Annotated in this window: 58 protein-coding genes and 2 riboswitches (2 of these 60 only partly in view); of the genes, 26 read left to right on the top strand and 32 right to left on the bottom strand. The window is 75.5% G+C overall.

Annotated features, from left to right (window positions below):
• Window positions 1-1,272, top strand: the 3' portion of a protein-coding gene (locus O2W16_RS04700) for a metallophosphoesterase (RefSeq protein ID WP_269157652.1). 63 nt of this gene lie to the left of the window's left edge; only the last 1,272 of its 1,335 coding nucleotides appear in the window; its start codon lies off the left edge, out of view; its stop codon occupies window positions 1,270-1,272.
• A gap of 137 nt (window positions 1,273-1,409) precedes the next feature.
• On the opposite strand, the gene O2W16_RS04695 is transcribed toward O2W16_RS04700, so the two are convergent.
• Window positions 1,410-2,438 carry an ATP-dependent 6-phosphofructokinase gene (locus O2W16_RS04695; RefSeq protein WP_269157651.1) on the bottom strand — a complete coding sequence of 343 codons (1,029 nt, stop codon included), beginning with the start codon at window positions 2,436-2,438 and terminating at the stop codon, window positions 1,410-1,412.
• Window positions 2,439-2,523: 85 nt separating this feature from the next.
• On the opposite strand from O2W16_RS04695, the gene O2W16_RS04690 reads away from it, so the two are divergent.
• Window positions 2,524-3,264, top strand: a complete 741-nt coding sequence (locus tag O2W16_RS04690) for a GntR family transcriptional regulator (protein ID WP_269157650.1) — start codon at window positions 2,524-2,526, stop codon at window positions 3,262-3,264.
• 16 nt (window positions 3,265-3,280) lie between these two features.
• On the opposite strand, the gene O2W16_RS04685 is transcribed toward O2W16_RS04690, so the two are convergent.
• The gene (locus O2W16_RS04685; protein WP_269157649.1) at window positions 3,281-4,399 is read right to left on the bottom strand and encodes a GAF domain-containing protein; all 1,119 of its coding nucleotides are present in this window, start codon (window positions 4,397-4,399) and stop codon (window positions 3,281-3,283) included.
• A 106-nt stretch (window positions 4,400-4,505) separates the two neighbouring features.
• On the opposite strand from O2W16_RS04685, the gene O2W16_RS04680 reads away from it, so the two are divergent.
• A complete protein-coding gene (locus O2W16_RS04680; RefSeq protein WP_269157648.1) occupies window positions 4,506-6,371 on the top strand; it encodes an EAL domain-containing protein in 1,866 nt (621 codons plus the stop codon).
• Here the strand turns inward: O2W16_RS04680 and O2W16_RS04675 are convergent.
• A complete protein-coding gene (locus O2W16_RS04675; RefSeq protein ID WP_269157647.1) occupies window positions 6,332-6,970 on the bottom strand; it encodes an MBL fold metallo-hydrolase in 639 nt (212 codons plus the stop codon). The two genes, O2W16_RS04680 and O2W16_RS04675, sit on opposite strands and share 40 nt — an antisense overlap.
• Before the next feature lie 145 nt (window positions 6,971-7,115).
• Here O2W16_RS04675 and O2W16_RS04670 point away from each other — a divergent pair, with 145 nt between their 5' ends.
• Complete coding sequence (locus O2W16_RS04670; protein ID WP_269157646.1) at window positions 7,116-7,331, top strand: hypothetical protein; 216 nt, start codon at window positions 7,116-7,118, stop codon at window positions 7,329-7,331.
• Between the two features lie 20 nt (window positions 7,332-7,351).
• On the opposite strand, the gene O2W16_RS04665 is transcribed toward O2W16_RS04670, so the two are convergent.
• From O2W16_RS04665 to O2W16_RS04655, 3 genes are all read right to left on the bottom strand, one after another.
• Complete coding sequence (locus O2W16_RS04665; protein WP_269157645.1) at window positions 7,352-8,152, bottom strand: enoyl-CoA hydratase-related protein; 801 nt, start codon at window positions 8,150-8,152, stop codon at window positions 7,352-7,354.
• A 10-nt stretch (window positions 8,153-8,162) separates the two neighbouring features.
• A complete protein-coding gene (locus O2W16_RS04660; protein WP_269157644.1) occupies window positions 8,163-9,056 on the bottom strand; it encodes a 3-hydroxyacyl-CoA dehydrogenase family protein in 894 nt (297 codons plus the stop codon).
• A 340-nt stretch (window positions 9,057-9,396) separates the two neighbouring features.
• Window positions 9,397-9,795, bottom strand: coding sequence for a hypothetical protein (locus O2W16_RS04655; protein WP_269157643.1), 399 nt, complete (start codon window positions 9,793-9,795; stop codon window positions 9,397-9,399).
• A 188-nt stretch (window positions 9,796-9,983) separates the two neighbouring features.
• On the opposite strand from O2W16_RS04655, the gene O2W16_RS04650 reads away from it, so the two are divergent.
• From O2W16_RS04650 to O2W16_RS04640, 3 genes are all read left to right on the top strand, one after another.
• Entirely contained in the window at window positions 9,984-11,087 is a 1,104-nt protein-coding gene (locus O2W16_RS04650) for a glycerate kinase (protein ID WP_269157642.1), read from the top strand.
• 146 nt (window positions 11,088-11,233) lie between these two features.
• Window positions 11,234-13,012: a protein kinase domain-containing protein gene (locus O2W16_RS04645; RefSeq protein WP_269157641.1), complete on the top strand. Its 1,779-nt coding sequence runs from the start codon at window positions 11,234-11,236 to the stop codon at window positions 13,010-13,012.
• Window positions 13,013-13,242: 230 nt separating this feature from the next.
• Entirely contained in the window at window positions 13,243-15,057 is a 1,815-nt protein-coding gene (locus tag O2W16_RS04640; RefSeq protein ID WP_269157640.1) for a SpoIIE family protein phosphatase, read from the top strand.
• A 9-nt stretch (window positions 15,058-15,066) separates the two neighbouring features.
• On the opposite strand, the gene O2W16_RS04635 is transcribed toward O2W16_RS04640, so the two are convergent.
• Together O2W16_RS04635 and O2W16_RS04630 are read right to left on the bottom strand one after the other, a co-directional pair.
• On the bottom strand, window positions 15,067-15,393 hold the full coding sequence (locus tag O2W16_RS04635; protein WP_269157639.1) for a hypothetical protein: 327 nt from the start codon (window positions 15,391-15,393) through the stop codon (window positions 15,067-15,069).
• On the bottom strand, window positions 15,390-16,265 hold the full coding sequence (locus O2W16_RS04630; RefSeq protein ID WP_269157638.1) for a hypothetical protein: 876 nt from the start codon (window positions 16,263-16,265) through the stop codon (window positions 15,390-15,392). The genes O2W16_RS04635 and O2W16_RS04630 overlap by 4 nt, the downstream gene beginning before the upstream one ends.
• Window positions 16,266-16,413: 148 nt before the next feature.
• Here O2W16_RS04630 and O2W16_RS04625 point away from each other — a divergent pair, with 148 nt between their 5' ends.
• Window positions 16,414-17,697 (top strand): competence/damage-inducible protein A, encoded by a 1,284-nt coding sequence (locus tag O2W16_RS04625; RefSeq protein ID WP_269157637.1) that lies wholly within the window; start codon window positions 16,414-16,416, stop codon window positions 17,695-17,697.
• 7 nt (window positions 17,698-17,704) lie between these two features.
• Here the strand turns inward: O2W16_RS04625 and O2W16_RS04620 are convergent, their stop codons facing one another.
• Complete coding sequence (locus O2W16_RS04620) at window positions 17,705-18,244, bottom strand: GNAT family N-acetyltransferase (RefSeq protein ID WP_269157636.1); 540 nt, start codon at window positions 18,242-18,244, stop codon at window positions 17,705-17,707.
• A 247-nt stretch (window positions 18,245-18,491) separates the two neighbouring features.
• On the opposite strand from O2W16_RS04620, the gene O2W16_RS04615 reads away from it, so the two are divergent.
• Window positions 18,492-18,887 (top strand): SRPBCC family protein, encoded by a 396-nt coding sequence (locus tag O2W16_RS04615; RefSeq protein ID WP_269157635.1) that lies wholly within the window; start codon window positions 18,492-18,494, stop codon window positions 18,885-18,887.
• A gap of 179 nt (window positions 18,888-19,066) precedes the next feature.
• A complete protein-coding gene (locus tag O2W16_RS04610; RefSeq protein WP_269157634.1) occupies window positions 19,067-19,765 on the top strand; it encodes an NYN domain-containing protein in 699 nt (232 codons plus the stop codon).
• Window positions 19,766-19,786: 21 nt separating this feature from the next.
• Here the strand turns inward: O2W16_RS04610 and O2W16_RS04605 are convergent, their stop codons facing one another.
• Together O2W16_RS04605 and O2W16_RS04600 are read right to left on the bottom strand one after the other, a co-directional pair.
• Window positions 19,787-20,632 (bottom strand): hypothetical protein, encoded by an 846-nt coding sequence (locus O2W16_RS04605; RefSeq protein WP_269157633.1) that lies wholly within the window; start codon window positions 20,630-20,632, stop codon window positions 19,787-19,789.
• A 204-nt stretch (window positions 20,633-20,836) separates the two neighbouring features.
• Window positions 20,837-21,184, bottom strand: coding sequence for a PRC-barrel domain-containing protein (locus tag O2W16_RS04600; protein WP_269157632.1), 348 nt, complete (start codon window positions 21,182-21,184; stop codon window positions 20,837-20,839).
• Window positions 21,185-21,309: 125 nt separating this feature from the next.
• On the opposite strand from O2W16_RS04600, the gene O2W16_RS04595 reads away from it, so the two are divergent.
• Window positions 21,310-21,732, top strand: a complete 423-nt coding sequence (locus tag O2W16_RS04595) for an AAA family ATPase (RefSeq protein ID WP_269157631.1) — start codon at window positions 21,310-21,312, stop codon at window positions 21,730-21,732.
• 57 nt (window positions 21,733-21,789) lie between these two features.
• Here the strand turns inward: O2W16_RS04595 and O2W16_RS04590 are convergent, their stop codons facing one another.
• The gene (locus tag O2W16_RS04590) at window positions 21,790-22,272 is read right to left on the bottom strand and encodes an ATP-binding protein (RefSeq protein WP_269157630.1); all 483 of its coding nucleotides are present in this window, start codon (window positions 22,270-22,272) and stop codon (window positions 21,790-21,792) included.
• 98 nt (window positions 22,273-22,370) lie between these two features.
• Window positions 22,371-22,790: an STAS domain-containing protein gene (locus tag O2W16_RS04585; RefSeq protein WP_269157629.1), complete on the bottom strand. Its 420-nt coding sequence runs from the start codon at window positions 22,788-22,790 to the stop codon at window positions 22,371-22,373.
• Between the two features lie 431 nt (window positions 22,791-23,221).
• On the opposite strand from O2W16_RS04585, the gene O2W16_RS04580 reads away from it, so the two are divergent.
• Genes O2W16_RS04580 through O2W16_RS04565 form a run of 4 tightly spaced genes read left to right on the top strand, consistent with a single transcriptional unit; the run spans window position 23,222 to window position 26,853 of the window.
• Window positions 23,222-23,863: an ABC transporter permease gene (locus tag O2W16_RS04580; protein ID WP_269157628.1), complete on the top strand. Its 642-nt coding sequence runs from the start codon at window positions 23,222-23,224 to the stop codon at window positions 23,861-23,863.
• Complete coding sequence (locus O2W16_RS04575; RefSeq protein ID WP_269157627.1) at window positions 23,856-25,049, top strand: ABC transporter ATP-binding protein; 1,194 nt, start codon at window positions 23,856-23,858, stop codon at window positions 25,047-25,049. The genes O2W16_RS04580 and O2W16_RS04575 overlap by 8 nt, the downstream gene beginning before the upstream one ends.
• Entirely contained in the window at window positions 25,046-25,873 is an 828-nt protein-coding gene (locus O2W16_RS04570) for an ABC transporter permease (protein WP_269157626.1), read from the top strand. The genes O2W16_RS04575 and O2W16_RS04570 overlap by 4 nt, the downstream gene beginning before the upstream one ends.
• A complete protein-coding gene (locus O2W16_RS04565) occupies window positions 25,873-26,853 on the top strand; it encodes a glycine betaine ABC transporter substrate-binding protein (RefSeq protein ID WP_269157625.1) in 981 nt (326 codons plus the stop codon). The genes O2W16_RS04570 and O2W16_RS04565 overlap by 1 nt, the downstream gene beginning before the upstream one ends.
• A gap of 16 nt (window positions 26,854-26,869) precedes the next feature.
• Here O2W16_RS04565 and O2W16_RS04560 read toward each other — a convergent pair whose 3' ends face one another.
• Complete coding sequence (locus O2W16_RS04560) at window positions 26,870-27,814, bottom strand: nucleoside hydrolase (protein WP_269157624.1); 945 nt, start codon at window positions 27,812-27,814, stop codon at window positions 26,870-26,872.
• Window positions 27,815-29,041: 1,227 nt separating this feature from the next.
• On the opposite strand from O2W16_RS04560, the gene O2W16_RS04555 reads away from it, so the two are divergent.
• Complete coding sequence (locus O2W16_RS04555; protein WP_269157623.1) at window positions 29,042-30,862, top strand: gamma-glutamyltransferase family protein; 1,821 nt, start codon at window positions 29,042-29,044, stop codon at window positions 30,860-30,862.
• Window positions 30,863-30,913: 51 nt separating this feature from the next.
• Here the strand turns inward: O2W16_RS04555 and O2W16_RS04550 are convergent, their stop codons facing one another.
• Complete coding sequence (locus tag O2W16_RS04550; protein WP_269157622.1) at window positions 30,914-32,053, bottom strand: FUSC family protein; 1,140 nt, start codon at window positions 32,051-32,053, stop codon at window positions 30,914-30,916.
• 164 nt (window positions 32,054-32,217) lie between these two features.
• Here O2W16_RS04550 and O2W16_RS04545 point away from each other — a divergent pair, with 164 nt between their 5' ends.
• A complete protein-coding gene (locus O2W16_RS04545) occupies window positions 32,218-34,701 on the top strand; it encodes a SpoIIE family protein phosphatase (RefSeq protein WP_269157621.1) in 2,484 nt (827 codons plus the stop codon).
• A 21-nt stretch (window positions 34,702-34,722) separates the two neighbouring features.
• On the opposite strand, the gene O2W16_RS04540 is transcribed toward O2W16_RS04545, so the two are convergent.
• From O2W16_RS04540 to O2W16_RS04510, 7 genes are all read right to left on the bottom strand, one after another.
• Entirely contained in the window at window positions 34,723-35,163 is a 441-nt protein-coding gene (locus O2W16_RS04540; RefSeq protein WP_269157620.1) for an ATP-binding protein, read from the bottom strand.
• Window positions 35,164-35,306: 143 nt separating this feature from the next.
• Window positions 35,307-35,885, bottom strand: a complete 579-nt coding sequence (locus tag O2W16_RS04535; protein ID WP_269157619.1) for a thiamine phosphate synthase — start codon at window positions 35,883-35,885, stop codon at window positions 35,307-35,309.
• Window positions 35,882-36,709 (bottom strand): thiazole synthase, encoded by an 828-nt coding sequence (locus O2W16_RS04530; protein ID WP_269157618.1) that lies wholly within the window; start codon window positions 36,707-36,709, stop codon window positions 35,882-35,884. Before O2W16_RS04530 ends, O2W16_RS04535 begins: the two co-directional genes overlap by 4 nt.
• Before the next feature lies 1 nt (window position 36,710).
• The gene (thiS, locus tag O2W16_RS04525; protein ID WP_269157617.1) at window positions 36,711-36,917 is read right to left on the bottom strand and encodes a sulfur carrier protein ThiS; all 207 of its coding nucleotides are present in this window, start codon (window positions 36,915-36,917) and stop codon (window positions 36,711-36,713) included.
• Window positions 36,914-38,026 carry a glycine oxidase ThiO gene (thiO, locus tag O2W16_RS04520; RefSeq protein WP_269157616.1) on the bottom strand — a complete coding sequence of 371 codons (1,113 nt, stop codon included), beginning with the start codon at window positions 38,024-38,026 and terminating at the stop codon, window positions 36,914-36,916. The genes thiS and thiO overlap by 4 nt, the downstream gene beginning before the upstream one ends.
• Window positions 38,023-38,649 carry a thiamine phosphate synthase gene (gene thiE / locus O2W16_RS04515; protein WP_269157615.1) on the bottom strand — a complete coding sequence of 209 codons (627 nt, stop codon included), beginning with the start codon at window positions 38,647-38,649 and terminating at the stop codon, window positions 38,023-38,025. Before thiE ends, thiO begins: the two co-directional genes overlap by 4 nt.
• Window positions 38,646-39,989 carry a purine-cytosine permease family protein gene (locus O2W16_RS04510; RefSeq protein ID WP_269157614.1) on the bottom strand — a complete coding sequence of 448 codons (1,344 nt, stop codon included), beginning with the start codon at window positions 39,987-39,989 and terminating at the stop codon, window positions 38,646-38,648. Before O2W16_RS04510 ends, thiE begins: the two co-directional genes overlap by 4 nt.
• Window positions 39,980-40,090: riboswitch (TPP riboswitch) on the bottom strand. Its footprint overlaps the gene before it by 10 nt.
• Before the next feature lie 45 nt (window positions 40,091-40,135).
• On the opposite strand from O2W16_RS04510, the gene O2W16_RS04505 reads away from it, so the two are divergent.
• Together O2W16_RS04505 and O2W16_RS04500 are read left to right on the top strand one after the other, a co-directional pair.
• Window positions 40,136-40,732, top strand: coding sequence for a TenA family transcriptional regulator (locus O2W16_RS04505; protein ID WP_269157613.1), 597 nt, complete (start codon window positions 40,136-40,138; stop codon window positions 40,730-40,732).
• Window positions 40,729-41,358 carry a TenA family protein gene (locus tag O2W16_RS04500; protein WP_269157612.1) on the top strand — a complete coding sequence of 210 codons (630 nt, stop codon included), beginning with the start codon at window positions 40,729-40,731 and terminating at the stop codon, window positions 41,356-41,358. Before O2W16_RS04505 ends, O2W16_RS04500 begins: the two co-directional genes overlap by 4 nt.
• 3 nt (window positions 41,359-41,361) lie before the next feature.
• Here O2W16_RS04500 and O2W16_RS04495 read toward each other — a convergent pair whose 3' ends face one another.
• From O2W16_RS04495 to O2W16_RS04485, 3 genes are all read right to left on the bottom strand, one after another.
• Window positions 41,362-42,129: an energy-coupling factor transporter transmembrane component T family protein gene (locus O2W16_RS04495; RefSeq protein WP_269157611.1), complete on the bottom strand. Its 768-nt coding sequence runs from the start codon at window positions 42,127-42,129 to the stop codon at window positions 41,362-41,364.
• Window positions 42,126-43,613, bottom strand: a complete 1,488-nt coding sequence (locus O2W16_RS04490) for an ABC transporter ATP-binding protein (RefSeq protein ID WP_269157610.1) — start codon at window positions 43,611-43,613, stop codon at window positions 42,126-42,128. The genes O2W16_RS04495 and O2W16_RS04490 overlap by 4 nt, the downstream gene beginning before the upstream one ends.
• Entirely contained in the window at window positions 43,613-44,227 is a 615-nt protein-coding gene (locus tag O2W16_RS04485) for an ECF transporter S component (protein WP_269157609.1), read from the bottom strand. The genes O2W16_RS04490 and O2W16_RS04485 overlap by 1 nt, the downstream gene beginning before the upstream one ends.
• A riboswitch (TPP riboswitch) is annotated at window positions 44,226-44,328 on the bottom strand. It overlaps the preceding gene by 2 nt.
• Window positions 44,329-44,436: 108 nt before the next feature.
• Here O2W16_RS04485 and fabG point away from each other — a divergent pair.
• A complete protein-coding gene (fabG, locus tag O2W16_RS04480; protein ID WP_269157608.1) occupies window positions 44,437-45,192 on the top strand; it encodes a 3-oxoacyl-ACP reductase FabG in 756 nt (251 codons plus the stop codon).
• A 102-nt stretch (window positions 45,193-45,294) separates the two neighbouring features.
• Here the strand turns inward: fabG and O2W16_RS04475 are convergent, their stop codons facing one another.
• Window positions 45,295-46,074 carry an SDR family NAD(P)-dependent oxidoreductase gene (locus O2W16_RS04475; protein WP_269157607.1) on the bottom strand — a complete coding sequence of 260 codons (780 nt, stop codon included), beginning with the start codon at window positions 46,072-46,074 and terminating at the stop codon, window positions 45,295-45,297.
• A gap of 26 nt (window positions 46,075-46,100) precedes the next feature.
• On the opposite strand from O2W16_RS04475, the gene O2W16_RS04470 reads away from it, so the two are divergent.
• The gene (locus tag O2W16_RS04470; protein ID WP_269157606.1) at window positions 46,101-46,577 is read left to right on the top strand and encodes a hypothetical protein; all 477 of its coding nucleotides are present in this window, start codon (window positions 46,101-46,103) and stop codon (window positions 46,575-46,577) included.
• A gap of 43 nt (window positions 46,578-46,620) precedes the next feature.
• Here O2W16_RS04470 and O2W16_RS04465 read toward each other — a convergent pair whose 3' ends face one another.
• The 4 genes from O2W16_RS04465 to O2W16_RS04450 form a co-directional block, all read right to left on the bottom strand.
• The gene (locus O2W16_RS04465; protein WP_269157605.1) at window positions 46,621-47,175 is read right to left on the bottom strand and encodes a dihydrofolate reductase family protein; all 555 of its coding nucleotides are present in this window, start codon (window positions 47,173-47,175) and stop codon (window positions 46,621-46,623) included.
• 81 nt (window positions 47,176-47,256) lie between these two features.
• Complete coding sequence (locus O2W16_RS04460; protein ID WP_269157604.1) at window positions 47,257-47,955, bottom strand: hypothetical protein; 699 nt, start codon at window positions 47,953-47,955, stop codon at window positions 47,257-47,259.
• 59 nt (window positions 47,956-48,014) lie between these two features.
• Complete coding sequence (locus tag O2W16_RS04455; RefSeq protein ID WP_269157603.1) at window positions 48,015-49,313, bottom strand: Nramp family divalent metal transporter; 1,299 nt, start codon at window positions 49,311-49,313, stop codon at window positions 48,015-48,017.
• 124 nt (window positions 49,314-49,437) lie between these two features.
• Entirely contained in the window at window positions 49,438-50,046 is a 609-nt protein-coding gene (locus tag O2W16_RS04450; RefSeq protein WP_269157602.1) for a GNAT family N-acetyltransferase, read from the bottom strand.
• A gap of 174 nt (window positions 50,047-50,220) precedes the next feature.
• Here O2W16_RS04450 and O2W16_RS04445 point away from each other — a divergent pair, with 174 nt between their 5' ends.
• Window positions 50,221-50,820, top strand: coding sequence for an ATP-dependent Clp protease proteolytic subunit (locus tag O2W16_RS04445; RefSeq protein ID WP_269157601.1), 600 nt, complete (start codon window positions 50,221-50,223; stop codon window positions 50,818-50,820).
• Here the strand turns inward: O2W16_RS04445 and O2W16_RS04440 are convergent.
• A complete protein-coding gene (locus O2W16_RS04440; RefSeq protein WP_269157600.1) occupies window positions 50,777-51,532 on the bottom strand; it encodes a Mut7-C RNAse domain-containing protein in 756 nt (251 codons plus the stop codon). The two genes, O2W16_RS04445 and O2W16_RS04440, sit on opposite strands and share 44 nt — an antisense overlap.
• 124 nt (window positions 51,533-51,656) lie before the next feature.
• Here O2W16_RS04440 and O2W16_RS04435 point away from each other — a divergent pair, with 124 nt between their 5' ends.
• Complete coding sequence (locus O2W16_RS04435; protein WP_269157599.1) at window positions 51,657-52,169, top strand: VOC family protein; 513 nt, start codon at window positions 51,657-51,659, stop codon at window positions 52,167-52,169.
• A 101-nt stretch (window positions 52,170-52,270) separates the two neighbouring features.
• Here the strand turns inward: O2W16_RS04435 and O2W16_RS04430 are convergent, their stop codons facing one another.
• Window positions 52,271-52,780, bottom strand: coding sequence for a PaaI family thioesterase (locus O2W16_RS04430; protein ID WP_269157598.1), 510 nt, complete (start codon window positions 52,778-52,780; stop codon window positions 52,271-52,273).
• Between the two features lie 137 nt (window positions 52,781-52,917).
• Here O2W16_RS04430 and O2W16_RS04425 point away from each other — a divergent pair, with 137 nt between their 5' ends.
• The 3 genes in view from O2W16_RS04425 to O2W16_RS04415 are tightly spaced (at most 2 nt apart) and all read left to right on the top strand, a layout consistent with a single transcriptional unit that may run on beyond the window.
• Entirely contained in the window at window positions 52,918-54,102 is a 1,185-nt protein-coding gene (locus O2W16_RS04425; RefSeq protein WP_269157597.1) for an N-acetylglucosamine-6-phosphate deacetylase, read from the top strand.
• Window positions 54,103-54,104: 2 nt separating this feature from the next.
• The gene (gene nagB, locus O2W16_RS04420; RefSeq protein ID WP_269157596.1) at window positions 54,105-54,902 is read left to right on the top strand and encodes a glucosamine-6-phosphate deaminase; all 798 of its coding nucleotides are present in this window, start codon (window positions 54,105-54,107) and stop codon (window positions 54,900-54,902) included.
• Window positions 54,899-55,090 carry the beginning of a GntR family transcriptional regulator gene (locus tag O2W16_RS04415; RefSeq protein WP_269157595.1) on the top strand. The gene runs 528 nt beyond the window's last position, so only the first 192 of its 720 coding nucleotides appear in the window; it begins with the start codon at window positions 54,899-54,901; its stop codon lies beyond the right edge, outside the window. Before nagB ends, O2W16_RS04415 begins: the two co-directional genes overlap by 4 nt.

Genomic DNA, 55,090 nt, shown 5'->3' with positions numbered 1-55,090 from the left:
GGCTACCTCTGGTGGCGGCTGGTGCGCAGCACCACCCGGCCGGGGAGCGTCCGGCGCCGGCTCACGGTGCTCCTGGTCGTGCTCGCCGTGCTGCCGGTGCTCGTCGTGTTGCTGCGCGGCCAGCTGCCGGTCGGCGGCTCGGCGCTGGACTGGGTCGGCTACACCTGGCTCGGCCTGGCCTTCTACCTGTTCCTCGCCACGCTGGCGACCGAGCCGATCCGGCTGCTCGCCCGGCTGGTCCAGCGTCGTCGCCGGCCGGACCCCGTGCCCGAGCCGGAGCCGGCTGTCGTCCGGTCCGCACCGAGCACGGTGCTGGCGCCGGACGGGGCACGCAGGCTCGACCCGGCGCCTCCCGAGCCGGGCACGGCACCGGTGGGCGGGGCGGTCCGCGCTGACCGCGGTGTCGTCGATCCCTCCCGCCGGCTGTTCCTGGCCCGCACGCTGGCCGTCGGGGCGGGCGCGGTCGCGATCGGGACGGCCGGCACCGGTGTCGTCCTGGCCAACACGACGCCCGTCGTCCGCCGGGTGCCGATCCGGATCCCGCGGCTGGACCCGGCGCTGGCGGGGCTGCGGATCGTCACCTTCTCCGACGGGCACCTGTCCAGCACCTACGGCGGGCGGCGGTTCGAACGGCTGGTGGAGACCGTCAACGCCCAGCGCCCCGACGTGGTGGCGATCGTCGGTGACCTGGTCGACGGCGAGGTGAGCGAGCTGCGCGAGGACGCCGCCCCACTGGCCGACCTGGTCAGCGACCAGGGCGTCTACTTCGTGACCGGCAACCACGAGTACTTCGTCGACACCGGGCAGTGGCTGCGGCACCTGTCCACGCTCGGGGTCGACGTGCTCCGCAACGAGCGGGTCTCGATCGGCCGCGGCGGCGCGACGTTCGACCTGGCCGGCATCGACGACCGGACGGCGGCCGCCTCCGGGCTGCCCGGGCACGGTGCCGACCTGGACGCCGCGCTGGACGGCCGGGACGACGCCGTCCCCGTGGTCCTGATGGCGCACCAGCCGGTGCAGGTGGAACAGGCGCGGGCCGCGGGGGTGGACCTGCAGCTGTCCGGGCACACCCACGGCGGTCAGCTGTGGCCCTTCGACTACGCCGTCCTGCTGGACCAGCCGGTGGTCGAGGGCTGGTCGCAGCAGGGGGGCACCCAGCTGTACGTGACGTCGGGGGCCGGCTACTGGGGGCCGCCGATGCGGGTGGGGGCCCGCCCGGAGGTGACGGTGATCGAGCTGCAGCCCGGCGAGCCCACCCCGCCGCGCCGCTGACCCCCGGCCCGCCGGGTCGACCGCTCTGCACGCTCTTCGCACACGATGCTCGTGCTGCAGCACGAGCAGAGCGCACGGAGAGCGTGCACAGCGGCCCGGTGGCCCGGTGTGCCGGCCCACCGGCCGCCGGCGGCGGGTCAGCCGGTGAAGGCGGTGGTCTCGCCGAGGCGGGACGGTGGCACGGTCTTGAGCCGCGCCACGGCGTCGGCCAGCGGGACCAGCCCGATCTCGGTGCCCTGCAGGGCGACCATCTGCCCGACGTGCCCCTCGTGGGCGGCGATCGTGGCGTGCAGCCCGAAGCGGGTGGCCAGCACCCGGTCGAACGAGGTCGGGGTGCCGCCGCGCTGCACGTGGCCGAGCACCGTCGTCCGCACCTCCTTGCCGGTGCGCCGTTCCAGCTCCTCGCCCAGCTGCTGGGCGACCCCGGTGAACCGCCGGTGGCCGAACTCGTCGAGCCCGCCGTCGCGCAGCGGCATGGTGCCCGGCTTGGGGGTGGCGCCCTCGCTGATCACCCCGATGACGTGCCGGTGGCCCCGCTCGAACCGGGCGGTGACCATCTCGCAGACCTCCTCGATGTCGAAGGGCTGCTCGGGGGTGATCACCAGGTGCGCGCCCGCGGCCATCCCGGAGTTCAGCGCGATCCAGCCGGCGTGCCGGCCCATCACCTCGACCAGCAGCACCCGCTGGTGGGACTCGGCGGTGGTGTGCAGCCGGTCGATCATCTCGGTGGCGATGCTGACCGCCGTGTCGAAGCCGAACGTCAGGTCGGTGCCGTCGATGTCGTTGTCGATCGTCTTCGGGACGCCGACCACCGGCACGCCCTCGGAGGACAGCCAGGCCGCGGCGGTGAGCGTGCCCTCGCCGCCGATGGGCACCAGCACGTCGACCCCGTGGGCGTCGAGCACCTCGCGCATCCGGCCCAGCCCGGCGTGCAGCTTCTCCGGCGCCACCCGGGCCGAGCCGAGGATCGTGCCGCCGCGGGTCAGCAGGTTGTGGACCATGGGCCGGTCCAGCGGCATCGCGTCGTCGTCGAGCAGGCCACGCCAGCCGTTGCGGAAACCGACCACGTCGCTGCCGTACTGCTTCTCGGCGGTGCGGACCACCGCTCGTAGGACGGCGTTGAGACCAGGGCAGTCTCCGCCGCCGGTCAGGACTCCGATGCGCACGTGCTCTCCTCCGGACGAGGGGGTCGGGCGGGTGAACCGTACGTCATGACGTCTAGACGTCTCATGGTGCAGTACCTTTCTGGGCGTGGCGAGTTCGGAGGCGGGGCCCAAGTACCTCGCCGTGCGCGAGGCGTTGCGGCGACGCGCCTCCGCGCTGCCTGAACACACCCTCCTCCCTCCCGAGCCGGTGCTGTGCGCCGAGTACGGCGTCAGCCGGATCACGCTGCGCCGGGCGGTCGACGGACTGGTCGCCGACGGGCACCTGATCCGCGAGCAGGGCCGGGGCACGTTCGTCAGCCGGCCGGGGATCCGGCACGAGTACCGCGAGAGCTTCGTGCACCGGATCGCCGGCTTCCACTCGGTGATGACCGAGCAAGGCGCCCAGGTGGGCACCTCGGTGCTGACCCAGCGGGTCGTCCCGGCCGCCCCGCCGATCGCCGCCGAACTGGCGGTGGCCACCGCCGACGACGTCGTCGAGCTGGTCCGGCTGCGCAGCGTCGACGGGCTGCCGAACCACGTCGTCCGCAGCTTCCTGCCCGCCGCCCGCTACCCCAAGGCGGCCACCGAGGACTTCAGCCACGGCTCGCTCTACGAGTTCCTGCGCCGGGAGTACTCCGCCGACCTGGCGCACGCCCGGCTCGTCGTCGACGTCGGGACGGCGGCCGCCGACGAGGCCGACGTGCTGCAGGTGACCGCCGGCTCGCCGCTGCTCGTCGTGCGCACCACCGTCCGGGACACGTCGGGTCACCCGCTGGTGCACTCGTTCAGCCGGCTGCGCCCCGACGTCAGCCAGGTCGAGTTCGAGGTCTCCGTCGGCGGTCGCTGAGCCCGGCGGGCCAGGATCAGCGTCGGTCGGGCCCGGACGGCCCGAGCGGCAGCTCCGCCAGCCGCAGTCGCTGCTCGCGCAGCAGCACCCGGTCCAGGGCGTGGCCGACCGGCCGGGCCAGGTCGGTGACGACGGCCCGCACCGGCGCGTCCAGCTGCCGGGGCTGCCGCCAGCTGACCAGCAGGGCGGCATCGGAGTGGTGCTGACCGAGCGGCAGGTGGACGGCGAGGACCGGACCGGCACCGGGCAGCTCCCGCAGCCCCGGCAGGGCTCGGACCTCCCCCGGGGTGGCGATCGCCACCAGTTGCCGTTCGCGCATCGCCGCCGCCAGCGGGTGCGCGTCGTCCACCCCGAGGCGCGCGACGGGGCCGCTCCGCGATCCGGCCGTCGCCGACCAGACCTGCAGTTCCGGACACCCCACCTCGGCCACGCCGAGCAGCACGGTGGTGGCGCCCAGCGGGGACCGGACCAGCCGGTCCACCGTGTGCAGCAGATCGGGGAGCGTCTCCGCCGACAGCAGGGCGGTGCTGAGCCGGGCGACCACGCGGGCGCGGTCGGCGTCGGCCTCGGCCAGCACGAACGCGGCCCGCGCCGCCTCGGCAGCGCTCTGGGCGGCGCTGTCGTCCCGGACGGCGACGGCGTGCGCCTCCTGCTCGGCCAGCTCGATCGCCCGGAACCGGAGCTGCCGCGAGCTCTCGTCGGCCATCCGGTGCAGCGTGGCGAGCTCGTCGCCGGTCCAGTCGCGGGGGCGGGTGTCGATGGCACACAGCACGCCGATGGGCTGCCCGTGCACGCCCCACAGCGGCGTCCCGGCGTAGGCGACGGCGTGGAGGTCCTGGACCGAGGGGCCGGAGGCGAACTCGGGGTCCTCCCGGGCGTCGCGCAGCGCCAGCGGGCTGCCGCTGGTGGCCACCCACTTGCTGATCGAGTGGCTCATCGGCATCGAGCGGCGGCTGGCCCACGGCTCGGGCAGCCCGAAGGCCCCGGGGAAGACCTGCCCGGCCTTGGAGACCAGGACGACCAGTGCCCGGGGGGCGTCCAGCTCCTCGGCCACCGTCTGGGCGAGCCGGTCGAAGGCGGCGTCGGGCCGGGCCGGCAGGAGGGACCAGGTCGGCAGTTCGTACGCAGCGGTCACCGTGCCCCCTGTTCGTCTGCGGCCTGCCCGGCGACGGCCACCGGGGTGCTCACCCCTCGGGAGCACGACGATGCTGTCAGACTCCATGGGTCGATGCCCGGCTCCGATGGGGGACGACGTGGAGCAGTTCCGGGAGCAGTGGACGACCGGTGTCCGGGCGGTGATCGCGGACCGGGCGGTGACCAGCGTCTTCCAGCCGATCGTCGAGCTGGACAGCGGGCGGGTGGTCGCCTACGAGGCGCTCGCCCGCGGCCCGGAGGGCCCGTGGTGTGCACCGGACGAGCTGTTCGCCGCCGCGCGCGCCGAGGGCTGTCTCAGCGAGCTCGACCAGGCCTGCCGGGCCGCCGCCCTGCGCGGCGCCGTGACGCACGGCCTGCTGGCCCCCTCGACCGTCTTCGTCAACGTCGAGCCCGAGGTGCTGGACGACACCGCGGTGGCCGCGCTCTTCGACACCGGCGAGCCGGTGCCCGCGGAGCTGCAGGTGGTCCTGGAGATCACCGAGCGTGCGCTGGCCGCCCGCCCCGCAGAACTGCTGCGCACCATCGCCCGGGTGCGTGAGTTCGGCTGGGCGATCGCCCTGGACGACGTCGGCGCCGACTCCCTCTCGCTGGCCTTCATGCCGTTGCTGCGCCCCGACGTCGTCAAGCTCGACCTGCGCCTGGTGCAGGAGCGCCCGGGCCCGGCGATCGCCGAGATCATGAACGCGGTCAACGCCTACGCCGAGTCGACCGGGGCGCTGGTGCTGGCCGAGGGCATCGAGAACGGCACGCACCTGACCATGGCCCGGGCACTGGGCGCGACCCTGGGGCAGGGCTGGCTGTTCGGGCGTCCGGGGCCGGGGGTCGCTCCGGGGACGCGACCCGGCACGCTCCGGCTGCCCGTCGTCCAGCCCACCGACCCGCGGGGCGAGCTGGTCTCCCCGTTCGCCTGCCTGCCGGCGCGCGCACCGGTCCGGGAGGCGCCCAAGGCGCTGCTGATCGAGCTCAGCAAGCAGCTGGAGCGGCAGGCCATGCGCCTGGGGAAGACGTGCGTGGTCGTCGCGACGTTCCAGGAGGCGCGGCACCTCACGCCGGCGACCCGGCTCCGCTACCGGGACCTGGTCGAGCGGGTCGGGTTCGTCGCCGTCCTCGGTGAGGACCTGCCGGTGGAGCCGATGCCCGGCCTCCGCGGCGCGGACCTGGCGCCCGGTGACCCGGTCCGCGGCGAGTGGGACATCGTGGTGCTCAGCCCGCACTTCAGCGCCGCGCTGCTGGCCCGCGACCTGGGGGACGACGGGCCGGACATGGAGCGCCGCTTCGTCTTCGCGCTCACCTACGAGCGCGACACCGTCGTCCGGGCCGCCCAGGCACTGCTCTCCCGGGTCGCGCCGAGCACCGCGCAGCGTGCGTCGGCGACGGACGGCGGGGTGCCGCCGGTGCCCGCGGGCCCGGTCCCGCCCCTGGCCGGTCGGCCGGCCGGCGACCCGGGGGAGGCGCTCCTGCACCGGGCGCTGGCCGCGGTCGGCACCGGCGTCACCGTCGTCGACCTGCGGCTCCCCGACCAGCCGCTGGTCTACGTCAACCCGGCGTTCGAGCGGCTGGCCGGGCAGCCCGCCGCCGAACTGCTGGGCCGCAACTGCCGCTTCCTGCAGCACCCGGACACCGACGCCGCCGCCGTGGGCCGCATCCGCGCGGCGATCGCGGCCGGTGCCGAGTGCCGGGAGGTGCTGCTCAACCGGCGGGCCGACGGGAGCACCTGGTGGAACCGGTGCACGCTCACCCCGGTGACCGACGAGTCCGGCGCCGTCGTCCAGTACATCGGCATCCAGGCCGACGTCACCGACCAGGTGGAGACCGAGCGCGCGCTCCGCACCGAGCGGGACCGGGTGCGGAGCTACGCGGCCCGGATCGCCGAACTGGACCCGGGGGTCACCGCGCCGCCGGGCACGACACCTCACACCTCGAGGGACTCCCCGGGGGCCAGGCGGGTGTAGGGGACCGGCTGGCCGGGGCCGCGCTCACCGAGCAGGCCGGCGACCAGACCCAGGCCGGTGTCGTTGAGCAGGCCGTCGTGCACGGCGAGTGCCCGATCGGCACGCACCTCGCGCAGGTAGTCGATCAGCTCGGCGGTCTTGGACCACGGGGCGTGCGCCGGCAGCAGCAGGGTCGGGACGGCCACCTCGGGCACGGTCAGGGCATCGCCGGGGTGGAAGACCCGGCCCTCGACGAGGAACCCGACGTTGCGCACCCGCGGGAGGTCCGGGTGGATGACGGCGTGCCACTCCCCGTGCACGGTGACCTCGAAGCCGGCCGCGGTGACGGCGTCACCGGCACCGACCACGTGGACCCGCGGTCCCGCGCCCGCCAGGTGCTCGGCCACCGCGGAGTTCGTCCACACCTCCAGCGCCGGGTCGGCGTCGAGTGCGGCGCGGACCCTCTCGGGCAGGAAGTGGTCGGGGTGCTGGTGGGTGACCAGCAGGGCCGACGCGCCGTGCCAGGCGTCGTCGGCGGTGAACGCTCCCGGGTCGACGACCAGCCGTCGGTCGCCGTCGGACAGGACGACACAGGCGTGTCCGTGCTTGGTGAGCTGCACCGGGGCCTCCTCGCAGGCGGTGGGACGTCGCTGGGCACGGTGCCACGGCCGTCGCCACACGTCCGCAGCGGGCGGGGTGACCCGATGGGGTGAGCCGGCGACGGAGCCCCTGCGCCGGCGGGCGGGTGGTGCCGACGAACCAGGGGTGACCACGCAGACGCTCACGTTCGCCGCCGCCCGTAGCCGTGCACACGGGCCCACCGCCGCGCTGTGGCACGCCGTGGAGGTGCACCGGGCCCCGGCCGACCTCGACGGCGCCTGCGAGCTGACCGTCTGCGGCACCCTGGCCCGGGTCAGCACCGAGGAGCACTGGCCGGTGCGTGGCACCGCCGTCTGCCCCGCCTGCGCCGCCGCCAGCTGACGGGTTCCACGTGGAACCCGTCACCGGCCGGTGAAGACCGCCGGTCGCTTGCCGAGGAACGCCTCGACGGCCTCGCGGTGGTCGGCGGTCGCCCCCAGGTCGGTCTGCAGGCTCGCCTCCAGCGCCAGGGTGTCCGCCAGGCCGTCGGTGGCCGCCGTCGCCAGCACCGTCTTGATCGCCCGGTAGGCCCGCGTCGGTCCGGCGGCGAGCCGGGTGGCGAGCGCGGTCGCCTCGGCGAGCACGTCCGCGGCCGGGACGACGCGGTGCACCAGCCCCCACTCGGCGGCGGTCTCGGCGAGGAACGGCTCGGGCAGCAGCAGCAGCTCCGTGGCGCGTGACCCGCCGACGCAGTGCACCAGCCGCGACGCCAGCGCCGAGTCGCTGGAGAGCCCGATGCCGGCGAACGCGGTGGTGAACTTCGCGCCGGCGGCCGCGACCCGCAGGTCACCGGCGAGCGCGATCCCCAGCCCCGCGCCGGCACAGGCACCGTTGACCCCCACCACGAGGGGCACCCGCAGGCCGGCCAGCGCCAGCATCAGCGGGTTGTACTCGGCCTCGACCACCGACAGCGACGGCTGTGCGTCCGGGCGCTCGGTGCGCAGCTCCTCGACGTGCTCGGCGAGGTCCTGGCCGACGCAGAAGGCCCGGCCGCTGCCGGTGAGCAGCACCGCGCGCACCGACTCGTCGGCGGCCACCTCCCGCACGTGGGCGAGCAGCTCGGTGCGCAGCCGGTGGGACAGCGCCGGCCGCTGCAGGGTCAGGGTGGCGACGCCGTCGGCATCGACACGGGTGACGGTGGGCTCGGAGCCGGGTGTGGACATCGTCGTCCTCTCAGTCCTCTGCGTAGTCGTGGAAGCCGCGGCCGGTCTTGCGGCCGAGCTCGCCGGCGGCCACCTTGTCACGCAGCAGCTGCGGTGGGGTGAAGCGCTCGCCCAGGGTGCCGGCGAGGTACTCGGCGATCGCCAGTCGCACGTCCAGACCGACGAGGTCGGTCGAGCGCAGCGGGCCCATCGGGTGCCGGTAGCCCAGTTCCATCGCGGCGTCGATCGCCTCGGCGTCGGCGACGCCCTCCTCCAGCATCCGGATCGCCTCCAGCCCGAGCAGCACGCCCAGCCGGGACGACGCGAAGCCGGGGGAGTCCCGGACCACCACGTCGGTCTTGCCCAGGGTGCGCACCCAGTCGCGCGCGGCCGCCACGACGTCGGCACCGGTCTCCGGGGCGACGACCACCTCGACCAGCTTCGAGGCCGGCACCGGGTTGAAGAAGTGCAGGCCCAGGAAGCGCGCCGGGCGCTGCAGCGCGGCGGCCAGCTCGGTGACCGAGAGGGACGACGTGTTGGTCGCCAGGACGGCGTCGGGCCCCAGCACGGACTCCGCGGCGGTCAGCACGGCGACCTTGAGGTCCGCCCGCTCGGGCACCGCCTCCACGACCAGGCCGGCGTCGGGCGTCAGCTGGGTGGGGGAGTCGACCAGGGTGAGCCGGCCGAGGGCCTCGGCGACCTCGCCGGTGAGCTTGCCGCGCCGGGCGGCCTCCTCGAGCCCGGCCGACACGCGGTCGCGGGCGGCCTCGGCGGCCTCGTCCCCGGCCTCGACCACCTCGACCCGTGCGCCGGCGGCCAGGAACGCCTGGGCGATCCCGGCGCCCATCCGGCCACCGCCGATCACCCCGACCTGGTCGGGCAGGGCGGTGCTGGTCCCCTCGCCGGTCCGGTCGCTGCTCGTCACGGGGTGTCCTGGGGGTGCATCGACAGCTCCTCTGCTGGCGGCGGTCCGGGCGCGGCCCATTCTGCTGCCCGGACGGCGCCGGGGCGCCCGGGGTCGTCCCACCGGTAGCTGCGCATGGACCGGCGATGTCGCCGAGCCGGCCGACCCGATGGCCGACCCGGCGTCCGGGGCGGCGGCCCACGGTGTTCCTGTCGGCGCTCGTGCTCTGGCCGCGCTGGTGCACCAGGGCACGAGCGGCCAGAGGGCAGGTCGGTCGGGAGCCGTCCGCGAGCGGCCGACCCGGGGCTCCCCGGCGTGGGCTGCCGCGGGGCTGGCGACCGGTGGCCGGTCCGGCGTGCCGTCAGGCGGGGCAGGCGAGTGACTGCTGCACGCCGTGCCGGGCCAGCACGTCCAGGAGCGCGGTGATGTCGCGGATCGTCCCCGCCGACGCGTGTCCCAGGGGCAGCGCCGCCCACGTCTGCTCAAGGTAGGTGCGGGTGATCGGCCGGCCGGCCGGCAGCTGCCCGGTCAGGCGGTCCCGGGCGACGGTGGTGGCCAGCGCCGGCACGAGTGAGCGCCCGTCGGCCCGCTCGCCGTCCGCGGTCAGCTGGACGCCGGTCGCCTCGGCGAGCAGCGCGCGGTCCTCGGCGGTGAGCGCGGCGAGGGCGTTCCGCCGCCAGCGCGCCGGCGCGGCGGCGCGCATCGGGACCGGCCGCAGGGCCCGGGCCGGGGTGGCGGACGTGGACGTGGCACCGATCATCGGACCTGTACTCCTGGTCGTGGGCTTGCGCGAGCGGCCGTCGGGCTCCTTCTCGGCACCGTCGGGGTCGGTCGGAACGTGCCGGCGGCACTTTTCTCCGGCCCCCCGACCGACCCGGCTTGCCGCCCGACCCCGGCACCGGCGAGGCTGCCCGTCATGTGCTCCTGCGATGACGACGGTGACCGAGGGTGACCCGGGTGGTGATCGCGCCCGACTCCTTCAAGGGCACGCTCGGCGCGGCGGCGGCCGCCGAGGCGCTGGCCGAGGGCTGGCGCCGGGTGCGGCCGGAGGACGAGCTGCTCACCGTCCCGCTCGCCGACGGTGGTGAGGGCACCCTCGAGGCGCTCGGGCACGACCTGCCCGCCGACTGCTGGCGCAGCGCGCCGGTGACCGGGCCGGACGGGCGCGCCGTGGACGCCGCCTGGCTGCTCCTCCCGGACGGGACGGCGGTGGTGGAGATGGCCCGGGCCGCCGGACTGCCGCTGTTGGAGCGGCCCGACCCGCTCGGTGCGACGACCCGGGGGCTGGGGCAGCTGCTGGCCGCCGTCGTCGCCGACCCGGCCGTGCACCGGGTGATGCTCACCCTGGGCGGCTCGGCCACCACCGACGGCGGCACCGGTGCGCTGGCCGCCCTCGGCGCCCGGTTCCTGGACGCCGACGGTGCCGAGCTGCCCCCGGGCGGCGGCGCGCTGTCCCGGCTGGCCCGGGTCGACCTGGCCGGGCTGACCCCGCCGCCGGCCGGCGGCGTGCAGTGCCTGGTCGACGTCACCGCGCCGCTGCTGGGGCCGCTGGGCGCCGCCGGCCAGTTCGGGCCGCAGAAGGGCGCAGACCCCGGGCAGGTGACCGAGCTGGACGCGGGACTGGCCCGGCTGGCCGACCTGCTCGGTGGTGACCGGGAGGCGCCGGGGGCGGGCGCGGCCGGCGGCACCGCCTACGGCTTCGCGGTCTGCTGGGGGGCGGAGTCCGTCAGCGGCGCGCAGGCGGTGGCCGCCGCCGCCGGCCTGGACGATGCCCTGCGGGGCGCAGCCCTGGTGGTGACCGGCGAGGGGCAGTTCGACGCCCAGTCACTGCGGGGCAAGGTGGTGGGCGACCTGGTCGACCGGGCGGCGGGCGCACAGGTGCCGGTCGCAGTGGTCGCCGGCCGGGTCGCGGCGGCGGAGGGGCTGCCGGTGTCCCGTGCGGTCTCGCTCACCGAACTGGCCGGTTCGGTGGCGGCCGCCATGGCCGAACCGGCGCACTGGCTGGCGACGGCAGGGGAGCACCTCGCACGGGAACAGTCCGTCTCGACCTGACGTTGCGGCGATGACCGAGAATCCGGTCACGGGCAGGTGTACGAACACCGATACGGGGCACCCATCCCGGCGGTGCGTCCAGCCGCCAGCGCCGGCCGGCTGGGGGTCGCATCCGACGACGAGGCAGGACGAGGGGACGGCGCACGGTGGTGGAGCCCGCGAGGAAGAGCCTCGGGAACCGCTACGAGTTGGCGACCCTGCTGGCCTCCGGTGGCATGGGCCAGGTCTGGCGCGCGCACGACCAGCTGCTCGGCCGGGCCGTCGCGGTCAAGGTGCTGCGCAGTGAGTACACCGGCGACGAGCTGTTCCTCGCACGTTTCCGGGCCGAGGCGCACCACGCCGCTGCGCTGAGCCACCCGAACATCGCCGCCGTCTACGACTACGGCGAGGAGCCGACGGCCGACGGGTCGGGCGAGCACCTGGCCTACCTGGTCATGGAGCTGGTCGAGGGCCAGTCGCTGTCGACCGTGCTGGCCCGGGAGGGGAGCCTGTCGCCGGACCGCACGCTGGACGTGCTCCGGCAGGCCGCCTCCGCGCTGGCCGCCGCACACGACGCCGGCGTGGTCCACCGGGACGTCAAGCCGGGCAACGTGCTGGTCCGCTGGGACGGCACGATCAAGATCACCGACTTCGGCATCGCCTGGTCGGCCGGGAGCGTCCCGCTCACCCAGACCGGCCAGGTGGTCGGCACGGCGTCCTACCTCTCCCCGGAGCAGGCCGCGGGCGCGCACGCCACCCCGGCCAGCGACGTCTACGCCCTCGGCATGGTCGGCTACGAGTGCCTGACCGGCCGGCGCGCCTTCGACGGCGACAACTCGGTGACCATCGCGCTGCGCCACCTCCGCGACCAGCCGGACCCGCTCCCGGCGGAGCTCCCCCAGGGCGTGCGGCGGCTGGTCGAGTGCGCTGTCGTCAAGGACCCCGCCCAGCGCTACCCCGACGGTGAGGCCGTCGTCGCGGCGATCGACGAGGTGCTCGCCGGGCGCGAGCTGCCCGCGGTCCAGCGCACCGACACCCAGAGCTTCTGGCTGCTGCCGGACGCCGCCGCGCTGGCCGGTGCGTCGTCGGCCGATGAGCCCGCCACCCGCCGTCCCGCCCCGCGGACCGGCGTCGGCCGGCTGCTGGTCCCCCTCGTCGCGCTGCTGGTCGGGGCCGGCCTGGCCGCCGTCGTGCTGCAGGCCCTCGCCCCGACCAGGACCACCCCGATCGCCGCCGCGGTCGAGGTCCCCGGGGAGGTCGTGGCCTCCCCGGCGACCGTGGTCCTGGACGCCGAGGACTACCTGGGCCGCCCGGTCGACGCCGTCCGCGCGCAGCTGGAGGCCCTCGACCTGGTCGTCGAGGCCCAGCCGACGGAGACCGACTCCGCCGATCCCGGCACGGTCGTCGACGTGGCGCCGCTGGCGACCGAGCTCCGGGCGGGCGAGACGGTGCTGGTCAGCTACGCGGTCGCCCCCAGTGACACCCCGGCGCCGGTCCGCCCGAGCCGGGGGCCGGTCGACGCCGTGGTCCAGCAGCCGGCTCCCGTCCCGACCCCCACGCCCACCCCGTCACCGACCCCGACGGTGGCCCCGACGCCCAGCGGGTCGCCGACGGGTGGGCGCGACGAGGACGGGCCGATCGAGGCCGAGCCGACCCAGGAGGAGGAGCCGACCGAGGACGGCGCCGATGCTGGCGACGGCACCGGTGAGGACGACGGCAACGACGAGGACGGCGGCAACGACGAGGACGGCGGCGCCGGCACCGGTGCAGACGACGGAGCTGCTGAGGACGACGGCTCCGACGAGGACGCCACCGATGACACGCCGGGCTCCCCCGGCACCGGGAGGCCCACCCTCCCCGCCGGCCTGGGCAACGGGAACGGCCCCGGCAACAGCAACGGGAACGGCCCCGGCAACGGCAACGGGAACGGCCCCGACAGGAACTGAGCCGAGCGGCCCCCCGGCGGGTCCTCCGCCGGTATGTTCCCGACCACAGGCCCGGTCCGACGAGGCGGTGGCCGTGGGGGACGTGAGGGGTCGTGGGCGCGCGGGCGAACGGGCCAGACCACCCGGCCGGCACCGAGGGGCCAGCCGGCGGATCCGGCGCGGGCGGCGGTCGCCCGGCACTGCCGGACCACCCGGCACTGCCGGACCACCCGGCACTGCCGGACCACCCGGTGCCGCCCGACCACCCGGTGCCGCCCGACCACCCGGTGCCGCCCGACCACCCGGTGCCGCCCGACCACTCAGCGCTGTTCGCCGCGATGCCCACCCCCTACCTGGTGCTCACGCCGGGGCTGGTCATCGCCGACGCGAACCCGGCCTACCTCGCCACGACCGGCCGGACCCGCGACGAGCTGATCGGGCGGCCGGTCTTCGAGGCCTTCCCCGGCAACCCCGATGCGACCGCCAGCGACGGCGCCAGCCGCATCCGCGCATCGCTCGAGCGGGCCCGGGACACCTGCCGTCCGCACACCCTGCCGGTCCAGGAGTTCGACATCCCGGACGGGTCCGGCGGCTTCACCAAGCACTTCTGGAGCTTGATCAGCGTCCCTGTGCTGGACGACACCGGGCGCTGCCGGCACCTGCTCCAGCGCGCGGAGGACATCACCGACTACGTGCGTCAGCAGGCGATGTCCGACCACCCCAGCGGCCGGGGGCGGCGGTGGCACCGCCGGGTGCTGGAGGTGGAGAGCGACCTGTTCGCCCGCGGCGCCGAGCTGCGCGCCGCCCGGCAGGCCGAGGCCGACGCGGCCCGCCGGCTGGCCGCCCTCTCCGGCGTCGCCCTGGCCCTGGGCCGGGCCGAGACCCTCGACGACCTCGCCCGGGTGGTGAACGAGCGCGGCCTGGTGGCGCTGGGCGCCCACGGCGGCACGATCGGGGTCTGCGACGGGGAGCACAACCTGCGGCTGGTGCTCACCGACGGGATCGCCCCGGTCGGGGTCGGACCGGACACGGTGCTCTCCCTGGACGCCCCCTACCCCAGCTGCGTCGCAGCCCGCACCGGGGCGCGGGTGCTGTTGCCCGACCAGGCGGCCACCGAGCAGTTCTCCCCACAGCTGGCCCGGCTGGCCGCGGAGACCGGGGTCCAGGCCTGGGCGGCGGTGCCGCTGGAGAGCGGCTCCCGCCGGATCGGGTCGCTGAGCGTCGGCTGGACGCGGCCGACGGTGCTGGACCAGGGCGACGTCGAGCTCCTGCTCGCGCTGGCCGGTCAGTCGGCGCAGGCGCTCGAGCGGATCCGGGCCCGGGCCGACGAGCGCGCCCAGCACGCCGTCGTCGAGGGCATGTCGGAGGCCCTGCAGCGCAGCCTGCTCACCGAGCCGCCCGAGACCGAGCACCTCCAGGTCGCCGTCCGGTACCTGCCGGCCGCGACGCTGGCCCAGGTGGGCGGTGACTGGTACGACGCCTTCCTGCTGGGCGACGGCCGGCTCGCGCTGGTGATCGGTGACGTCACCGGGCACGACCGGTACGCCGCGGCGGCGATGGCCCAGGTCCGCAACGTGCTGCGGGGGGTCGCCCACAGCCGCCGGGACTCCCCCGGGGCGGTGCTCGGCGCGCTGGACCGGGCGCTGGAGGACCTCCAGGTGGCCACCCTCGCCACCGGCGTCCTGGCCACGGTCGAGGAGGCCGAGGACGGCGGCCGGCTGCTGCGCTGGAGCAACGCGGGGCACCCGCCACCGCTGCTGATCGCCCCCGACGGCACGGTCACCGTGCTGGAGCGCGCGCCGGACCTGCTGCTGGGCGTCGACCCGTCCTTCCTGCGCAGCGACCACGTCCAGCTGCTGGTGCCCGGTTCGACGGTCGTCCTCTACACCGACGGGCTCGTGGAGCGACGGGGTGCGGTGCTGGACGACGGCATCGGCTGGCTGGCCGACGAGCTCGCCCGGTGGGCGCACCTCCCGCTGGAGGAGCTGTGCGACCGGCTGCTCGCGGCGCTCGAGGGGCCGGTGGAGGACGACGTCGCGGTGCTGGCGGTGCGGGTGCGCGGGTAGCGCCCGCGCTCAGCCCGCCGTGCCCCGGGCCGGGACGAGGCGGTGCCCGGCGGCCCGGCAGCCGAGCACCAGGCACGCCGCCGCCCCGGCCAGCGCCACCCGGCCGGGAGACGCGTCGAGCCCCCCGATCAGCAGCCCGACCCCGGCGGCGGCGAGCGCTGCGGTGAGCCACCGGTCCTGCCCACGGCGCAGCCCCAGCACGGCCAGGGCAAGGGCGGCGAGGACGGCGACCCGCGCCGGGTGCCCGGCGCCGGACAGCTGCCCGGCCCACGGCAGCCCGAGCGAGGCGAGGGCGAGCGCCGCGGCGCCGAGGAACCAGCCGCGGCCCGGGGTCACTCGGGGCGGCCGGGGGACAGGGCCACCGCGGCGCCCGTGGCGGCCAGGGCGGCGGTGAGCCAGAAGCCACGGTCGCTGACGGCCAGCGGGAGGGCGACCAGCACCCAGAAGGCGGCGAGCGCGATCAGGCCGCCGGCGCCGACCCGCCACGCCGTCCGGGCGGATGCGCCCCGGCCGGCCAGCGCGGCGACCGCGGGGGCGAGCGCGACGAGGGTGGCGAGGGTGGCGAAGGTCGACCAGGTCGGCACGACGTCCCACAGCGACTGGTTGCCGAAGTCGAGGGCCAGCCCCAGCTGGACCAGCGCGATCCCGAGGACGCCGAGCACGAGGGCCACCAGCTCGGTGCCGGGACGGCCCGGCGAGCGGACGGCGGACAGCCGGGAGCGGACCGAGGACGACGAGGAGCCGCCGCCCTGCTGCCCCGCGGACGGGCCGCCGGGCGCGGTGCCCGGGGTGGTGGCCGGCCCCGGGACCGGCGGCGGCGTGGGGGTGAACCCGGGGACGACGTCGACCGGGCCGGTCCGGTGGACGCCGGTCGGTGGGTCGTAGGACGGCTGGTACGGGGGGTGGCTGCCGTGCTCCCCGGCGTCCGGCTGCGGGCCGGCGGCCGGCTGCTCCGGCTCGGCCGTCTGGCGCTGGCTGGGCGGCAGCAGGATCGACTGGGTGCGGGGGTCCTCGGTCGGGCCGGTGACCGCGGGCTCGGTGGCCGGGTGCTCGGTGACGGTGTGCCCGGTGGGGTGCTCCGTGGTGGGGCGCCCGGTGGCGGCCTGCTGGTCCCCGGCCGGCTCGTCGGCGGGGTCCCGGGTGGCGCCGGTCGGCGCCGACCCCGGCTGCGGCTGCGGTTCCGGGATCGGTGGGTGCGGCTGGCTCACGTGTCCTCCTCGTGGGGTGCGCCGAGGCGCTGGCGGCACGGTCCCGTCCGGCAGGACGGCGGACAGCGCGCTGGTCACCGTAGCCGCGGAGGGCCGCCGGGCTCCTGCCCCCGCGCCGTGGTCCGACCGCCCGCCTAGGGTCGGTCCCGTGGCAGCGCGCGCGGGCATCCTCGTCACCGGCACCGAGGTGCTCACCGGCCGGGTGGCCGACCGGAACGGGCCGTGGCTGGCCGAGGCGCTGCGCGTCCTGGGTGTCGACGTCGCCGCCGTGGTCGTCGTCGGGGACCGGCCCGAGGACCTGCGGGCCGCCCTGGCCTTCCTGGCCGGCACGGGCACCGACCTGGTGATTACCACCGGCGGCCTGGGCCCCACGGCCGACGACCTGACCGCGGCGCTGGTCGGCGACTTCCAGGGCCGGCCCTCGGCGCTCGACCCGGCCCTGGAGCAGCGGATCGCCGACGTGGTCGCCCGGCTCAGTGCCCGGCGCGGCTGGCGGATGGACCCGGCGGCGACCGCGGCCGGGGTCGCCAAGCAGGCGCAGGTCCCGGCGGGGGCCACGGTGCTGGAGCCGGTCGGCACGGCCCCGGGCCTCGTCGTCCCGGTGGCCGACGGTCGGGCCGGGCCCCCGGTGCTGGTGCTGCCCGGGCCGCCGTCGGAGCTGCAGGGGATGTGGCCGGCGGCGCTGGCGGCCGAGCCGGTGCACCGGGCCCTGGCCGGGGCCGCCGAGCTGCACCAGTCGACGCTGCGGCTGTGGGGCACGCCGGAGTCCGAGCTGGCGGCCACCCTGCGCCGGGTCGAGGACCAGGTCGCCGGCCTGGAGATCACCACCTGCCTGCGGGACGGCGAGCTGGAGATCGTGACCCGGTACGCCCCGGACGCCGAGGCGGCGCACCAGCGGCTGGTGCAGGCGGTCACCGCCGACTTCGGTGACACGCTCTTCAGCGACGGGCCGACGGTCGACGACCTGGTCGCCGCCGCGCTGGACGAGCGCGGGTGGACGGTCGGCGTCGGCGAGTCGTGCACCGGGGGCCTGCTCACCGCGCGGCTCACCGCACCGCCGGGCTCGTCGGTCCGGGTGCTCGGTGGGGTGGCGGCCTACGCCGACAGCGCCAAGACCCAGCTGCTCGACGTGCCGGCCGGCACGCTGACCGACGTCGGTGCGGTCAGCCAGGAGGTCGCCGCCGCGCTCGCCGCCGGCGCCCGGAGCCGGTTCGGCGCCGACGTCGGGGTCGGCGTCACAGGCATCGCCGGTCCGGGTGGCGGCACCGTGGAGAAGCCGGTCGGCACGGTGCACCTCTCCGTCGCCGGCCCGGACGGCGCGGTCGCCCGCTCGCTGACCCTCTTCGGGTCGCGGGAGGCGGTGCGGCAGCGGACGACGACGCTCGCCCTGCACCTGCTGCGACAGCTCCTGCTCGCCGGCCCGCCGGCCTGACGGGCGCTCAGGCCGGGTCGTCCGCCCAGCCCACCACGCGGCTGCGGCGCTCGAGGAACAGCACGTCGTGCCAGCTCGACCGCCCGTCGACGACCCGGCGACCGATCCGTTCGCGGCGGCCGACCACCCGGAACCCGAGCCGCTCGTGCAGGGCGAGGCTGGCCGTGTTGGCCGGGAAGACGGCCGCCCGGATGGTCCAGATGCCGTCGGCCTCGGTCGAGTCGACCAGTGCCTGCAGCAGCAGCCGCCCGATGCCGCGTCCGGCGGCGTCCGGCGCGACGTAGACCGAGTGGTCGACCACGCCGGTGTAGGCCGCCCGCGGCGACTCGCGGGAGCACGCCACCCAGCCGAGGACCGTGCCGGCGCCGTCCGTGGCCACGTGCCGGTGACCGGACAGGCGCGAGGCGTCGAAGGCCGCCCAGCTCGGCGGCTCGGTCTCGAAGGTGGCGAGACCGGTGGCGATGCCGGCGGCGTGGATCGCGCGGACGGCGGGCCAGTCGCCCGCCGTCATCGGGCGGAGGACCGGTGAGGGAGAGGGGCCGGACACGCCACGATCCTCGCGCCCGGCCTGGTCGGTGGTCCGCGGGGGTTCCACGTGGAACCGGACCCGCCGCGTCGAGCCGGACCCGCCATGTGGAACTCGACCCGCCACGTGGGACCGGACCTGCGAGGTGGGCGGGTGGGGCGCATCATGGTCCGGCGCGGATGGACTGGCCTGGGTCACTCTCGGGGGCGGACCCCGGCCATCAGCCCGCCCGGGTGTCAGTCGGCAGCTGGGCGGGCACCCGTCCCCGGTGACCACACTGACCCTGCACGCCACCGGCCCGATCGAGCCGGACGAGGTGTGGGACCGCTTCGTGCACCCAGCCCGCTGGTCGGAGTGGTCCCCGCAGATCAGCCGGGTGCAGGCCACCGCTCCCCGGATCGCCCCGGGCGTCACCGGTCGGGTGCACGACCCGCTGCGCACCTCCGTCCCGTTCATCGTCGACGGCGTCTCCGACGCGACGCGGTGGTGGAGCTGGCAGGTCACCGTCGGCCCGACCCGGCTGCGGCTGGCGCACTGGGTGAACCCGGCCCCGGACGGCGGGACGACGACCGGCCTGCGGATCAGCGGGTTCGCCCCCCTCGTGCTGGGCTACGCCCCGCTGGCCCTGCTGGCGATCAAGCGGCTGGTGACCATCGCGACCTGAGCGCGCGCGGGCATCTCGTACGGTGCCGGGGTGAGCTGGTCGCGATGCCGTCGTCCCGGCGATGGAGCGGCCCGGTGACCGGCCGCCGTCGGCGGCGGGCGACCGCGCCGGGCGGCACGCCCAGCGCCGTTCTGCGACCACCGGGCCCGCAGCCGGACCCGGACCGGCAGACTGAGGCGATGACCGAGATCCTCGACGACGCGACCGGATCGGTGGACGGGCACGACGAGTTCTCGTCCGAGGGGCCGCGCCCGTCGCTGGACCTCCTGGTGTGGGACGCGCCGAACATCGACATGACCCTGGCGAACGTGATCGGCGCGCGCCCCACCGCGGCGTCCCGGCCGCGGTTCGACGCGATCGCCGCCTGGTTCGTCGAGGGTGCCGAGGAGTTCGGCGCCGTGCAGCCGCCGGAGGTGGAGGCCTGCGTCTTCGCCAACGTGCCGCCACAGCACGCCACCTCGCTGCAGCGCTGGGTGGAGGCGCTGCGCAGCTTCGGCTACGCCGTCTTCGCCCGGCCGAAGCTCCAGCCCGACGACGACATCGACCAGTCGATGCTCGACCACATCAGCGTGCGGGCGCACAGTCACCGGCTGCGCCGGCTGGTCGTCTTCTCCGGGGACGGCCGGAACTTCGCCGAGCCGCTCGAGGACCTGGCCCGCGCCGGCACCGAGGTGGTCGTCGTCGCGTTCAGCGAGGTGGCCGGCTATGCGATCAGCTCCGAGCTGCTGCAGTTCGTCGACATCGAGGACGTCCCCGGGGCGTTCGTCGAGCCGCTTGACCGCGTGCGGCTGGACGCCCTGCCGACGGACGGCGCCTGGCTGCGCCCGACCAAGAGCCTGCGGGACGCCGCCGGTCTCTTCACCGCCCGCCGGAGCTGACGAGGAGCGCACCCTGCCCAGTCAGGCGGCGCGGGCTCCGCCGACCTCGTCAGTGGAGCCCGACCCGTCCGGGGCAGCCACGGCCGTGCCCGGGACGTCCTCGCGTCGACCCCGACCGCCGCCGTCGACGGCCTCCGCGGGCGGCGTCGCAGGGTGCGCGACGGGCGCGTCGACGACGCGCACCCGGGAGTGCGCGTAGCTGGTCACGGCGTAGAGGAAGACGACCACGCCGAGCATCTCGAGCACCTCCTCGGCCGTGGTGGCCAGGACGTAGGGAGCCGACACCGTCGTCCCCCGGTCGTCGGCCAACCAGCTGCCCACCATCTCCATGCCGATGGCGCCGCCGACGTAGAGGGCCCCGCCCAGCACGATGAGGTGACCGATCGGCGCGGGGAGCCCGCGGAGGAAGCGGACGTAGGCGGCGGCGAACACGACCACCAGCGGCGCGGCCAGCAGCCACCACCCGAAGGTGAACACCCCGCTCGGCTCCACGACCCCGGCCACCTGGTGGTTGGCCTTCTCGTGCAACCGCAGGAGCTCGTCGACCGACAGGTAGCAGAACGCCACCGCGAGGATCGACCAGTGCCAGCGCCAGCGGTCGCGGGTCCGATGCGCCCACACGCCCGTCGCTGCCGCCGAGGCAGCCGCAGCCAGCAGCAGGGCCGAGGAGAACCAGGTCGGGAGGTTCCCCTCCCGGTTGACGCTGAGCAGGTCGAGCGTCCCGGACCGCAGCCCCGAGGCCAGTTGCGCGGGTGTGTCTGCGGTGTGGAGCACGGCGAGGTTCAGGACCAGGCTGACGGCACCCAGCAGGACGGAGACCACCGTCAGGACGACGAGCAGGCGGCGCGGTCGGAAGACGGTGAGCATCGTGGTTCCCCGGTGTCGACGCCCCGAGTGCAACGGCGACCCAGGTGTCTCTGCACAGTAGGTCGGTTGACGAACAGAAGACAACCGGCGGAACTCCAGATGAACAACAGGTGAGCGCCCGGTGCCGGTGCGCGACACGGACCTCCGAGGAGGACCCGTCAGCGCACCGGTCGGGCCGGGCGCCGGGTCTGCTCCCGGCTGTGGTCAGCGGCGGGCCAGCCGGCGCACGCCGCCGGTGTAGGGCAGCGAGTAGTGCGCGAAGACGTCGGGCTCCTGCTCGACGGTGAGCTCGCCGTCGGTGTCGATGGACGGTGCGTTCTTGGTGAGGTCCTTGGACACGGTGACCGTGATGTGGTCGGGTGCCACGGTGGCGCCGGTCAGCGGCACGAAGGTCAGCTTGTGCCGGCCGATGAAGCCGGTGGTGACGGCGGCGAAGAACGGCTGGTCGGTGGTGGTGTCCACGTACACCGACTCCAGCGTGCCGATCTTGCTGCCGTCCGGGTCGACGACGTTCATGGTGCGCCAGTCACGGATGTTCTCGGCCGGGAACACGGGGTCCTCCTCAGTTCTCGGGACAGTTGCTCCTCCATGCCCGCAGCCTGCGTTCGGCAACCACCCCGCCCCGCCGGCGCCCGGACGTGCCGGTGGGGCCGAGCCCGGGTACCGGGGGAGGCGTGGTGCGCCAGGAGCTCGTGGTGATGGTCGGACTGCAGGGCTCCGGCAAGTCCACCTGGATCGCCGGACACCTGGCCGGCACGCATGCGGTGGTCAGCAAGGACCACTGGCCCAACGCCCGGCGTCGTGAGGCCCGGCAGCAGCGGGTGGTGGCCGGCCTCCTCGCCGAGGGCGCCAGCGTCGTCGTCGACAACACCTCGCCCTCGCCGGCCGAGCGGGCGCCGCTGGTCGCGCTGGCGGCAGCGGCGGGCGTCCCGGCGAGGGCGGTGTTCGTGGACGTACCGCTGGAGACCTGCCGGGCCCGCAACGAGGCCCGCCAGGGCCGGGCGCGGGTGCCGTTGGTCGGGCTGTACAGCGCGGCCGGGCGGCTCGTCCCACCGAGCACCGCGGAGGGGTTCAGCGAGGTGACGCACGTCCGCGGGTGACCCCGGGGCTCCAGCGGGGCGTGGGGCCGAGGTCGTCGCGGGTGGGGAGGAGCCCGGTCAGAGACCCGGACCGGAGGAGGAGCGCGGCCGGGGGACCGACGCGGTGGCGAGCCCGGAGGGCAGCCGGGCCCAGACGTGCTTGCGCTCGGCGTCGCTGCACCAGCCGTAGTCGACCGACAGCTGGGCCACCATGGGCAGCCCCATCCCGCCGTACGCGGGGTCGCGGTCGACCGCGGGGCGTGGCGGGGCGTCGGGCGAGCCGTCGGTGAGCACGATCAGCCAGCCGGCCGGGACGGCGACGATCAGCGCCACCACCGCACCGCCACCGTGCCGCAGTGCGTTGGAGCTGAGCTCCTCGAAGACCAGCAGCAGGCCCTCACGGGCGTCCTCGGTGGACCGGGCGGCCAGGGACGGGTGGGCGAGCCGGGCCCGCAGGTCCATCCGCACCCGGGACGCGTCGTGCACCGTCGGGAGCTCCCACCGCCAGACGTCGCCGTCCTCGTGGGGCACGTCGGCCGATGGCCAGACCAGTGCACTCACTCTTCGGGCCTCCCGCCGGCCGGTGTCTCCGCCGCGACCATGGTGGCGGACGCAGGGGTCCGGCGCAGCACGGGGGGTCACGTACCGGTTCGGCGCGGTCAGCGCCGCGCCCGGTCCTCGCTCCGCCGCGCCCGGTCCTCGCTCCGCTGCGCGGCGGTGTCGCTCCGCTGCGCGGCGGTGTCGCTCTCCTGGGGACCGGCGGCGACGCCGGGCATGCCGTGGACGTCCAGCCGCTGGAGCAGGCCGGTCAGCTCCAGCGGACCGGTGACGATCCGGCTGGTGGCGATGACCCCGACGTGCTTGCCGGCCGCCTCGGGGTGCTGGCTGACCCAGACCAGAGCGGTGACGCCGGCCGACCCGAAGAAGCTGACCCCCGACAGGTCGATGGTCAGCAGCCGCTCCGCCCGGCGCAGGGCGATCAGCAGGGTCTGCTGCAGCAGCGGGTTGCTGGCGGCGTCCATCTCACCGGACACCGAGGCGACGAGCTGCCCCGGCTCCGGGCCGTCGGCGAGCCGCACCTGGAACGGGGCCTCGTCGGCTGCCGACCTGACCGTGTTGATGGATCCTCCTCCAGACCAGGACACGTGCGTCGCGTCCGTCCCCGATCGTCTCCGCCACGGACGTGACCGCGGAGGAGACGGGTTGGCGCCCCTACCCCGATCGGGGCAGCGGCAGTCCTCGCACGCGGCCTCGGCCGGGGACCGTCACGACTTCGTCATGCGGAAGCGCTCGCCTTGTGCGCGTCGGATGTGACACCGTGACACACGGCCGTCATGAGGCCGCCGGCACGGTAGGCCCGTGCCCGGCGGCGGAGCCCTCGATGCTGCGCCGTGCGCGCCGGGGGTGCCCGCCCACCAGGTCGCCCGCGTCCGCACCGGACCGTGCGGCGTCACGAGGACGACGAACGCCCCGGCCCGTCGCGGTCGGAGCGCGGAGAGGGGGTGGGCCGATGTGGGAGTACCTCGTCGACCGGCGCGGGCTGATCGCCTTCCAGGCCTTCCAGCACGTGAGCCTGGTCGTGCAGTGCGTGCTGCTGGCCACCGTGATCGCGATCGGGCTGGCCGTGCTGGCCTACCGCAGCCCGCGGCTCACCGGGCTGGCCAACGGCCTCTCCGCCATCGGGCTCACCATCCCGTCCTTCGCGCTGCTGGGCATCCTGCTGGCGCCGTTCGGGTTCGGGATCACCCCGGCGGTGCTGGCGGTGACGTTCTATGCCGCCCTGCCGATCCTGCGCAACGCCGTCGTCGGCCTGGCCGGCGTCGACCGCTCGCTGGTGGAGTCGGCCCGCGGCATCGGGATGAGCCGGCTGAGCACGCTGCTGCGGATCGAGCTGCCGCTCGCGTGGCCGGTGATCCTGGCCGGGATCCGGGTCTCCACCCAGATGGTCATGGGCATCGCCGCGATCGCCGCCTACGTGCTCGGCCCCGGCCTGGGCAGCTTCATCTTCTCCGGACTCTCCCGGCTGGGCGGTGCGAACGCACTGAACGCCACGCTCGTCGGGACCATCGCGATCGTCCTGCTGGCCCTCGTCCTCGACGTGGTGCTCGTGCTGGTCGGTCGCCTCACCACCTCGAGGGGCATCCGTGTCTGACACCATCGCTGAGACCGCCGGCGACACCGTCGAGCAGCCCGCCGGCGCCGAGCGCCAGGTCAGCGGCGTCTCCATCCGGCTCGAGGGCGTGACCAAGAGCTACCCCGGGCAGGCGAAGCCGGCCGTCGACGCGGTCGACCTGGACATCCCGGCGGGCCAGATGGTCATGTTCGTCGGCCCCTCCGGCTGCGGGAAGACCACGCTGCTGAAGATGCTCAACCGCCTGGTCGAGCCCACCAGCGGCAAGATCTTCCTGGGCGACGAGGACGTCACCGGCCAGGACGCCGACCAGCTGCGCCGCCGGATCGGGTACGTGATCCAGGCCGGCGGGCTCTTCCCGCACATGACCGTGGCCACCAACATCGGCCTGGTCCCCGGGATGCTCAAGTGGGACCGGAAGCGGATCGCCGCCCGGGTCGACGAGCTGCTCGAGCTGGTCGGCCTGGACCCCGACGTGTACCGCGACCGCTACCCCCGCGAGCTCTCCGGCGGCCAGCAGCAGCGCGTCGGGGTGGCCCGGGCGCTCGCCGCGGACCCGCCCGTGCTGCTGATGGACGAGCCGTTCGGGGCGGTCGACCCGATCACCCGCCAGCGGCTGCAGGACGAGTTGCTGCGCATCCAGGAGGAGCTGGGCAAGACGATCGTCTTCGTCACCCACGACTTCGACGAGGCGGTGAAGCTCGGCGACCGGATCGTGGTCTTCGACGTCGGCGCCCGCGTGGTGCAGTACGACACCCCGGAGGCGATCCTCGCCGACCCGGCGGAGGAGTACGTCGCCGACTTCGTCGGCGCCGGCGCGACGCTGAAGCAGCTGACCCTGACCCGGGTCGGCGACGTCGACCTGATCCACCCCCAGCAGGCCCAGGTCGGCGAGGACGCCGCCGAGGTCGTCCGCCGCGCCTCGGCCGCCGGGGAGAGGTACGTCGTGGTCACCGACCGCCGGGGCCGGCCGATCAGCTGGCCGTCCCTGGCGGAGCTGTCCCGGGTGGCCACCGTGCCCGACACCGTGGACGATAAGCTCCCGGTGGTCGGCCTGCGCTCCACCCTCAACGACGCGCTGGACACCATGCTCGCCGCCAGCCAGGGCGGCGTCGTCGTGACCGGCCGGGACGGCGTCGCCGGCGTCATGGTGGTGGAGACGGTGATGGCCGCGATCCAGCGCACCCGGGACGAGGTCGAGGGATGACGGCCCCCCGCCCCGCGGCCACCACGGCGTACCCCGAGACCGAGGTCGACGACGCGCTGGCCCAGACCCAGACGCCGACCACCGGCAGGTCGGACGAGGCCCGCGGTGCCTGGCGCGGGCTGCTCGTGCAGCCGGTCCTCGTGCTGGCCGGGGTGCTGGCCTTCGTCGTCTGGCGGTCGACCGCCGAGCTCGCCGACACCGAGCAGCGCCAGCTCGGCTGGAGCGTGCTGGGCCGCAGCATCGTCGAGCACCTGCAGCTCACCCTGCTCGCCGCCGCCGTCGTGCTGCTCATCGGCATCCCGCTGGGTGTCCTGCTCACCCGTGGGCCGTTCCGCCGGGCCACGCCACTGGTGCTCGGCGTGGCGAACACCGGCCAGGCGGCTCCGGCCATCGGGCTGTTCGTGCTGCTGGCCACCTGGCTGGGGTTCGGCTTCCGGTCCGCGGTCGTGGCCCTGGTGCTCTACACGGTGCTGCCGGTGCTGCGGAACACCATGGTGGGGCTGCAGGGCGTCGACGCGCGCCTGGTCGAGGCCGGCCGGGGGATGGGCATGAGCGCCCTGGCCGTCCTGCTCCGGGTGGAGCTGCCGCTGGCCGTGCCGGTCATCCTGGCCGGCGTCCGCACCGCCCTGGTCCTGCTCGTCGGCACCGCCACGCTGGCGACGTTCATCAGCGGCGGCGGCCTGGGTCAGCTGATCACCACCGGCATCAACCTCTCGCTGGACAGCCTGCTGTTCAGCGGCGCCGTCCTCGTCGCCCTGCTGGCGCTGGCCATCGACTGGCTCGGCCGCGTCGTGGAGCACGTCGCCCGACCGAAGGGACTCTGATGCGCACGCGCGCGACCACCGCCCTCTCCCTCGCGGCGGCCACGCTGCTCACCGGCTGCGGCCTGCAGGCCGCCACGCAGTACACCCCGGCCGCCGAGCCGGCCGAGATCCAGCCGATCGAGGGGGCAGCGGGCGAGGAGATCGTGGTGGGGTCGAAGAACTTCACCGAGCAGCTGATCCTCGGCAAGATCGCCGTGATCGCGTTGCAGACCGCCGGGTTCGACGTCGTCGACCGGACCAACATCCCCGGCTCGGTGCCGGCCCGGCAGGGCATGGTCAACGGCGAGATCGACATGGAGTGGGAGTACACCGGCACCGCGTGGCTCTCCTACCTCGGGGAGACCGCGCCGATCGCGGACCCGGTGGAGCAGTACGAGGCCGTCCGGGACGCCGAGCTGGCCAACGGCCTGACCTGGCTGCCGCCCGCGGAGGCCAACAACACCTACGCCTTCGCCGTCCGCAGCGAGGCGGTCGACGACCTCGGCGGGATCAGCACGCTGTCGGAGATCGCCGAGCTGCCGGTGGAGGAGCGCACCTTCTGCGTGGAGAGCGAGTTCGCCAGCCGCAACGACGGGTTCGTGCCGATGCTGGAGACCTACGGCCTGGAGCTCGGTGATGCGCAGGGCGTGCCGCGGGACAACGTCAGCACGCTGGACACCGGCGCGGTCTACGAGGCCACCGACCAGGGTGCGTGCAACTTCGGCGAGGTGTTCACCACCGACGGCCGGATCACGGCGCTGGACCTGACGGTGCTCGAGGACGACCGGGCGTTCTTCCCCAACTACAACATCTCGCCGGTGCTGCTCACCGAGACCTTCGAGGAGCACCCCGAGCTCGCCGACCTGTTCGGGCAGATCACCCCGCTGCTGACCAACGACGTGCTGCAGGAGCTGAACGCCCAGGTCGACGTGGCCGGTGAGCAGCCCGGGGACGTCGCGCTGGAGTGGATGGTCTCCGAGGGGCTCGTCGAGCCGGCCTGATCAGGGGCGGACCTGCTCAGCTGCGTGCGGCCAGCCCGCACATCCGGGTGACCAGGAACTCCACCGCCGCCTCGCTGTCGACGTCCTCGGCCACCGCCACCGCGGTGGCCGAGGACGACGTCGTCCGGCGGTCCACCAGGGTCTGCCCGCGCCCGGCGCCGTGCCCGGTGTCCACGACGACGTCCCGGCGCACGGTGGTCAGCGTGCCCGGCACGATCGCCTCGGTCAGCGCGAGGGCGTCGTGCACCACCACTCCCTCGACGCCGTAGCTGCTGCGGGCGTGGTCGACGTACTGCTGCAGGATCGCCGCCGCCCGGGCGCCGACCGGGCCGGCCGCGCCGAACCGGGCGATCCCCGCCGCGGTGAGCACCGTGGGCAGCGTGACGTCCAGCCCCACCAGCACGGTCGGCAGGCCGGTGCCGAACACCGCCGCGGCGGCCTCCGGGTCGGCCCACACGTTGAACTCCGCGGCCGCGGTCACGTTGCCGCCGCGGGTCGCCGAGCCGCCCATCACCACCAGCCGGCCGATCCGCGCCGCCGCCTCGGGGTACACGCCGATCAGCAGCGCGATGTTGGTCAGCGGGCCGATCGCGGCCACGGTCACCGGCTCCTCGCTGGCCAGCAGCAGCTCGGCCAGCGCCACCACCGCCGGCCGGGGGTCGACCGCGGCCGGGGACGGCGGCAGCGCGACGCCGCCCAGGCCCGCCGCCCCGTGCACGTGCCCGGCCCGCTCCGGCTGGGGGAAGACCAGCGAGGTGCGGGCACCGGCGGCCACCGGGACGTCCGACCGTCCCGCCAGGTGCAGCACCCGCAGCGCGTTCTCGGTCGTCTCGGCCAGGCCGACGTTGCCGTGCACCGTCGTCACCAGCTGCAGCTCGACCTCGGGACTGGCCAGCGCGAGCAGCACCGCCAGCGCGTCGTCGATGCCCGGGTCGGTGTCGATCACCAGGGGGGTGCGCATCCGACCATCCCACCAGACCAGACCGGCCCGACACGCCGGTGCGCCGGATCGGCGCCCGAGGTCATCGGCCGGCGACGGCGGCGCTGACCTGGCCTTTCGCCCGGCGTTGTCGACTAGTGCCCGGTGCCGGAGGCGGGTCATCGACCGCTGGAGAGGGGTCCGGCAACGGTTGGGTCACGCGGTCGGGAGGGGGTGTCCCGAACGGGGGTCCGGGGGCTCCGTCGTCCGTAACTTCTTCCTTGCCCGCGGCCCCTTCCCCGGCCGCGGCGACTACTTCCCCGGGAGGGCAGCAATGGCGATCCAGCTGGCACCGGTCCGGCCGACCACCCTGCCCGCCCCCCGGGAGACCGGGCGGCTCGGGCTGTTCGGCACCGACACCCCGGCGCCCAACACGACCGACCTGGCGTTCGGCCTGGCGGTCGGGCTGGCGTGCGGCGTGCTGGGCATGCGCCCCAGCCCGCTGGCGGACGACGACGTCCCGGTGCGCCCGGCCCGCTCCCGGCGCCGCCAGCTCGCCCGCCGCGCCGCCGGATGGGGCGCCGGCGAGGACGGTGCGCACCTGGCGTGGCGCCCGACCCCGCTGCCGGTCTACCGGCTGACCGACGGGCCGGCCCCGGCCGCGCGGCGTGCGGTGTCCGCGTCCCCGGTCGCCCCGGCGGTGCGGCCCGACCCCGTCCCGTCCTCGCGGCCGGCCGTGGACCACGAGCTCGAGGCCGCGATCGAGTTCGCCACCGACTTCTCCGTCGACCTGCTCACCACGCCCGTGCGGCTGGCTGCGCCGGCGCCGCGGCTGACCGCCCCGGTTCGGCAGTTGCTCAGCCGGCTGCGGGGCGTGCACCGGCGGGCGGCGGCCTGGGGCAGCGGCCCGAACGGTGCCTCGCTCAGCTGGGGGCGCCCGGTCCTGCCCCCGGTGCACCAGCTGACCCTGGCAGCGCTCCCCGAGCCCGAGCCGCGGCCGGCCCCGGTGGTCCTGCCGGCGCCCCGGCAGCCGGTCGACCTGCGGCCCGCCGACGTCGACCTGCGGCAGCACGACATCGACCTCCGGCATCGTGCGCCGGAGGACGACGACGCCCCGCCGATGCGGGAGCTGCCCAGCACGCCCACCGCACCGCCGCAGCCCCGCAGCGCGGCGACAGAGCCTCGCAGCGCGGCGACAGAGCCCCGCAGCGCGGCGACGGAGCTGCCGCGACGCAGCGCCGACCGGTCACCCTTCTCTAGGGTGGCTGGGTGTTCACCACGCGGCCGGAGCTCGCCGGCACCTTCGGGATGGTCGCCTCGACGCACTGGCTCGCCAGCGCCGCGGGCATGGCGACCCTCGAGGCCGGTGGGAACGCGTTCGATGCCGCGGTCGCTGCGGGCTTCACCCTGCAGGTGGTCGAGCCGCACCTCAACGGCCCGGGGGGCGAGGTCCCGATCCTCTTCGCCCGGAGCCCGCGGGCAGCCTCCGGCGCGGGGGTCCCCGTGGTGCTGTCCGGTCAGGGGGTCGCCCCCGCCGGCGCCACGATCGACGCCTTCGGGGACCTCGGTCTCGACCTGATCCCAGGCACCGGTCTCCTCGCCGCCACCGTGCCCGGCGCCCTCGGCGCCTGGCTGACCCTCCTGCGCGACCACGGCACCCTGCCGCTGGACGCCGTCCTCCGCTTCGCCATCGAGTACGCCGAGCACGGCCACCCGGTCCACCCCCGGGTCGCCGCGACCGTCGCCTCGGTCTCCGAGCACTTCCGCACCCACTGGCCGACCTCGGCCGCCACCTGGCTCGCCCCCGACGGAGCACCCCCCACCGCCGGCCGCCTGTTCCGCAACCCGGTCCTCGCCTCGACCTACCGCCGACTGCTCGACGCAGCGCGCGGACCCTCCCGAGAGGCGCAGATCGACGCGGCACTGGCGTCCTGGTACACGGGGTTCGTCGCCGAGGCGATCGACGAGTTCTCCCGGTCCCCGGTGATGGACGACTCCGGTCGTGCCCACCGCGGTCTCCTCACCGGTGAGGACCTGGCCAGCTGGGCCCCGAGGTACGAGCCGCCGGTCACCCTCGACTGGCAGGGGTGGACGCTCGCGAAGGCCGGGCCGTGGTCCCAGGGCCCGGCGCTGCTCCAGGCGCTCGCGATGCTGGACGGCCACCCGGCGGCAGGAGCCGGGGCCGGGTACGCGTCGGGCACCGCCGATGCCGACCTGGTCCACGTCAGCGCGGAGGCGGTGAAGCTGGCGATGGCCGACCGGGAGGCCTGGTACGGGGACACGGCCGAGGCCCCCGTGGACGACCTCCTCTCCACCAGCTACACCGAGCAGCGGCGGGCGCTGATCAGCGACCGGGCCAGCACCGAGCTGCGGCCCGGCTCGCCAGGGGGGCGCCCGCCCCGGCTCCCCGCGTTCGTCACCGACGCCGCCGCCGGCGTCCGGGTCGACCGCGGCACGATCGCCGGGGTCGGCGAGCCCACCGTCGACACTCGGGGCACCACCCGGGGGGACACCTGCCACGTCGACGTCGTCGACCGCTGGGGCAACCTCGTCTCGGCCACCCCCTCCGGCGGCTGGCTGCAGAGCTCGCCGGTCATCCCCTCGCTGGGCTTCGCGCTGGGCACCCGGGCGCAGATGTTCTGGCTGGAGCCCGGGCTCCCCAACTCGCTGCAGCCGGGCAAGCGGCCGCGCACCACGCTCACCCCGTCGCTGGCGCTGCGCGGCGGCGTGCCGACCCTGGCCTTCGGCACCCCCGGCGGTGACCAGCAGGAGCAGTGGCAGCTGTGCTTCTGGCTGGCCCACGTGCTCGGCGGGCTGGACCTCCAGGCGGCCATCGACGCACCGGCCTGGCACACCACCAGCTTCCCGTCGTCGTTCTACCCGCGGGCGATGTCCCCGGGCGAGCTCGTGGTGGAGTCCCGGCTCGGCGACGACACCATCGCCGAGCTGCGCCGTCGCGGCCACGAGGTCACCGTCTCCGACCCCTGGTCGCTGGGCCGGCTGTCCGCGGTTTCGGTCGACCCGGAGACGGGCGTGCTGCGGGCCGGGGCCAACCCGCGGGGAATGCAGGGCTACGCCGTCGGTCGCTGAGCCGTCGGTCGCTGAGCCGTCGGTCGCTGAGCCGTCGGTGGCCGGTCGGGCTCAGTTGGGCGCCTCCTCCTCGGCCAGCTCCTCGGGCACCACCGCGGCCAGGCAGCGCCGGATCGCCAAGGCGACGCTGCTGGCGGCGAACAGGTCGTCGTCGGTGTGCCGGCGGGCGCGCCGCAGCTGGCCCTCGAGGGCGTGCAGCTCGTCGTAGGCGTCGCGGGTCACGTCGGGGTCCGCGGTGGGGCCGTCCACCGAGCGCAGCACGTCGGCCAGCCCGCCGAGCGCCGAGGCCGCGGGCGGCCGCAGCGCCGGGCCGAGCGCCACGTGGGAGCGGTCGGCGGTCTCGGTCTCGGCGATCAGCTGGGTGAGGTCCTCCACCATGAGCGTCAGGCGTTCCAGCGCCCGGGCCTGGGCGTACTGCCGTTCGGCGTCCTGCTGGTGCCGCCGGGCCCGGAGGTTGCCCCGGCGGGCCTCGTCGGTCTGCTGCACCGCCGCGCGGGTCTGCGCCAGCACCGGGTCGATGGTGTGGATCCGGCCACGCCACTCGTCCTCGGTGGGTGGGTGCTCCTGCTGCAGGCCCTCGGCGAGGTCCTCCAGCTGGGTGGCCAGCAGGTCGCGCAGCCGGCCGAGCTCGGTCTGCGAGGGGGCCAGCGGCAGCGGTGGGAAGAGCGCCAGGACGGCCGTCCCGATCAGCGCACCGAAGAAGGTGAGCCCGGCGTAGCCCACCACGTAGTCCAGCGGGTCACCGCCGCCGATGATCAGCACGAAGAGCGCCGAGGTCGGCACCCAGCTGCCGGAGCCGCCCAGCCGGTGCCAGCCGGCGAGGACCACTCCGAGGGTCACCACGATGGCGACCCGGGCCACGACCGGGACGGGCAACGCGTCGACGGCCAGCGCCACCGCCGCGCCGATCGCGATCGCGGACACCGACTGCGCGGCCGACCGGGCCGAGCCGGCCAGGGTGGTGGAAATGGCGATCACCGCCCCGAACGGCGCGTAGTAGGGGTACTCCTGCGCCGGTCCCGGGATCAGGCGGGCGAGCGCCCAGGCGATCGTCGCCGCGATCGCGGCCCGCACGGCCAGGCCGATCTGCGGGTGCCGGGCCCAGCTGCGCTGCAGGGCACCGGCCCAGGAACGGGGGTGCCGCGAGCGTGGCCGGCCCACCTGCGACCGGGGGCGGGCGTTTCCGTCCATCCGGTCATCGTCCCCCGTGGGCAGCAGCGGCGCCCGGGATGGCCCTGTGCACTGCGCCGGTGCCACGAGGCATGATCAGTTCCGGTACGCAGCGGTGGAGACTCCCGCCGACGGGCGTACGGAGCGGGGGCGGGCAGGCGATGTCGGTGCACCACCCGGGTCGCGTGGCGCCGGTCGCCGGTCCCCTGCTGCAGCGGCTGACCGATCTGGCCGTCCGCTTGCTGGGGCCGGACGTCGCCCAGCTCTCGCTGGTCGGCGCGGTGCAGACGGCGGCCGTCGTCAGCGGCCCGGCTGCCGGGCCGGCGGGTGCCGAGGTGTCGCTGGCGGAGTCGCTGTGCGCCGTGACCGTCGAGGCGGGCCAGCCGCTCGTCGTCCGGGACGCGGCGCACGACCCCCGGGTCGCCGGCCGGCCGCCGGCCGCATCCGGTGCGGTCGGGGCCTACCTCGGGGTGCCGCTGGAGGGCATGGCAGCCGCCCTGTGCGTCTTCGGGGCCGAGCCACGCGACTGGACCGACCGGGACGTCGCCGTGCTCGAGCTGCTCGCCGAGTGCGCCGCGAGCGAGCTCCGGCTGGCCGGGGTCAGCGCGGAGTCGGAGGCCTCCGGGTGGCGGTGGGCGCTGGCCATCGACGCGGCCGAGCTCGGCAGCTTCGACTGGGACGCCGTCGCCGACCGGTTGATCTGGGACGACCGGTTGCTGCCCGTCTACGGCTGGGACCGCGCGCACTTCCCCGGCACGCTCAGCGCCCTGATCGAGCGGGTGCACCCGCACGACCGGGAGGGTGTCATCGCGACGATCAGCGCGGCGCTGGCGACCGGGGACGGCTTCGACCAGGAGCACCGGGTCCAGCTGCCCGGCGGCGAGGTCCGCTGGGCGCGTGCCCGTGGCCGCGCCGTCCTGGACGACACCGGGGCGGCGGTCCGGATCGTCGGGGTGGCGCACGACTCCACGGACCAGCGACGGGCCGAGGCTCAGGTCTCCCGGGTGCTGGAGTCGATGCCGGCGGCCTTCTTCTCCCTCGGCCGGGACTGGTCCTTCACCTACGTCAACGCCGAGGCCGAGCGGCTGCTGGGCAACGGCCGGGCGGAGTTGCTGGGCGGCGACCTCTGGGAGCTCTTCCCCGCGGCGGCAGGCAGCGACTTCGAGCGGCACTACCGGCACGCGATGGACAGTGGTGAGCCGGCGCTGTTCCAGGCGTGGTACCCGCCGCCGCTGGACAGCTGGTACGAGGTGCGGGCCTGGCCCAGCGACGAGGGCCTGTCGGTGTACTTCCTCGACATCACCGAGCGTCGCCGCGCCGAGGAGGCCACCCGCCGGGACGCCGAGCGCCTCACGCTGGTCGCCCGGGTGTCGGACGTCCTCTCCACCGCGCTCGTCGACCGGCGGGGTGCGCGCGGTGCCCTGCAGGAGATCGTGCAGGCCGTCGTGCCGGACCTGGCCGACTGGGCGATCGCCAGCCTGGTCGAGGAGGACGGCCGGCTGCACGACGTGGCCAGCTGGCACCGGGACGCGGCCGGCCGTCCGGTCGCGGCCACGTACGCCCGGCTCCGGCTGGCGGCGCTCACCAGCACCGCCCCGATCGTGGAGGCCCTGGCGACCGGTGAGGTCATCGTCGTCCCGGACGTGGCGGCCGCCGTGGGGAACGGGCTGCCGGAGGGCGAGGTCCGGGAGGCGTACTGGGTGCTGGACCCCGGGACGGCGGTGGCGCTGGCGCTGGTCGCCCGCGGGCAGGTGCTGGGGGCGATGACCCTCTACCGCGACCGGGACCGGGCCCCGATGGACGCCCGGGAGCTCGAGCTGCTGCGGGAGGTCGCCGACCGGGTGGCGGTCGCGTTGGACGGTGCGGCGTTGCAGGAGCAGCAGCGACGGATGGCCGAGGAGCTGCAGCGCAGCCTGCTCACCGACCCGCCGGAGTCCGACCACTGCGAGATCGCCGTGCGCTACGTGCCCGCCGTCCAGGCCGCCCAGGTGGGTGGCGACTGGTACGACGCCTTCTCCCAGCCCGGCGGGGCGACGGTGGTGGCCATCGGGGACGTCGTCGGCCACGACACGGTCGCCGCCGCGGCCATGGGGCAGCTGCGCAGCCTGCTGCGCGGCATCGCCTACAGCGGCGGTGCTGGGCCGGCCGCGGTGCTCACCGACCTCGACCGCGCGATGGAGGGGTTGCAGGTGCGCACGCTGGCCACCGCGGCCGTGGCCCGGCTGGAGCGCGCGCAGGTCGACCGGGACCGTGGCGAGACCCGGCTCCGCTGGTCCAACGCCGGCCACCCGCCGCTGCTGGTGCTCACCCCCGGCGGGCGGGTGGAGGTGCTGGCCACGGAGCGGGCGGACCTCATGCTCGGGGTCGACCCGGGCACCTCCCGGCGCGAGCAGGTGACCGTGCTGGAGCACGGGTCGACCGTGCTGCTGTACACCGACGGCCTGGTCGAGGGCCCCGACCTGCCGCTGGACGAGGGCGTCGCCCGGCTGGTCGGGTTGCTCGCCGAGCTGGGGGAGGTGCCGCTGGAGCAGCTGCTGGACCAGATCGTCGTCCGGATGCGCCCGCAGGGGTCCGAGGACGACGTCGCGCTGGTCGCCGTCCGGCTGTACCGGGAGGACGTGCCCCAGCCGTTCGAGGTCGGGCCGGACGTGTCGTCGCCGGGGAGCTGAGCCGGCTCGGCGGCGCGGGACTCAGCGGCGGGGGAGCAGCGCCCAGACGCTCTTCTGGCCGTCGGTGAGGTGCCAGCCGTGCGCGTCGGCCATCTCGGCGATCAGGTAGAGGCCGAGCCCGCCCTGGCTGGGGTCGCGGCCGATCGCCGGCTGCGGGGGGCGCTGGGCCGCGGAGTCGCGCACCTCGATCAACCAGGCGTGCGGCGTCCGCTGGACCCGCGCCTGCACGCCGCCGCCCCCGTGCCGGAGGGCGTTGGAGGCCATCTCGTCGAACGCGAGGACGACGGCCTCGTCGAGCTCGATCGCCTCGCGGTCGCCCCGGGACTCCTCGGCCAGCCCGCGGCGCAGCTGGGCGCGCACCCGGGGGAGCTCCGCCACGCTGCTCAGCGCCCAGTGCCAGCCGTCCTCGGCGGGCGGCGGAGGGGACGACGGCCACGCAAGGCTGGTGCGCTCGCCCGTCACCCGGTCTCCTCGCTCTCTGGCCGCCGCGTCTTCACGGCGAACCCCTGTCTTGTCTCGGCAGGGGCAGGTCTAATCATGAACCCGATGTGATGCCCACCTCACCGGTCCGGGGTGGGTCCCGCCAGTCGACCGGCGCGTCGCCCTCAGCCGGTGAGCGCGGCCAGGTGGTCCCGCACGGACGACGGATCGCGCATCACCCCGCCCATCACCGCCACGCCCCGGGCGCCGGCGGCGAGACAGCCGGCGACGTCGTCGGGGCCGATGCCGCCCAGCGCGTAGACCGGCGGCCCGTGCGGGACCAGCTCCGCCAGGCCGGCCAGCCCGAGCGCCGGGCCGTGGCCGGGCTTGGAGGCGGTCAGGAACACCGGGGACAGGAAGGCGTGGTCGCAGCCCTCGGCCCGGGCCCGGGCCAGTTCAGCGGCGGTGTGGCAGGAGCGCCCCAGCCAGGTGGGGCGCGGCGTCGGCAGGGGGTCGGCCGCCGACAGGTGGACGGCGGCCCGCCCTGCGCTGCCGGCGGCGCCCGCCCACACCAGGACGCCGCCCACCGGGGTCAGCAGGGCCTGCAGCTCGGTGGCCAGCAGCGCCCGCTCGGCGAGCGGGAGGTCCTTCTCCCGCAGCACCACCGCCCGTGCGCCGGCGTCGACGGCGGTGGCCACGGTGGCGGTCAGGCTGCCCCGGCACTGCGTGCGGTCGGTGAGCACGAGGAGCCGCGGCAGGCTCACAGCTCGGGCAGCCCCTGCATCGACGTGGAGGCCTCGGCCAGCCACCGGCGCGGGATCCGGCCCGCCCCGCGGGCCAGCCGGCCACCCTCGACGGCCTGCCGCATCGCCAGCGCCATCTGCACCGGCTCCCGGGCCCGGGTCACCGCCGAGGCCAGCAGCACCGCGTCGCAGCCCAGCTCCATCGCCAGGGCGGCGTCCGAGGCGGTGCCGATGCCGGCGTCCAGCACCACCGGCACGCTGACCTCCTCCCGGAGCAGGGCGATGTTGTACGGGTTGCGGATGCCCAGTCCGCTGCCGATCGGTGCGCCCAGCGGCATGACCGCGGCGCAGCCGACGTCGGCCAGCCGCCGGCCGAGGATCGGGTCGTCGGTGGTGTAGGCGAGCACGGTGAAGCCGTCGGCGACCAGCTGCTCGGCGGCGTCCAACAGCTCCACGGCGTCGGGCAGCAGCGTGCGGTCGTCGCCGATGACCTCCAGCTTGACCCAGTCGGTCCCGAAGGCCTCCCGGGACAGCTTCGCGGTCAGCACCGCCTCCCGCGCGGTCTGGCAGCCGGCGGTGTTGGGCAGCAGCCGCACCCCGCAGCGGTCGAGCACCTCCAGCATCGCGCTGCCCGCCGCCGCCTCCACCCGGCGCAGCGCCACGGTCACCAGCTGGGTGCCGGAGGCGCGGACCACCCGCTCCAGCACCTCCAGGCTGGGCAGGCCGCCGGTGCCCAGGATCAGCCTGGAGGTGAACGTCTCCCCGCCCAGGGTGAACGGGTCGGCGGCCTCCTCCTGCTCGAGCGCGGGGGCCAGTTCCTCGGTCAGTTCGTGGTCTTCTTCCACATCAGCCTCCTGCGGTGGGGGCGAGCACCTCGAGGCGGTCGCCGGGGGCGAGCTCGGTCGTCGCCCAGCTGCTGCGTGGGACGACGTCGCCGTTGCGCGCGACCGCGACCCGGTCGTGCCCGCTGGTGCGCTGTTCGACGAGCGCGGCGACGGTGGTGCCGTCGGCCAGCTCGACCGGGCTGCCGTTGACGGTCAGCGAGATGGTCATCGGTGCGGGAACCTCTCGACGGTGAAGGGGGCGGCCAGCTCGGGCAGCTCGCCGGTGTCCAGCAGCTCGGCGACGACGTCGCCGGTCACCGGGGTGAGCAGGACGCCGTTGCGGTGGTGGCCGGTGGCCAGCACCAGCCCAGGCAGTCCACTGGCGCCCAGCAGCGGGGCGTTGTCGTCGGTGCCGGGCCGCCAGCGGGCGAGGGTCTCGACCAGCTCCAGCTCCGTCACCCCGGGCACGACCTCGATCGCGTCGTGCAGCAGGTCGTGCACCCCGCCGGCGGTGACCGTGGCGTCGAAGCCGCGGTCCTCGGTGGTCGCCCCGACGATCAGTCCGTCCTCGCCGTACGGCACCAGGTAGACCTGCCGGCCGCGGACGAGGGCACGTACGGTGCCGGTCAGCAGCCCGGCCGCACCGGCCATCCGCAGGATCTGCCCCTTCACCGGCCGGACCGGCAGCGGCGGTACCCCGGGGAGGGTGCCGCTGTGCGCGCCCAGGGCGAGGACGACGGTGCCGGCGGACAGTGCCGAGCCGTCGGTCAGCTGCAGCCCGGTGGCGCGCCCGCCGGTGGTCTGCACCGCGGTCACCCGGTCCCGGACGAACCGGACCCCTGCGGCCTCGGCGGCGGCGGTCAGCGCCCGGTGCAGCGCCCGGCCGTCGACCGAGTGGTCGCCCGCGACGGCCAGCCCACCGCGCAGCCGCGGGGTGAGCGCGGGCTCCCGCCGCCGGGTCTCCCGCGGGGTCAGCCGCTCGACGGCCAGCCCGAGCTCCTGCTGGTAGCCGAGCAGCGCGTCCAGCGCCCGCACGTCGTCGGCGTCGAAGCCGACGACCAGGGTGCCGGCGGTGCGCAGCCCGACCGGCAGGCCGCCGGCCGCCTCGACCTCGGCGGCGAACGCCGGATAGCGCTGCAGGGACGCCAGGCACAGCCGGAGCAGCGCCTGCTCGCCGTAGGCCGCCTCGGTGACCGGTGCGAGCATCCCGGCGGCGGCGGCCGAGGCGCCGGTGCCCGGGGCGTCGTCGACGACGGCGACCGACAGGCCGCGCTGCGCCGCCCGCCAGGCCACCGACAGCCCGATCAGCCCGCCGCCGGCCACCGCCACGTCGATCACCGGGGCTCCGCCAGGGCCCGCAGCAGCTCCGCCGTCGCGGCTCCGGGGTCGTCGGCGGCGGTGACCGCGCCGACCACCGCGACCCCGGAGGCGCCGGCGGTCAGCAGTTCCCCGACCCGCGCCGCGGTGACCCCGCCGATGGCGATGACCGGCACCGGCACCGCGGTGGCCACGGCACCGACCCCGGCGACCCCGATCGGGTCCGGGAGCCCGGTCTTGGTGCTGGTGGCGAAGGCCGGGCCGACCCCCAGGTAGTCCGCGCCCTCGGCCACCAGCTGCCGGGCCCGCTGCGGGTCGCGGGCCGTGCCGCCGAGCAGGTGCCCCGGCCCGGCGACCCGCCGGGCGGCGGCGAGCGGGAGGTCGTCGGCGCCCAGATGCGTCCCGTCGGCGCCGACGGCGAGGGCGACGTCCACCCGGTCGTTGACCAGGCAGGTGGTGCCCGCCGGCCGGCAGAGCTCGACCACGGCCCGGGCGAAGTCGTACAGCACCCGGTCGCTGCAGCCCTTCGCCCGCACCTGCACCACCGGCGCACCGGCGGCCACCGCGGCGGCGATCGCGGCCAGCGCGGCCGGTCCGCCGTCGGCGTCGGTCAGCACGTGCAGCCGGCCCAGCGGGGAGGTCATGCCCGCTGCCGCCCGCGGCGGGCGTCGAGCAGCGCGATCACCGCGGTGAGGGACGCCGCCACGGCCAGGCTGATCAGCGAGGCCGACCAGCCGTTGGCCGGGTCGATGCCGAGGTCGGTCTGGCGGGCGGTCCACCAGGAGGTCCAGCCGGCGCCGACGCCGGAGAAGAAGGTCGGCAGGGTCAGCTGGTAGGCGATGAACCCGGCGAGCCACGGCAGCAGGTAGACCAGCCGGGCCGGAGCGGTGTCCGAGGTGTCCCACCGGCCCGGGGCGCTCAGCGCGTAGGCGACCAGGAAGACGCCGATCAGCGGCACGAAGACCGCGCCGATCAGGAAGAGGAACGGCTCGTAGGCGACGATGTCGAAGCTCAGGGCGAGCACGGTGGCAGTGGCGCCGACGCCCAGCGCGAGCAGCCGGCGGTCCAGCCGGGCCACCACGTTCTGCGCCGACACGGCCGTGGAGTAGACGTTCGCGAACGCCTCGTCGAGCTCGACCGTGATGAGCACCAGCACCGCCAGCGCCCCCAGCGGCACCGCCAGCAGCGCGTCGATGACGTCCAGCCCCGAGCTGCCGTAGGCGGCCAGCGCCAGCACGCCGAGGGTGAACATCGCGATGGTGGCCAGCCCGTAGCCGAGGGCGGCGCTGGTGCCGGCGACCCGGCCGCTGCGCACGTGCCGGCTGTAGTCGGCGGCGAGCGGGAACCAGGAGATCGGCAGGGCGATCACGATGTCGGTCGCCGTCCAGAAGGACGCGGCGCCGCCGGCGTCCAGCGCGGCCCTCGGCTCGGAGAGCACCTCGACGAAGAGGTAGGCGATCGCGGCCAGCGCCGCCCACACCGCGTAGCGGGACAGCACCCGGACCACGCCGAGGGGCCGCAGCGCCATCGCGGTGGCGAGCACCCCGGCGAGCAGCACGAACGGCCAGCGCGGCGCGTCCAGCACCCGGGACGCCGCCTCGGCGATGATCACGATCTCGAAGGTGGCCCAGCCGATGCACTGCACCAGGTTCAGCGCGGTGGGCAGGTACGAGGCCCGCCGGCCGAGCAGGCCGCGCAGCAGCACCATCCCCGGCACGCCCTCGCGGGCGCCCGCCGCGGCGGCCAGCCCCAGCAGCGAGGCACCGATCAGGGCGCCGACGACGATCGCGCCGAGCGTGACCGACAGCGGCCGCCCGGGCAGGACGACGTAGACGGCGGCGACCGGCAGCAGCAGGCTGATGCCGAGGTTGCCCCACAGTCCGGCGGACTCCCGGAAGCCCAGCGTGCGGGCCGCCGGTTCGGTGAGGGTGAGCGGTGCGTCCGCACCGGACGTGGTCGTGCCGACGGTTCCAGATGTGCTCATCACGGGCTCCCTACGCCGGCATTACCCGGTCAGGTTCCAGCGGTCGGCGGCGTGTCAGCCGCCCTCTCAGCCCGGTCCTCCGAGCTCCCGCACATGGCTCGACGCCATGACGTGGCCACCCTAACCACTCTCGTAGAGTCCGCGCCGTGCCGGTCGCCGAGCTGCTTCGACGTCATCCCGAGAGCTGGAGCGCGGCCACCGCGCACCCGTTCCTGACCGCCGTGCGCGACGGGTCCCTGCCCGCCGGCGCCTTCGACACCTGGCTGGTCCAGGATGCGCGCTTCGTCGCCGACCTGCTGGGGTTCCAGGCCCGGCTGCTGGCCCGCGCGCCGCGCCCCGCCCAGGCGGTGCTGGCCGGCGGCCTGGTCGCGCTGGTCGAGGAGCTGGCCTGGTTCGAGGAGCAGGCGGCTGCCCGCGGCCTGGACCTCACCGCACCCGCGCTGCCGGCCACCGTGGCCTACGCCGAGCTGCTGGAGCGGCTGGACGCCGCCGAGGTGCCGGTGGCGCTGACCGCGCTGTGGACCATCGAGCGCACGTACCTCGACGCCTGGACCAGCGCGCTGCCCGGCGCACCGGCCTACCGGGAGTTCGTCGAGCACTGGACCGTGCCGGGCTTTGCCGGCTACGTCGCCGGCCTGGAGACGGCGGCCGATGCGGTGGGCGGTGGTCAGGACGGCGTCTTCGCCGAGGTCGTCGCCGCCGAGGTGGCCTTCTGGGACATGGCCCTGGGGCGGACGGCATGAGCCTGGCCGCCGATCTCTGGGCGGAGAACGCCGACCTCGCCGCCGTCGCGCTGGCGCACCCGTTCGTGCAGGGCATCGCCGACGGCAGCCTGCCGCGGGAGCTGTTCGCCGGCTACGTGGCGCAGGACGCGTTCTTCCTGGAGTCCTTCGCCCGCGCCTACGCCCTCGGCGCTGCGCACAGCCCCGACCGGGCCGGGCTCGACGTCTTCGCCGACCTGCTCGCCGGGGTCCGCGAGGAGCTGCGGCTGCACGAGGGCTACGCGGCCCGCTGGGGCATCGACCTGGCCGCGGTGGAGCCGCTGCCGGCCACGCTCGCCTACACCGAGTTCCTGCTCGCCACGGCGTCCCTGGGCGGGGCCGGGCTGACCTGCGCGGCGATGACGCCGTGCATGCGGCTGTACGCCCACCTCGGGCAGTCGCTGGCCGGCCGCTCGGCGAGCACCTACGGCGAGTGGGTCACCACCTACGCCGACCCCGGCCTGGAGGAGCTGACCGGCACGCTGGAACGGCTGCTGGACGGGACGGCTGCCGACACCCCTGCGGTGCGCCGCGCCTACCGCCGGGCCATGGAGCTGGAGGTCGGCTTCTTCGACGCCGCCTGGCGCGATGGTGTGGTGCCCGGCTGATGCTCAGGAGAAGACCGGCGACCAGGCCCCGCTGAGCACGCTGGCGGTGACCGCCGCCGCGCAGAGGACCACCGCCCCGACGACGAAGCACCGGTCCAGCGGCTGCAGCCGGGACCCGCGGGCGTTCGTCCGGGTCACGCCCGAGTCGAAGCCCCGCGCGTCCATGGCGGTGGCCAGCCGGCTGCCCCGCCGGATCGCCCCCACCAGCAGGGCGAAGGCGGTGCTCGCCAGCAGCCGCACGTGCGCCACCGGGTTCCGGCCGCCGTCCACCCCGCGGGCGCGGCGGGCCAGCCGGATCGTCTCCCACTCCGCGGCCAGTAGCGGTACCAGCCGCAGTGCGGCGAGCGAGCCGTAGGCGAACCGGGTGGAGACCCGCCAGTGCAGGGTCAGCGCGTCGGCCAGCCGCACCGGGTCGGTGGAGGCGACCAGCAGGATGCCGGGCAGCGCCAGGGCCACCACCCGCAGCGCCCAGGTGGCCCCGCTGACCCAGGCCTCGGCGCCGTCCAGCGAGCCGAACGCGACGTTCACCCAGGCCACCCCGAGGGCGCTGAGCAACAGCGGCCAGGTGCGGCGCAGCACGTCCCCGGGCCGGCTCAGCCCCGCAGCCGGCAGCAGTGCGAGCTCGGCGGCGAGCAGCACGCCCGGTGTCACCAGGTCGCCGCTGATCAGCAGCACGCAGGTGACGACGAGGACGGCCGACAGCTGGGCCACCGGGTTGACCGCGGACAGCGGCACCGGCCGGGCCGGGCCCAGGGAGAGCGGGGCGCTCACCCCGGCACCGGGGCGCCGAGGGTGCACACGTCGTCGGCGAGCGCGGTGACCACGGCGGCGTCGTGGGTGACCAGGCACAGCGCCCGGTCGCCGTCCTGCTGCTCGGCCAGCAGCGCCACCAGCTCGGCCCAGGTCTCCCGGTCCTGCCCGAAGGTCGGCTCGTCGAGGACCAGCACCCGCGGGGAGGTGGCCAGCGCGGTGGCCACCGACAGCCGCCGCTGCTGGCCGCCGGAGAGGGTGAACGGGTTGGCGTCGGCGAGGGCGGCCAGCCCGAGCCGCTCGAGCAGCTCCTCGGCCGTGGCACGGGCCTGCGCGGCGCCCGCCCCCGACCGCAGTGGCCCCAGCGCCAGCTCGTCGCGCACCCGGCCGGTGAGGAACTGGTGCTCGGGCTGCTGGAAGACGGTGCCGATCCGGGTCGCCAGCTCCGCGGCCGGCCAGCGGTGCGGTGGCCTCTCCGGACGGCGCAGCCCGGCGGTCACCGTGGCGGCGGCGACGACCCGGCCGGTGGTCGGCGCCCGCAGCCCGGCCAGCAGCAGCGCCAGGGTGGACTTGCCCGTGCCGTTCGGTCCGGTGACGGCCAGCGTTCGGCCGGCCCGCAGGGCGACGTCGGTGGGCGCCAGCGCGGGCCGGGCGCCGCCACGGTGGGTGAAGCCGGCCGCCTCGCCGGCCAGCAGCACCTCCCCGGGCGGGTGCACCCACCGCACGGGCACGCGCAGCGGCGCCGGCCGCCAGCCGGGCGGGTGCTCCACCGTGCCGCCGTGGGGCAGCAGCTCCACCACCCGGTCGACCAGCGGCAGCCAGGACTCGACGTCGTGGTCGACGACGACCAGCGTCGCCGAGCGGTCGGCCACCGCGCGGGCGACGGCGGCCCGCACCAGCGCCGCGCCGTCCGGGTCGAGCTGGGCGGTCGGCTCGTCGAGCAGCAGCAGGCCCGGACGCGGCGCCAGGGCACCGGCCAGCACCAGCCGCTGCTTCTGCCCACCGGACAGCGCCGCGGTGGCGTGGTCCCGGCCGAGGCCGAACCCGACGGCGTCCAGGGCGGTGTCGACGGCGGGCCAGATCAGCTCCGGCGGCGTCCCGGTGTTCTCCAGGCCGAAGGCGACGTCGTCCCCGGCCCGGGTCATCACCAGCTGTGCGTCCGGGTCCTGGAACACCACCCCGACCCGCTGGCGCCGCCGGTCGGGCGCCGCACCGTCCACGCTCAGCTCGCCGGTGGCGTCGCCGGACTCCGGCTCGAGCAGGCCGCCCAGTGCCCGCAGCAGCGTCGACTTGCCCGATCCGGACGCGCCGGTGAGCAGCACCCGCTCACCGGGCTCGATCCGCAGGTCGACGTCCTGCACCGCCCAGGCCCGCCGGCTGGCGTGCCGGAACCCGAACCCGGCGAGCCGGACGGTGGCCGGACCGACCTCCTCGTGCTCGAACGGCCCCGTCCCCGGTACCCGCGGCGCGCCGAGCGTGTCGCGGGGTGGGACGGGGCCCTCCATCAGACCCGCGACCGGCCGGAGGCGAAGGACGACAGCACCCCGCTGGCGGCCAGCGCCCGGGTCAGCGCGATGCCGCCGACCCCGGCGATCACCACGGTGCTGACCACGATGAGCGCCGTGTACGTCGTCATCCAGCCGGCGGTCCAGTCCGGGTAGTAGTTGACGAGGTCCAGCCCGGCCGCCGTGCCCCCGGCGAGCGCGGCGGCCAGCAACGCCTGCGGCCAGCTGTAGCGGCGCCAGCCGAAGGCGGCGAAGCCCAGCTCCCCGGCCAGCCCCTGCAGCAGGCCGTAGACGATCACCAGCGAGCCCCAGGCCGAGCCCAGCAGCGCGGAGACGATCCCGGCGATCAGCTCGGCGAACAGGGCGGCGCCGGGCTTGCGGATGATCAGCGGGGCGAGGACGGCAGGCAGCAGCCACACCCCGTACATGACGGCCTGACCGGGCGGGAAGGCGCCGAAGGCCGGGCCGGTGGCGGCCCAGAGCAGCCCCCAGGCCCAGAAGACGACGCCGAAGGCGACGCCCAGCACGGCGGTGACGACGATGTCGACGGTGCGCCAGCTGCGGCGCGGCGCGCCCTGGGCAGCGTCGGACGGACGGACGGCCTGTTCGGCCATGGTGCTCCTCCAGACTCCCTGCGCCGGCATGACCCGGATCAGGTTCGAGGGTCTGCGGTTGCCCGCACTCTCAGCGCCGAGGCGCTCCCCTGTCGTGTGTGAGCGGTGAGCGTAACCCGGTCGGGTGCGCGGCCGGGGTGGGCTGGTGATAGGCAGGACGGCAGCACGGCGGGCCGGTGGCCCGCCGACGGACTCGACGAGGAGACGCAGTGGCAGAGCAGCGGACGGCGATCATCACAGGAGCGGCGCGCGGGATCGGCGCGGCCATCGCACGGCGGTTCGCCCAGGACGGGATGGCCGTCGCCGTCCTGGACCTGGACGAGGCGGCCTGCGCGGGCACGGTCGAGGAGATCCAGAAGGCCGGGGGCGAGGCGCTCGCGGTCGGTGCGAACGTCGCCGAGGAGGAGTCGGTCAACGCCGCGGTCGAGCGGATCGCCGCCGAGCTCGGTGCCCCGACGGTGCTGGTGAACAACGCCGGCATCACCCGGGACAACCTGCTGTTCAAGATGAGCGTCGCCGACTGGGACGCCGTCATGGGCGTGCACCTGCGGGGTGCCTTCCTGATGAGCAAGGCAGCGCAGAAGCACATGGTCGAAGCCGAGTTCGGCCGGATCGTGAACCTCTCCAGCGTCTCGGCGCTGGGCAACCGCGGCCAGGTCAACTACTCCGCGGCCAAGGCGGGCATGCAGGGCTTCACCAAGACCCTCGCCATCGAGCTCGGCCGGTACAACGTGACCGCCAACGCGATCGCCCCCGGCTTCATCGAGACCGAGATGACCGCGCAGACCGCCGAGCGGGTGGGCGTGCCGTTCGAGCAGTTCAAGGAGATGGCCGCCAAGCAGATCCCGGTCGCCCGGGTCGGCCAGCCCGAGGACATCGCGCACACCGCCTCGTTCCTGTGCAGCGAGGGCGCGGGCTTCGTCTCCGGTCAGGTCATCTACGTCGCCGGCGGCCCCCGCGACTGAGTGGAGGACCCCGCTGCCCCGGGTTGAGCCGCTCCGCTCAGGGTTGAGCCGCGTGACCGCGCGGCCCGACCCTGCCCGGGGCGGCTCAACCCGCGCGGCGGTTCAACCCGCGCGGCAGCTCGGGCCGCCGTGCACGCCGCGGCGGGCGAGCTCGGCGGTGAGCCGGGTCCACACCCGCACCGGCAGCAGCCGGGCCAGCTTCATCGCGACCATCATCGGCACCGGGAAGACGACCTCGGCCTTGTCCCGGGCGATGCCGTCGGCGATGGCGCGGGCTGCCACGTCGGCCTCGACCTTGAACGGCATCGGGAAGAGGTTGCGGTCGGTCAGTCGGGTGGTCACGAACCCCGGGTTGACGATCTGGACGACGACGCCGCGCGGGGCCAGCGAGCCGCGCAGGCCCTCCAGCAGGTTGATCAGCGCCGCCTTGCCCGCGTTGTAGGCCTCCGAGCCCGGCAGGCCGCGGTAGCCGGCGACCGAGGCGACCCCGACGACCCGGCCCCGCCCGGCGGCCAGCATCTGCGGGACGACGGCCTCCATGGTGTGCACCGCGCCCATCACGTTGACCTGCAGGTGGTCGGCGAACAGCTGCGAGTCCCACGGTTCCACGTGGAACGACGACCACGTGCCGGCGTTGAGGACGGCGACGTCCAGCCCGCCCAGGGCCTCCCGCACCCGCTCGCCCGCCGCCACGGTGGCCGCTCTGTCGGTGACGTCCACCGGGACGACGACCATCCGGCTCCCGGCCACCTCCGCGAGCTGCTCGGCGTTGCGGGCGCTGATCGCCACCCGGGCCCCTCGGTCGGCCAGCTCCCTCGCCAGCGCCGCACCGATGCCGGTCGAGGCACCGGTGACCCAGATGCGTGCACCGGAGATCTCCATGCCCGCCAGCCTGGATGATGGCGGACATGGCAGCACGCAAGAAGTCGTCCGCCGGGCCGGCACCGCGGCTGGGGCACGGCGAGTTCGTCGCCTACCCGGGCGGACCCACCGCGATCTACGACCTGCTGGAGCGGCTGAGCGCAGCGGCCGGGGACTCGCCGGACTTCGGCACCCCCGGCATCAGCCTCGACCGCAAGCGGCTGACCGTGCGCTGGCACGGCGAGCTGCCCACGCCGGTCCAGGCCGTGCTGGCCGACCCCGGCTGTGAGGTCACGGTGCAGCAGACCGAGTTCCGCCCCGGTGACCTGCGGGCGGAGGCGGAGCGGCTGCTCCGGGGCCACCCGGGTGTCCTCGCCTCCGCCACGGCCCGGCCCGAGGGAGACGGGGTAGAGGTGCTCGTGCCGCCCGCGGTCGCCGACCCCGCCGGTGGTGCCGAGCAGGCGGTGGCCGGGCTCAGTGACGTCCCGCTGTTCGCCGAGGTCGGCGAGACCCCACCGGCCTGACCCGCCCCTGGAGGGGCCAAAGTCGCGATTTTGGCCCCTCGGGTCAGTGGGTGGCTGGGCCGTAGGTGAGGTGGGCGACGCCATTCGACAGGGTCTCGGCGCCGAGCAGGGTCAGTGGCTGGGACGTCCCCTGCGGGAACAACCGGATCCCGGTGCCGACGGCCAGCGGGTAGACGTAGAGGTGCAGCTCGTCGACCAGCCCGTCGGCGAGCAGCGCCCGGACCAGCGTGGCGCTGCCGCTGACGTACAGGTCGCCGTCCGCCTCGTCCTTGAGCGCCCGGATCCGGTCGGCCGAGTAGCCGCCGACCACGGTCGAGTTCCGCCAGACCGACTCCGCGTCGGTCAGCGTCGAGCTGACCACGTGCTTGCGGGTGTCGTTGAAGAACGGGGCGCCCTCGTCGTCCTCCACGGTCCGGGTCGACCAGGCCGGGGCGAACATCTCGAAGGTCTTCCGGCCGAGCAGGATCCCGGTCGAGGAGCCGGTCAGCGTGCCGATGGACGCGGCCAGGTCGTCGGGGAAGCCGTACTCCATCGTCCACACGGGGGTGTCGGCCACCCCGTCGACGGTGGTGAACTCGTGGACCTTGATCGCGCCCATGTGCGGTGCTCCTCTGGCGGGGGCTGGTGGTGTCGTAGCTGAGACGGCGCCCGGCGCCGTTCCTCATCGGCGATGCGGCGCTCAGCCGTAGCTGGGGTCCACCGGGGTGGAGGGCTGCACGGCGACAGCGTCGAGGTCCGGCGCGGTGAGGACGGCGTCGATCGCCGCGCGGCTGCCGCCGACGTAGGTGAGGTAGCCGTCGATCTCGGTGGCGACCAGCCAGGTCCGGTCCGCCGGCCACCAGAGGCTCGCGCACCGCCACTCCACGGGCGTCGGCAGCACCGGCGCAGCGGCGACCGGGCCGGTGAGCAGGTGGTACGCCCGGCCCGGGGTCTCCACGCGCATCGGCCGGTCGGTCCAGGCCTCGGTCTCCTCCAGGCCGAAGCCCTCCCAGAGGCAGAAGTACGCCTCCGTCGGGGTCCCGGTGAACTCACCCAGCACCCGGGCGAGGGCCGCAGTCTCCCGGGCGTCCAGCCCGCCGTCGGAGGGTCGGCCCCAGCGGTCGGAGCCGGCCACCAGGTCGTCGAACCGGATCTCGGCGGTCAGCGGCACCCCGGTGGCGGCGGCGATCTCCGACCACCGGTGCCGTGGAACCGGCTCATGCCGGGGGTAGGTGGGCGGCAGCACCCGGGCGTAGGCCTCGAAGACCGGCGGGACGAGCCCGGCGACCGTCCAGGAGGTGAGCTCCGGCGTCAGGGCCGCCTCAACCCACGCCGCCGGGCTGGTGTCGGCCAGCACCCACATCCCCGGCGCCCAGTCGACCGGCTCCCGCGCGTCCATCCCGCCATCCTGGCGGGCCTCGCTCAGCTCAGGAAGCCCGCTCAGCTCAGGAAGCCCGCTCAGCCGAGGAAGGTGCTCACCAGCAGGTAGCCGTTCAGCGCGATGATCAGCGCGGCGACGACCGAACCGGTCAGCGTGGTGACCCGCCGGTTGACCCAGCCGCCCATCAGGTCCTTGCGGGAGGTCAGCCACAGCAGCGGCACCAGGGCGAACGGGATGCCGAAGCACAGCACCACCTGGGACCAGACCAGCGCCGTCGTCGGGTCACCGCCCAGGCCGAGCACCAGCAGCGCCGGGGCGAGGGTGATCAGCCGGCGGGTCAGCACCGGGATGTGCTTGCGCAGGAACCCGGCCATCACGACCTGGCCGGCGTGGGTGCCGACCGAGGAGCTGGCGAACCCGGCGGCGAGCAGGGCGATGGCGAAGGCCAGCGCCGCGCCGCTGCCGAGCTGGTCGCCGAGGCCGGCGTGCACGCTCTCCAGCGACTCGATGCCGTCGCCGGCGGTGAAGAGCTGCGCGGCGATCACCAGCATCGCGGCGTTGACCAGCCCGGCCAGGCCCATGGCGATGAAGACGTCGATCCGCTGGGCACGCAGCAGCCCGCGCCGTCCGGTGTGCGACTTCCCGGCGGTGACGGTGTCGCCGTAGCGGCCCGGGGTGAGCGCGGAGTGCACGTAGATGACGTGCGGCATGACCGTCGCGCCCAGGATGCCGGTGGCCAGCAGCAGGCTGTCGGTGCCGGCGAAGCTGGGCACCATGCCCGAGGCGACGCCGCCCGGGTCGACCCCGGCGCCGATCAGCGTGTAGACGAAGCCGCCGCCGATCACCAGCAGCAGCCCGGTGATCACCCGCTCGAACGGCCGGAACCCCCGCGACTGGGCGGCCAGCAGGACGAACGCGACGATCGCGGTGATGATCCCGCCGATCCACAGCGGCACCCCGAACAGCAGGTTCAGCGCGACCGCCCCGCCGACGATCTCGGCCAGGTCGGTGGCGATCGCGACCGCCTCGGCCTGCGCCCACAGCCCCCAGGTGACCGGCCGGGGGAACCGCTCGCGGCAGCAGGTGGCCAGGTCCCGACCGGTCGCCAGCCCCAGCTTGGCGGTGAGGGTCTGGATGAGCATCGCCATCAGGTTCGCCGCGACGATCACCCACAGCAGGGTGTAGCCGAACGAGGCGCCGCCGGAGAAGTTGGTCGCGAAGTTCCCGGGGTCGACGTAGGCGACGGCCGCGACGAACGCCGGCCCGAGCATCGGCCACAGCCGCCGCTTCGCCTTCGGCGCCGGTGGGGTGGGCCGCGGCAGGGTGCGCGGCAGCGTGCTGGTGAGGACGGCGGCCTCGGTCTTCGACAGGTACACGGTGACCTCGCGGGGGCGGCGGCAGGAACGGTCGTCCCTGTCCTGCCCGACCCGCGCGGGCCACCGGGGCCGACCTGTGGCCCCCAGGGGTCAGGTCAGGCTCACCTGCGTCGTCCCCGAGGGGTCAGGTGCGCTTCGGCTGGCGGACCATGGTCCAGATCGGCAGCTCGTGGTCCACGGCGGTCCGGGTCGAGTGGGTGACGGCGAAGCCCGACCGCTGCAGCCACCGGACGACGGTGGAGGTGTAGACCGTCACCGCAGCCGGGACCCGGTCGACGTCGCAGCGGTCGAGCACCGGCTGCAGCACCGCGGCGCCGAGCCCCTGGTGCCGGGCGGCGGGCCGGGTGCCGACGGCGTGCAGCCACCAGTGCGGCTCGTCCGGTCGGCCCAGCGCGCCGAGCCGCTCGCTGGCCAGCACCACCGGCTGGCGGGCCCCGAACACCCGCGGCAGGTCCCGGTCGATGACCGCCTGCAGGTCCGCGGCGTGCGGCGGGGCGTCCGGCGCCACCCAGGCGGCGGCCGCGTCGACGTCGTCGGTGACCCACGCCGTCCCGGCGAGCACCGGCACCAGCGCGCCCCACAGCTCCGCCCAGCGGGACAGCCGCTGGGTGCGGCCGTCCTCGGGCAGCGCCCAGGAGGTCCAGCGGTAGTCGGGGTAGGCGACGGCCAGCGTGGCGGCCAGCCGGGGGACGTCGGCGCGGGTGGCCTTGCGCACGACGGGGGACTCGGTCACCCGAGGATCAGACCACGGCCGGGCCGGCTGTCGCCGGGCGAGCTGTCAACCGCCATTCGCGGACAGCACAACAATTGCGCTGACTGCGCAATGGGACATTCTGTGTCGACTTCTCCGACTTCCGGGCACTTGAGTGGGCCCCGTCCATTCCGACGGCCGACAGGAGAACCACCGATGACCACCGAACAGCTCCGCGCAGCGCCAGCCACCAGCGCGTCCAGCCTGGGAGACGCCGTCTACGACCGGCTGCTGAGGGAGCGGATCGTGTTCCTCGGCCAGGAGGTCGACGACGTGATCGCCAATCAGATCGCCGCGCAGATGCTGTTGTTGTCCGCCGAGGACCCGCACCGGGACATCCACCTCTACATCAACTCCCCGGGCGGTTCGGTGTCCGGCGGAATGGCGGTCTACGACACCATGCAGTTCGTCGACTGCGACGTGGCCACCTATGGGATGGGCATGGTCGCCTCGATGGGGCAGTTCCTGCTCACCGCCGGGGCCGCAGGCAAGCGGTACGCCCTGCCGCACGCGCGGGTGATGATGCACCAGCCCTCGGCCGGTCTCGGTGGCACCGCGGCCGACATCGGGATCCAGGCAGAGATGCTCGGGCGGCTCAAGCGGCAGCTGAACGAACTGCAGGCGCACCACACCGGTCAGGCCGTCGACCAGGTCGAGCGGGACTCCGACCGGGACCGCTGGTTCACCGCGACCGAGGCCCAGGACTATGGCCTCATCGACCACGTGCTCCGGGACGCGTCGGCCCTGCCGGGGTGACCGGGGCTGTGGGCACGACCCCGGCGACGAGCTCGTCGATCCGGGCCGCGTGCGCGCCACGCCAGTAGACCTGCCCGCACCGGGTGCACCGGGAGAACTCCTCGACGGTGCGGCGGGTGCCCGGCTCCAGCAGGTCGGCCACCTCCGCCTTGGGCGCCGGCCGCAGCTCGCCGTTGCACGTGGTGCACCGGGTCAGCGGTGCCGGGACGACGGTGAACCGGTCCAAGACGTCGGCGAGCTGGTCGTCGGTGCCGCTGCCGCGCACCAGGGCTCCGGCCGGCAGTGCCCGGCGCATGAGCAGCCCGCGGTCCTGGGTCAGCAGCACCCGGTCCTCGGCCGCCGCCTGCGCCACGAGCTCGGGGTCGTCGGCGTCGTTGCGCCAGGCGGCGTCCAGGCCGAGCAACCGGAGCCGCCGGGCCAGCCCGCCGAGCCCGACGTCCAGCAGGAACCCGCCGGCGGGCACCGGCTGAGGTCGGTCGACCGGCCGCACCCCCAGGACGGCGCCGGGCGCAGGCCGGACGGCGAGCGCCGCGTCGGCCCCGTCGACCAGCACCCGGCCCACCTCGGTCAGCGGGACGCCGGCCGCCTGCACCAGGTGGCCGACGGTCGCATCGGGGTCGAAGGGCAGCCGGCGCTCGCCGGCGGACCGGAACCGCGGCGCGAGCAGCCATCGCAGCTCCGGGTCCAGCCGGACGGCGACGTCCTGCGGCATCGTTGGCCCGGTCACGTCCGGGCACTACCCGCTGGGTCCGGACGGGTCACACCGCCGGGGTGTTGCTTGAACTGTCAAATAATCCGGAGCAGACTGGGTGTCTCGACCACCTCAGGAGTGCACCGTGCCCGTCCAGCGCCTCAACCACGCCGTCCTCTTCGTCCGGGACGTCGACCGCAGCACCGCCTTCTACCGCGACGTCCTGGGCTTCCGGGTGCGGACGGAGATGCCCGGCCGGGCGGTGTTCCTGCAGGCCGAGGGGTCGACCAACGACCACGACCTGGGCCTGTTCGCGGTCGGTGCGCAGGCCGGCCCCTCCGGTGCCGGGCGCAGCACGGTGGGGCTCTACCACCTGGCCTGGGAGGTCGACACCCTCGCCGAGCTGGCCCGGATCCGCGGCGCGCTGGCCGACGCCGGGGCGCTGGCCGGGGCCTCTGACCACGCCACGACCAAGGCGCTGTACGCCCGCGACCCCGACGGCATCGAGTTCGAAGTCTCCTGGCTGCTGCCGGCCGACCTGATCACCCCGGATGTCCAGGCGCTGGGCGCGATCACCCGACCGCTGGACCTGGACGCCGAGATCGCCCGCTACGGCGCCGAGACGAAGGGCGGCATCGGGGTCAGCGTCCCGGTCTGACTCCGCCCGGGCGCGCGGCGAGTGCGCAGTTCTGGTCGCCGACACGGCGCGACACGCCGCGGGGGGCGACGCGAACTGCGCACTCGAGGACGGCGCGGGCCTCAGCCGACCTGGGTGCCGGGCTGTGGGCGGATCACCAGGATGCTGCTGCTCGCGGTGCCGAGCAGGCGCTCGTCCGCGTCGAGCAGACGCGCCTCGGCCAGCGCCGTCCGGCCACCCAGGTGGGTCACCGTGCCGACGCAGGTCACCCGGCCGGTGTCCAGGGTGATCGCGCGGAGGAACTTCACCGTCAGGTCCAGGCTGGTGTAGCCGACGCCGGCCGGCAGCATCGAGTGGACGGCGCAGCCGGTGGCCGAGTCGAGCAGCGTCGCGTAGACGCCGCCGTGCACCGAGCCGATCGGGTTGTAGTGGTACTCGGCCGGATCGAACGCGAAGACGACGCGGCCCGGCTCCACCTCGATCAGGTCGAACCCGAGGGTGTCGGCGATCGGCGGCCCGGGGAGCTCCCCGGCTGCCACGGCGCGCAGCACGTCCAGCCCGGCGGCGGTGCGGGCGGCCGTCGCGGTCTCCATCGGGTCGCCCCAGGCGAAGGTCCTCATCCGATCGGTCACGGCCGGACGCTAGCGCGCCGGTGTCGAGCCCCCGTTCACCGCAGCTTGACATCGCCCGAATCGGCCGACGATCCTCCGGTCAACTGGTCATGACCAGACCACCGGCGCCCCGTCGCGCCCGAGCACCCGAGGGGGCCGTGATCCTGAGCGACACCGAGCCCGGTCCCGTCCTGCGGGGCCGGCTGGTCACCGGCGGCTCGGTCGTCGACGACGGGGTGCTCGCCGTCGCCGGCGACCGGGTCGCGTTCGCCGGCCCGGCGGGGGACTGGGCCGGTGCGCTGCCGGCCCCTGCGCCGAGGACGCTGCTGCTGCCCGGGCTGGTCGACCTGCACTGCCACGGCGCCGCCGGGCACGGCTTCCCCGACGCGGACGTCGCCGGGGTGCGCGCCGCGGCCGCCCACCACCGGGCCCACGGGACGACGACGCTGGTGGCCAGTCTGGTCTCCGCCCCGGCGGCGGTGCTGCGCGAGCGGCTGACCGTGCTGGCCCCGCTGGTCGAGGCCGGCGAGCTGGCCGGGGTGCACCTGGAGGGACCGTTCCTCTCCGCCGCCCGCTGCGGTGCCCAGGACCCGGCTGCACTCGTCCCGGGGGACCCGGCGCTGCTGACCGAGCTGCTGACCCTCGGGCGGGGGACGGTCGTCTCGATGACGCTTGCGCCGGAGACCGCGCACCGGGCCGAACTGGTCGACCTGCTGCGCGCACACGGGGCGATGCCCAGCTTCGGGCACACCGACGCCGCCGCCGCCGAGGTCGCCGCCGCGATCCGGTCGGCGGCTCCGGGCGGTCCACTGTCGGCCACCCACCTGTTCAACGGGATGCCGCCGCTGCTGTCCCGGGCGCCCGGTCCGGTCGCCGCCTGCCTGGCCGCCGCGGCGCGCGGCGAACTGGTGGTCGAGCTGATCGGGGACGGCGTGCACCTGGCGCCGGAGACGGTGGCGACCGTCTTCGACCTGGTCGGCCCGGGCGCGATCGCGCTGGTCACCGACGCGATGGCCGCCGCCGGGATGGCCGACGGCAACTACCACCTCGGCGCGCTGCCGGTCGAGGTGCGCGGCGGCGTCGCCCGGCTCGCCGGGGAGTCGGCCGCCATCGCCGGGGGGACGGCGCGGCTGGTGGACGTCGTCCGGGCGACCGTGGCGGCCGGCGTCCCGCTGGCCGACGCCGTCCTGGCCGCGAGCGGCACCCCGGCCCGGCTGCTGGGCGCCATCGAGGTCGGGCACCTGACCCGCGGGGCCCGCGCTGACGTGCTCGTCACCGACCTGGACCTGAACCCCACCGCCGTCCTGCGGGCCGGCGTGTGGGTGCACCGAGAGGAGAGCTGACCGTGGAGGTCGTCCTGCTGCCCACGCCCGAGGACTGCGGGCGGGTCGTCGCCGACGCCGTCGCCGGGTCGGTGCTGGCCGCGCTGGGTCGCGGTGGGCCGGTGGTGCTGGGCCTGGCCACCGGGTCCTCGCCGTTGCTGGCCTACCGGGAGCTGCTGCGCCGGCACCGGGAGGAGGGGCTGTCCTTCGACGGCGTGCAGGCGTTCCTGCTCGACGAGTACGTGGGCCTGCCCGCCGGCCACCGGGAGAGCTACCGCGCGGTGATCCGCCGGGAGCTGACCGACGCGCTCGGGCTGGACCCGGCGGTGGTGCACGGCCCGGACGGCGCGGCCGCCGACCCGCTGCAGGCCGCCCTGGACTACGAGGCGCAACTGCTCGCCGCCGGGCCGGTGGCGGTGCAGGTGCTGGGGATCGGCGCCAACGGGCACCTGGGGTTCAACGAGCCCGGCTCGTCGCTGGCCAGCCGCACCCGCGTCAAGACGCTCACCGAGCAGACCCGGGTCGACAACGCGCGGTTCTTCGGCGACGACGTCGCCGCGGTGCCCCGGCACGTGATCACCCAGGGGCTGGGCACGATCCTGGGCGCCGAGCACCTGGTGCTGGTGGCGACCGGGGAGGCGAAGGCAGCCGCGATCGCCGCCGCGGTGGAGGGGCCGCTGACGGCGTCCTGCCCGGCGTCGGTGCTCCAGCTGCACCGGCACGTCACCCTCGTCGTCGACGAGGCGGCCGGCGCCCAGCTGGCCCGGGCCGACTACTACCGGTACGTGCTCAGCCACAAGCTGACCGAGCAGAGGTGGTGACGGCGCTGATCGTCGACGGGGTGGTGCCCAAGCACGAGCAGCTGCGCGGCCGGCTGACCGAGCTGGCCACCCGGCTCCCGGCGGGCGCCCCGTTGCCCGGGGAGCGCCAGCTGTGCGTCGAGCACGGGGTCAGCCGGATCACCGTGCGCGAGGCGATCGGCCAACTGGTCAGCGAGGGCGTGCTCGTG

It is taken from the genome of Modestobacter sp. VKM Ac-2984, assembly GCF_026967985.1.
Taxonomy (GTDB): domain Bacteria; phylum Actinomycetota; class Actinomycetes; order Mycobacteriales; family Geodermatophilaceae; genus Modestobacter.
Note: the sequence above shows the minus strand (reverse complement) of the source record. Positions and strands in the feature narration are given on the sequence as shown.

Coding starts and splice junctions, on each gene's coding strand:
- O2W16_RS04680 (WP_269157648.1), top strand. CDS start 4,506: ATGGGGGACGACGTGGAGCAGTTCCGGGAGCAGTGGACGACCGGTGTC.
- O2W16_RS04665 (WP_269157645.1), bottom strand. CDS start 8,152: ATGTCCACACCCGGCTCCGAGCCCACCGTCACCCGTGTCGATGCCGAC.
- O2W16_RS04655 (WP_269157643.1), bottom strand. CDS start 9,795: ATGATCGGTGCCACGTCCACGTCCGCCACCCCGGCCCGGGCCCTGCGG.
- O2W16_RS04610 (WP_269157634.1), top strand. CDS start 19,067: ATGACCGAGATCCTCGACGACGCGACCGGATCGGTGGACGGGCACGAC.
- O2W16_RS04605 (WP_269157633.1), bottom strand. CDS start 20,632: ATGCTCACCGTCTTCCGACCGCGCCGCCTGCTCGTCGTCCTGACGGTG.
- O2W16_RS04580 (WP_269157628.1), top strand. CDS start 23,222: ATGTGGGAGTACCTCGTCGACCGGCGCGGGCTGATCGCCTTCCAGGCC.
- O2W16_RS04570 (WP_269157626.1), top strand. CDS start 25,046: ATGACGGCCCCCCGCCCCGCGGCCACCACGGCGTACCCCGAGACCGAG.
- O2W16_RS04565 (WP_269157625.1), top strand. CDS start 25,873: ATGCGCACGCGCGCGACCACCGCCCTCTCCCTCGCGGCGGCCACGCTG.
- O2W16_RS04560 (WP_269157624.1), bottom strand. CDS start 27,814: ATGCGCACCCCCCTGGTGATCGACACCGACCCGGGCATCGACGACGCG.
- O2W16_RS04550 (WP_269157622.1), bottom strand. CDS start 32,053: ATGGACGGAAACGCCCGCCCCCGGTCGCAGGTGGGCCGGCCACGCTCG.
- thiS (WP_269157617.1), bottom strand. CDS start 36,917: ATGACCATCTCGCTGACCGTCAACGGCAGCCCGGTCGAGCTGGCCGAC.
- thiE (WP_269157615.1), bottom strand. CDS start 38,649: ATGACCTCCCCGCTGGGCCGGCTGCACGTGCTGACCGACGCCGACGGC.
- O2W16_RS04510 (WP_269157614.1), bottom strand. CDS start 39,989: ATGAGCACATCTGGAACCGTCGGCACGACCACGTCCGGTGCGGACGCA.
- O2W16_RS04500 (WP_269157612.1), top strand. CDS start 40,729: ATGAGCCTGGCCGCCGATCTCTGGGCGGAGAACGCCGACCTCGCCGCC.
- O2W16_RS04490 (WP_269157610.1), bottom strand. CDS start 43,613: ATGGAGGGCCCCGTCCCACCCCGCGACACGCTCGGCGCGCCGCGGGTA.
- O2W16_RS04485 (WP_269157609.1), bottom strand. CDS start 44,227: ATGGCCGAACAGGCCGTCCGTCCGTCCGACGCTGCCCAGGGCGCGCCG.
- O2W16_RS04475 (WP_269157607.1), bottom strand. CDS start 46,074: ATGGAGATCTCCGGTGCACGCATCTGGGTCACCGGTGCCTCGACCGGC.
- O2W16_RS04470 (WP_269157606.1), top strand. CDS start 46,101: ATGGCAGCACGCAAGAAGTCGTCCGCCGGGCCGGCACCGCGGCTGGGG.
- O2W16_RS04465 (WP_269157605.1), bottom strand. CDS start 47,175: ATGGGCGCGATCAAGGTCCACGAGTTCACCACCGTCGACGGGGTGGCC.
- O2W16_RS04460 (WP_269157604.1), bottom strand. CDS start 47,955: ATGGACGCGCGGGAGCCGGTCGACTGGGCGCCGGGGATGTGGGTGCTG.
- O2W16_RS04445 (WP_269157601.1), top strand. CDS start 50,221: ATGACCACCGAACAGCTCCGCGCAGCGCCAGCCACCAGCGCGTCCAGC.
- O2W16_RS04440 (WP_269157600.1), bottom strand. CDS start 51,532: ATGCCGCAGGACGTCGCCGTCCGGCTGGACCCGGAGCTGCGATGGCTG.